This is a genomic window from Butyricimonas hominis (genome assembly GCF_014287455.1).
Classification (GTDB): domain Bacteria; phylum Bacteroidota; class Bacteroidia; order Bacteroidales; family Marinifilaceae; genus Butyricimonas; species Butyricimonas muris.
Genome location: NZ_JACOOH010000012.1, coordinates 57,672 through 104,852 on the forward strand (window position 1 = coordinate 57,672; position 47,181 = coordinate 104,852).

Annotated in this window: 35 protein-coding genes (1 of these 35 cut by a window edge); 18 read left to right on the forward strand and 17 right to left on the reverse strand. The window is 46.0% G+C overall.

Annotation, left to right across the window (positions count from 1 at the left end; translation table 11 throughout):
- Positions 1-1,103 carry the 5' portion of a bacteriophage abortive infection AbiH family protein gene (locus H8S64_RS21090; RefSeq protein ID WP_255469661.1) on the reverse strand. 49 nt of this gene lie to the left of the window's left edge, so 1,103 of the gene's 1,152 nt are visible here — the first part of the coding sequence; it begins with the start codon at positions 1,101-1,103; its stop codon lies beyond the left edge, outside the window.
- A 132-nt stretch (positions 1,104-1,235) separates the two neighbouring features.
- Here H8S64_RS21090 and H8S64_RS21095 point away from each other — a divergent pair, with 132 nt between their 5' ends.
- A complete protein-coding gene (locus H8S64_RS21095; RefSeq protein ID WP_186978620.1) occupies positions 1,236-2,003 on the forward strand; it encodes a LuxR C-terminal-related transcriptional regulator in 768 nt (255 codons plus the stop codon).
- A 101-nt stretch (positions 2,004-2,104) separates the two neighbouring features.
- Positions 2,105-4,204, forward strand: coding sequence for a HelD family protein (locus H8S64_RS21100; RefSeq protein ID WP_186978621.1), 2,100 nt, complete (start codon positions 2,105-2,107; stop codon positions 4,202-4,204).
- Here H8S64_RS21100 and H8S64_RS21105 read toward each other — a convergent pair.
- Complete coding sequence (locus tag H8S64_RS21105; RefSeq protein WP_099290462.1) at positions 4,155-4,631, reverse strand: YbaK/EbsC family protein; 477 nt, start codon at positions 4,629-4,631, stop codon at positions 4,155-4,157. The genes H8S64_RS21100 and H8S64_RS21105 overlap by 50 nt on opposite strands.
- Before the next feature lie 90 nt (positions 4,632-4,721).
- Here H8S64_RS21105 and H8S64_RS21110 point away from each other — a divergent pair, with 90 nt between their 5' ends.
- Positions 4,722-5,492, forward strand: a complete 771-nt coding sequence (locus H8S64_RS21110) for a GNAT family N-acetyltransferase (RefSeq protein WP_186978622.1) — start codon at positions 4,722-4,724, stop codon at positions 5,490-5,492.
- Between the two features lie 260 nt (positions 5,493-5,752).
- A complete protein-coding gene (locus tag H8S64_RS21115) occupies positions 5,753-7,048 on the forward strand; it encodes an MATE family efflux transporter (RefSeq protein WP_186978623.1) in 1,296 nt (431 codons plus the stop codon).
- 120 nt (positions 7,049-7,168) lie between these two features.
- Here the strand turns inward: H8S64_RS21115 and H8S64_RS21120 are convergent, their stop codons facing one another.
- The 3 genes from H8S64_RS21120 to H8S64_RS21130 all read right to left on the reverse strand — a co-directional run bounded on the left by H8S64_RS21120 (position 7,169) and on the right by H8S64_RS21130 (position 8,822).
- Positions 7,169-7,534 (reverse strand): VOC family protein, encoded by a 366-nt coding sequence (locus H8S64_RS21120; RefSeq protein ID WP_186978624.1) that lies wholly within the window; start codon positions 7,532-7,534, stop codon positions 7,169-7,171.
- A gap of 94 nt (positions 7,535-7,628) precedes the next feature.
- Positions 7,629-8,432, reverse strand: a complete 804-nt coding sequence (locus tag H8S64_RS21125) for an AraC family transcriptional regulator (RefSeq protein WP_186978625.1) — start codon at positions 8,430-8,432, stop codon at positions 7,629-7,631.
- Positions 8,433-8,510: 78 nt separating this feature from the next.
- Positions 8,511-8,822: a hypothetical protein gene (locus H8S64_RS21130; RefSeq protein ID WP_186978626.1), complete on the reverse strand. Its 312-nt coding sequence runs from the start codon at positions 8,820-8,822 to the stop codon at positions 8,511-8,513.
- Between the two features lie 63 nt (positions 8,823-8,885).
- On the opposite strand from H8S64_RS21130, the gene H8S64_RS21135 reads away from it, so the two are divergent.
- The 12 genes from H8S64_RS21135 to H8S64_RS21190 all read left to right on the forward strand — a co-directional run bounded on the left by H8S64_RS21135 (position 8,886) and on the right by H8S64_RS21190 (position 27,334).
- Positions 8,886-10,151 (forward strand): tyrosine-protein phosphatase, encoded by a 1,266-nt coding sequence (locus tag H8S64_RS21135; protein WP_186978627.1) that lies wholly within the window; start codon positions 8,886-8,888, stop codon positions 10,149-10,151.
- 45 nt (positions 10,152-10,196) lie between these two features.
- The gene (locus H8S64_RS21140) at positions 10,197-11,633 is read left to right on the forward strand and encodes a bifunctional metallophosphatase/5'-nucleotidase (protein WP_186978628.1); all 1,437 of its coding nucleotides are present in this window, start codon (positions 10,197-10,199) and stop codon (positions 11,631-11,633) included.
- A gap of 364 nt (positions 11,634-11,997) precedes the next feature.
- Positions 11,998-13,686, forward strand: coding sequence for a TldD/PmbA family protein (locus H8S64_RS21145; RefSeq protein ID WP_186978629.1), 1,689 nt, complete (start codon positions 11,998-12,000; stop codon positions 13,684-13,686).
- A 199-nt stretch (positions 13,687-13,885) separates the two neighbouring features.
- Positions 13,886-15,676: a metallopeptidase TldD-related protein gene (locus H8S64_RS21150; protein WP_255469662.1), complete on the forward strand. Its 1,791-nt coding sequence runs from the start codon at positions 13,886-13,888 to the stop codon at positions 15,674-15,676.
- 228 nt (positions 15,677-15,904) lie between these two features.
- Complete coding sequence (locus tag H8S64_RS21155; RefSeq protein ID WP_186978630.1) at positions 15,905-16,462, forward strand: RNA polymerase sigma factor; 558 nt, start codon at positions 15,905-15,907, stop codon at positions 16,460-16,462.
- On the forward strand, positions 16,459-17,049 hold the full coding sequence (locus tag H8S64_RS21160) for a Spy/CpxP family protein refolding chaperone (protein WP_186978631.1): 591 nt from the start codon (positions 16,459-16,461) through the stop codon (positions 17,047-17,049). The genes H8S64_RS21155 and H8S64_RS21160 overlap by 4 nt, the downstream gene beginning before the upstream one ends.
- A 71-nt stretch (positions 17,050-17,120) precedes the next feature.
- Positions 17,121-17,408, forward strand: coding sequence for a hypothetical protein (locus tag H8S64_RS21165; protein WP_099290472.1), 288 nt, complete (start codon positions 17,121-17,123; stop codon positions 17,406-17,408).
- A gap of 41 nt (positions 17,409-17,449) precedes the next feature.
- Positions 17,450-20,296, forward strand: coding sequence for a TonB-dependent receptor (locus H8S64_RS21170; RefSeq protein ID WP_186978632.1), 2,847 nt, complete (start codon positions 17,450-17,452; stop codon positions 20,294-20,296).
- 12 nt (positions 20,297-20,308) lie between these two features.
- On the forward strand, positions 20,309-21,514 hold the full coding sequence (locus H8S64_RS21175; RefSeq protein WP_099290474.1) for a DUF4876 domain-containing protein: 1,206 nt from the start codon (positions 20,309-20,311) through the stop codon (positions 21,512-21,514).
- A 26-nt stretch (positions 21,515-21,540) separates the two neighbouring features.
- Positions 21,541-23,118 carry a DUF6850 family outer membrane beta-barrel protein gene (locus H8S64_RS21180; RefSeq protein ID WP_186978633.1) on the forward strand — a complete coding sequence of 526 codons (1,578 nt, stop codon included), beginning with the start codon at positions 21,541-21,543 and terminating at the stop codon, positions 23,116-23,118.
- A gap of 23 nt (positions 23,119-23,141) precedes the next feature.
- On the forward strand, positions 23,142-25,082 hold the full coding sequence (locus H8S64_RS21185) for a 4Fe-4S binding protein (protein ID WP_186978634.1): 1,941 nt from the start codon (positions 23,142-23,144) through the stop codon (positions 25,080-25,082).
- Positions 25,083-25,162: 80 nt separating this feature from the next.
- Positions 25,163-27,334, forward strand: coding sequence for a S46 family peptidase (locus tag H8S64_RS21190; protein WP_186978635.1), 2,172 nt, complete (start codon positions 25,163-25,165; stop codon positions 27,332-27,334).
- A gap of 414 nt (positions 27,335-27,748) precedes the next feature.
- Here the strand turns inward: H8S64_RS21190 and H8S64_RS21195 are convergent, their stop codons facing one another.
- From H8S64_RS21195 to H8S64_RS21250, 12 genes are all read right to left on the reverse strand, one after another.
- Positions 27,749-30,403 carry a zinc-dependent metalloprotease gene (locus tag H8S64_RS21195; protein WP_186978636.1) on the reverse strand — a complete coding sequence of 885 codons (2,655 nt, stop codon included), beginning with the start codon at positions 30,401-30,403 and terminating at the stop codon, positions 27,749-27,751.
- Positions 30,404-30,470: 67 nt separating this feature from the next.
- The gene (locus tag H8S64_RS21200) at positions 30,471-31,556 is read right to left on the reverse strand and encodes a TlpA family protein disulfide reductase (protein ID WP_186978637.1); all 1,086 of its coding nucleotides are present in this window, start codon (positions 31,554-31,556) and stop codon (positions 30,471-30,473) included.
- A 5-nt stretch (positions 31,557-31,561) separates the two neighbouring features.
- On the reverse strand, positions 31,562-32,617 hold the full coding sequence (locus H8S64_RS21205) for a TlpA disulfide reductase family protein (RefSeq protein ID WP_186978638.1): 1,056 nt from the start codon (positions 32,615-32,617) through the stop codon (positions 31,562-31,564).
- 18 nt (positions 32,618-32,635) lie between these two features.
- Entirely contained in the window at positions 32,636-33,625 is a 990-nt protein-coding gene (locus H8S64_RS21210; RefSeq protein ID WP_186978639.1) for a thioredoxin domain-containing protein, read from the reverse strand.
- Between the two features lie 6 nt (positions 33,626-33,631).
- On the reverse strand, positions 33,632-34,720 hold the full coding sequence (locus H8S64_RS21215) for a TlpA disulfide reductase family protein (RefSeq protein WP_186978640.1): 1,089 nt from the start codon (positions 34,718-34,720) through the stop codon (positions 33,632-33,634).
- Between the two features lie 5 nt (positions 34,721-34,725).
- A complete protein-coding gene (locus tag H8S64_RS21220; RefSeq protein WP_186978641.1) occupies positions 34,726-35,655 on the reverse strand; it encodes a hypothetical protein in 930 nt (309 codons plus the stop codon).
- Positions 35,656-35,664: 9 nt separating this feature from the next.
- The gene (locus H8S64_RS21225) at positions 35,665-37,302 is read right to left on the reverse strand and encodes a RagB/SusD family nutrient uptake outer membrane protein (protein ID WP_186978642.1); all 1,638 of its coding nucleotides are present in this window, start codon (positions 37,300-37,302) and stop codon (positions 35,665-35,667) included.
- 9 nt (positions 37,303-37,311) lie between these two features.
- On the reverse strand, positions 37,312-40,983 hold the full coding sequence (locus H8S64_RS21230) for a SusC/RagA family TonB-linked outer membrane protein (protein WP_255469663.1): 3,672 nt from the start codon (positions 40,981-40,983) through the stop codon (positions 37,312-37,314).
- 147 nt (positions 40,984-41,130) lie between these two features.
- Positions 41,131-42,288, reverse strand: a complete 1,158-nt coding sequence (locus tag H8S64_RS21235; RefSeq protein ID WP_186978643.1) for a FecR family protein — start codon at positions 42,286-42,288, stop codon at positions 41,131-41,133.
- Between the two features lie 229 nt (positions 42,289-42,517).
- A complete protein-coding gene (locus H8S64_RS21240; RefSeq protein ID WP_186978644.1) occupies positions 42,518-42,826 on the reverse strand; it encodes a Fic family protein in 309 nt (102 codons plus the stop codon).
- Positions 42,827-42,971: 145 nt separating this feature from the next.
- Positions 42,972-44,408, reverse strand: coding sequence for a S8 family serine peptidase (locus H8S64_RS21245; RefSeq protein ID WP_186978645.1), 1,437 nt, complete (start codon positions 44,406-44,408; stop codon positions 42,972-42,974).
- Between the two features lie 106 nt (positions 44,409-44,514).
- Entirely contained in the window at positions 44,515-45,084 is a 570-nt protein-coding gene (locus H8S64_RS21250) for an RNA polymerase sigma-70 factor (protein WP_186978646.1), read from the reverse strand.
- A 735-nt stretch (positions 45,085-45,819) separates the two neighbouring features.
- Here H8S64_RS21250 and H8S64_RS21255 point away from each other — a divergent pair.
- On the forward strand, positions 45,820-46,434 hold the full coding sequence (locus H8S64_RS21255) for a TetR/AcrR family transcriptional regulator (RefSeq protein ID WP_065537820.1): 615 nt from the start codon (positions 45,820-45,822) through the stop codon (positions 46,432-46,434).
- A 97-nt stretch (positions 46,435-46,531) separates the two neighbouring features.
- Positions 46,532-47,181, forward strand: a 650-nt coding sequence (locus tag H8S64_RS21260; protein WP_186978647.1) for a phage integrase N-terminal SAM-like domain-containing protein, incomplete at its 3' end; no start/stop codon positions are given.

Consider the following 47,181-nt stretch of genomic DNA (forward strand, 5'->3'; position numbering starts at 1 on the left):
GGTATTTTCAGTTGTCGGCAAAATCTTTTAATTCTACATTTATCAGCATCAGTATGATAGCTAAATTTCCATTTCAAATCTTCCGGAGCAACCACATGGTCAAGAATAGCCCTAAAATAAGGTAAATCCACGTCGCCCAGAGAATGTCCAAGTACCGTTATCTCCTGCAATTCCCGCAATGACTTGAAAAATTCCAGATTCCGGTCTATAATCTCTCCGCATCGTTTCACGTTTTCTTTATAATAATCCTCCAAACGCTCTTCAATCAAATCCGCGGCATAATACCTGACAGGCAACCGCCATCTGCCTTTTGCTTCATCTTCCGCAAAGAATACCAAATACACCAACTTATCATTGGCGAAATACCTCCCGTTTTTCCCTTTCAAATTAGGACGGTACCTTCTTTTGTTTCTATTTTTATGAATCCACTCGTCAAAAGCCGCCTCAGCATTCTCCGCACGATGTCCTAGTACCAACTTACCAAACTTTTGTCTTCGCTCTCCATGTATATACACAATTTGCTCCCGAGGAATACCATATTCAGTTTCAAGAAAAAGTGTATAATTGAAGTTCAAAAAAGCCGCATTTCCATCAAGTAGTAGCATTTTCTTCCTAAACCCTTTCTCGTAATGCACGGTATTAATCCAGCGATGGAAATGATACTGCATCTCGACAGAACACTCCTTTACAATATCGCTTACCCGCCCTATTAGTGCATCGAAATTCGCGTAAAAGCCACCTTCTTCCTCGTCCAACTCAGATAAATCCTCATCCACGAAGTCAAATACCCGTTCTCGATTCAACTCGCCGAGGTATCTCTCGAAATCATTCCACAAACATTTACAAGCCCACGTATTCCTCGGCGCGGGCAAAGCACGCCCGTATTGCAGGCAAAGCAAGTAGTCTTTTATCGACTTAAAATTATTCATCATCGACCTTGGTCCGAAAAAGAGTTCAAACATCTTTAGCGCAAAGTCATCATGCCTGATTAAATACCCCCTGAAATCCCAATAAGTGGATTTCGCCCCGTGGTATCGATCAAATCCATTTCCTATCACGTAAAGATGTCTGACAGGTTCTCCGTTAATCAAGTTCTCAAGCATAAAGACAAATATAAACGATAAGGTAAAATTACACAAAGTGACTGATAAGACAAACACCATAAATGTTCATGTATCAAAAGATTTTTGCACAAGGTTTCCTCGTTGTCACAAATTTATAGTATTTTTGATAGCATGAAACCAACCAACATCACCCGGGAAGAAATGTGGGCAAGGCAATGTCTTGCGGCAGAAGATATTGATTATGCCGTGTGGGAGCGGGACAAGGCGATGTTACACCAAATGGAGAGAATCAGCCGGAGTTGTTCGTTCGTGGTGGATGTCTATAAAGGCAAATACGTATACGCTTCCTCGAATTTCACGGATTTATTAGGGTATGATAGTCGTAAAATCTGTACACTGGAAAGGCAGGGAGATTACTTGGAATCCCGGTTCCACCCGGATGATTTCCCTCAATTGGAAAAATTACAAATAAAATTAAGCCAATTTATTTATAGCTTACCTCCCGAACAGCGGAATGACTATTGCAATATTTACAGTTTCCGGGTACGCAATGCCAAAGGACAATATACACGGGTAATCAGCAGACAACAGGTACTGGAACGTGAACGCACGGGAAAAGCGTGGTTGATCGTGGGGAATATGGATATCGCCCCCAACCAGAAAGAGCATGAACAAGTGGACTGCACGGTGCTCAATCTTAAAAACGGGGAGATATTTTCTCCGACTCTATTATCCCTGCCGCGAATTGACTTGACCGAGCGGGAAATAGAAATATTACACTTGATACAGAGAGGATTTCTGAGCAAGGAGATCGCTTACCAACTCGGCATCAGCATCCACACGGTGAATATTCACCGCCAGAATCTGCTTCGCAAACTAGGCGTGCAAAATTCTATCGAGGCTATCAATAAAGGATTGGATTTAGGGCTTTTAAAATAATTGCTATAAAAGATAGCTATAAATAACTATTTACCGCCTCATCCTGTTGAATTAACTTTGTATCTCTTTTCGTGCATTTTTATTTAACTAAGGAGAGGTATATGGTTTTCAACAAAACAGAAGAACAGGAAAAAGAGTATTTACGCCAGCTCATCGGTATCATCAACGATACGATAAACAACACGGACAAGTCGGTAAAGGAACACGTGGACACGTTGCAGGAGTACAAGGATTACATCTGGTCGAATAAAGACATCGATCCTCACGAGATACGTTCCATGCGGGAGAGTATTCTGCGGCATTTCGCGTCGGGTGAAAGCGTGATTGACAAGCGTCGGCGGCTAGGGAAAATTCTGGAAATCCCCTATTTCGGGCGGATAGATTTCAAGGAGAAAAAAGAGGGAAGCGAAACCATGCCCCTCTACATCGGGATACACACGTTCTATGATCCCAATCAAAAGATAAACTTGATCTATGACTGGCGGGCGCCTGTTTCGAGTATGTTTTACGATCACGAATTGGGAGAAGCGGCTTATTCTTCCCCGACGGGAGAGGTTAACGGGGAGATTTCGCTCAAACGACAATACCGCATCCGGAACGGGAAGATGGAGTACATGCTCGAAAGTTCCCTGACCGTCCATGATGATATACTGCAAAAGGAGTTGAGCGCCAATGCCGACGACAAAATGAAAAACATCGTTACCACGATTCAGCGGGAACAGAACCGGATTATCCGGAACGAGGAAGCCCCGGTACTTATCATACAGGGAGTTGCGGGGTCAGGAAAAACGTCTATCGCACTACATCGCATCGCCTACCTGCTCTACGCCCAGAAAGGGGATATCTCTTCCAAGGACATATTAATCGTTTCGCCCAACAAGGTCTTTGCCGACTACATCTCCAACGTGCTTCCGGAACTCGGCGAAGAAACCGTACCCGAAACCAGCATGGAGCAAATTCTATCGGGGATTCTCGACAATAAATATAAATACCGGAATTTCTTTGAGCAGGTGACGGAATTGCTCGACAAACCCGCTCCGGACTTTATCGAGCGGATACGATACAAGGCTTCTTTCGAATTTATCTCGCGACTGGACAAGTTCATCCTGCACGTGGAGAATACCTATTTCAAAGCGACAGACGTGCAACTCACCCGACTCGTCACGATTCCGGCTGAATTTATAGAGGAGCAGTTCCGCCGCTTCAACCGGTACCCCATGCGCCAACGGTTCGAAACGATGACGGATTATATTCTGGACATGATGAAAGTCAAATACGGTTTCACGGTAACCACCGCAGAAAAGAACCTGCTGAAGAAGGAAATACAAAAGATGTTCACCGGGAATAACGACCTTCAAGTGTACAAGGATTTCTTCAAGTGGAGCGGGCAACCCAATATGTTCAAGACACGGAAAAATCACACGCTGGAATACGCCGATTTGGCACCCTTGGCATACCTGCACATGGCACTGGACGGGAATACCGCCCGACTCCGGGTGAAGCATCTCCTGATCGACGAGATGCAGGATTATTCACCCGTGCAGTACAAGGTACTCCAAAAACTATATCCCTGCCGGAAAACCGTTCTCGGCGACGCCTGCCAATCGGTAAACCCTTACGGTTCGTCCACAGCCGACATCATCCGGAAAGCGTTCGTCACGGGAGAAGTAATGAAATTATGCAAAAGTTACCGTTCGACTTTCGAGATTACCGATTTCGCTCAAAAGATTCTGACAAACGAGGAACTGGAACCCGTGATACGACATGGCGAACACCCCGCAATCCTCCGTTTCAAGAACATGGAAGAGGAAATATCCGGAATCGCAAACATCCTGTCAACCTTCAAGACATCAAACCACAAATCACTGGGAATCATCTGCAAGACCGAGGCACAAGCCATGGAAATGACGGAAAAACTTAAAGCGTACACCTCCAATATCTATTTCCTCTCCAACCGGAGTTCCGCTTTCGCGAAAGGCATCATCGTCACGTCAGCCCACATGGCAAAGGGGCTGGAATTTGACGAAGTCATCGTTCCGCGGGTAGACGATAAAAACTACTCCACCCCCATCGACAAGAGCATGCTTTACGTCGCTGTGACACGGGCGATGCACAAATTGACTCTCACGTATCACGGGAAGCCGAGCGGGTTTATTCCTCCCTCCACCCCTTGCACACGTCAATCCAAGCCGTGTAGTTAGAGCAATCTTCCAACTCCTTGATTGACAATTCGACGGCACTGTTACTTGTTCCCGCCGCAGGATAGACTATGTCAAAGCGCTTGAGGGATACATCCAGATAAACTTTCGTTCCCGGGGGAATGGCAAACGGGCATACTCCACCGGGGGCGTGCCCGATATACTGTTCCACGGACTCTCCCGGTATCATCTTTGCCTTGTGATGAAAATTCTCCTTGTATTTTTTATTATCCACCTTGGCGTCCCCGGCGGTGACGATTAAAATGGCTTCCTCCCCTGCCAGAAAAGACATGGTTTTAGCTATCCGTTCCGGCTCACACCCCACGGCAACAGCCGCTTCCTCGACGGTGGCACTCGATTGAGCCAATACCATTACCCGTTGTCCCAAACCGAGGGTATCGAAATATTGTTTTACTTTTTCTAGTGACATAAGCGAACCTCTTTATTTTGCACGACAAAGATAAAAAAGCCATTGCATTATAGTATCTTTGCCGATAACAAAATCACGAAATACAAACTTATGGAACCACGATTCATCACCCTAACCCAAGAGAACATTACCCAAGAACACATCTGTTGCGCCTTTTCCGACAAGAAATGCAAGGACAGCTACGAGCTGAAAAAAGAATGGCTGAAGAGAGAATTTGACAACGGGTACGTGTTCCGCCGACTCGATGAACGGGCGAAGGTTTTTATAGAATACTGCCCCGCGGAGAAAGCATGGCTCCCGGTAGATGCTCCCGGTTACCTGATGATCAACTGCCTTTGGGTTGCCGGACAATACAAGGGCAAAGGATATGCCAAAGCGTTGCTGCAATCCGCCATTGACGACGCCACGGCACAAGGTAAAACGGGATTGGTGACCGTGGTCGGGACAAAGAAATTTCATTTCATGAGTGACGCGAAGTGGTTTTTACTACAAGGGTTCGAAACGGTCGAGAAAACCCCTTCGGGCTTCAGCCTTCTGGTGAAAAGATTGAAACCGGATGCGGCATTACCTAAATTCCACGCGAACGCAATCAGTGGCGAATGTCCGGATAAAGAGGGACTGGTAGCCTATTACTCGAACCGTTGCCCGTTCACGGAATACCATATCCGAGAGTCTTTAACAGCAACAGCCCAAAGTAGAAACATTCCGTTGAAAATAATCAAACTGGAAACCATGGAGCAAGCCCAAGCCGCCCCGACTCCTGCCACGATTTTCAGTTTATTCTACAACGGCAAATTCGTCACGACGGATATCAGTGCCTGTATAGATAGCAGGTTTGATAAATTATCACTACATTTGTAACGTGTAACATTGACAAAAGAATATTCATCCATTTATGAAACTCTGCATATAGCTACGCCCCGGGAATAGCACTTACCTAAAAAAAGCTATTCAGCATAAACGAACCATACCGGTTCGGTAGAGAGTTTTATTTTCAATTATTTACGAATTTCGAAATAAGATTTCGAGTTTACAAAACACCCGCAAGGTTCATTACTTTATGAACTTTACGAACCTTATAAACTTTTGACTCTACATATTTCGAACCATCGAATGAAGAGATGAATTATACTTATAAACAAATCTGGCTCATCAACTACCCGGTGATGATGAGCATATTAATGGAGCAATTAATTAATATCACCGACGCCCTTTTCCTCGGGCACGTGGGAGAAGTTGAATTAGGGGCGTCCGCCTTGGCGTGTGTTTATTACATGGCAATCTATATTCTGGGTTTCGGGTTCAGCCTCGGGTTGCAAGTCATGATCGCACGCAAGAACGGGGAACGCCAATATGAAAAGACAGGCAGGACATTCTTTCAAGGACTGTTTTTCCTCTGTGGATTGGCGGTGGCGTTAATCCTCGTTTCGTATTGGATAACCCCGCCCGTCATGCAATATTTTATCAGTTCACACCAAATCTATCAAGCGGTCATAGATTACTTGAACTGGCGGTGCTTTGGGTTGCTTTTCTCCTTCCCGTTTTTGGCATTCCGTTCTTTTTATGTCGGGATTACCAAAACCAAGGTATTGACACTGGTAGCGCTCACGGCTGTCATTATCAACATTCCATGCAATTACCTGTTTATCTTCGGGCTTGATTTAGGCATATCGGGAGCGGCAATGGCATCCTCGTTCGCGGAAGCGGGCTCATTGCTTATCATTCTTATCTACACGCTACGCGTGACGGATAAAGTGAAATACGGATTACAAATGGTGTATGACGGCAAGCTATTAAAAGCGGTACTGCGATTGTCCGGATGGAGCATGATGCACTCGTTCGTCAGCACAGCCCCGTGGTTCCTGTTTTTTATCGCCATCGAGAGATTGGGTGAAGTGCAACTGGCGGTATCCAATATCACCAGAAGCGTTTCGACACTCTTTTTCGTGATTGTCAACTCGTTCGGCGCCACGACGGCTTCGCTCGTGAGTAACTTGCTCGGCGAAGGGAAAGGGAATCAACTTTTTCCGCTCTGCCGCAAGATACTGAAACTGGGGTACGCCATTGGGTTGCCCTTGATTGTACTTGCCCTGCTTTTCAGCGGGCAAATCATGGGATGCTACACCGACAACACGCGCTTGATTGAAATCGCGTCCACCCCGTTTATCGTCATGTTACTGAATTACCTGTTTGCCGTACCCGGGTTCGTCTACATCAGTGCCTTGACCGGCACGGGAGATACCCGGACTGCGTTCATCTTTCAAGTGACGACGATAATCGTTTACCTGATATACCTGTACGTGTTGAGCTATTGCTTCACGACACCGCTGGCGGTATACTTGACGGCTGAATACCTGTTTGTTGCCATGTTGGGAATACAATCCTACATCTACTTGAAAAGGAAACAAATATATTAGTCCATAAGGTTCATAAAGTCCGTAAGGTCTATAAAGTCCATTAAACTCTGCTCCAAGAACTCCCGTGACCTTATGGACTTTACTGACCTTATGGACCTTATAGACCTTACGGACTTTTAACTATTTCTCCTTGTACACCCCGAAGCGATTCCCCTCGCTATCCATGCACACGGCGAAATATCCCCCGCATTCCGCCTCGATTCTGGTCTTCGGGATGACGACATCGCCGCCTTTTTTCCGAACCCTCCGGATGGCTTCCTCTATATTGTTGCAACGGAAGTGTACAAGCACTCCTCCCGCCGACGGTTTAAATTCGGGAGCCCAAGCGACGGCGCCGACAGTTTGTCCGTCCTCGATAAAACACGCCATTTTCTCGTGCTCGCATTCAAAAACGGCGAGTTGCAGGTCAAGTACGGTTTCATAGAAATCAACAGCCCGTTTGAAGTCGATAGCCGGAATCTCGAAAAATGCAATTAAGTTTTTCATCTTGTTCTTTTTTATTGGTTACTACTATGCCTCTATAAAGACAAGGCAAAAATAAGAACACCGCCTCTCCCCGGATAGAAAAAAACGGACATCCTTATATATGGGAAAAATAATCGGAATAAGGTGCGCAAATAGTCAAATATTCCGCCGGGGTGTACCCGGAAAAGAGTTTAAACTCTTTGATCATGTGGGACTGATCCGAAAAACCGCAAGCGTACGCGACTTGAGCGAAGGGGGTAGCCCCGTCCTGTTGCAACATAAACAAAGCCCGCTGCATCCGCACGATACGTATAAACTCCTTGGGTGTCGTACCCATGTAATCCATAAACACCCGACGGAATTGTTTATCTCCCAGACAAGCGACATCCGCCAAGCGAGGGATATCGACACTCGGGCAAACATTTATCTCGTGCAAGGCGGCAACAACACGTTTCAAGTTATATTCCGGGAACGTATACAGGCGGCGAATCAAAAACCGCTCGATCAACCGGATACACTCGTCCTGATCGGTCGTGTCCGTTACTCGCGTTGTCAATAACTTGAAATCCTTATCCTCCACGTCCTCCATAGCCACGCTCTGCCCGTGAAACAAGCGTACCGGGATATGAAGAAAGACTTTGGCGGCATAAGGCTGGAATACAACCGTGAGCATCTCTATCCGCCCCGTCGAGAGGACATCCGAGAAGCCGAACGTGTGACCGCAAATCATCGCGCGAGGTTGTAATTTTCCTTCTTTCAATAAAAACAGGGATTCTCCTTTATGAAACACCAATTGCACGCAACCGACAGGCAACACCCGTTCGGAAACAGGCAGTACCGCGTCCTCTTCCAAAATCCAATAATGCCTCACGTATCGAGCCAACCCCGGGGCGGGCTTTATCATTCTGAATGACTGCATACTACCGGTATATTCTTTTAAACAACATAACAAAGATAATGTTTTACGCGTTTGCTATATTGTAAAAAAGGGACATTTTCAGTCCCTTGATGTAATTTCTGCCAATAAAAGCGTTCGATCCGATTTCTCCTTCACGTTCACGATAATCTTGACTTGTTCAAAAAAACGCATAATCTTCTCGTCAATACCGGAAACGTAAATCATTTTAATTCCGCGGTCAACTAACCAAGAAACAAAATTATTAAAGTTACGGATCTTCACCTCGCTGTTTTTGATAGAAACAACTTTATCTTCCTCCGTGGTAATAGTTGAAACTCTGATTTCCTTCCTGCGGGTATTCTCGTCAAGATGGCAAAGTTGATCGTTTTCAAAAAACAAAGCTGTCTTCATAACTTTATTTTTAAGGGGTTATACATAGGTTACTGACAAAAACCGCACCACGAAACCCGTGTTATGAAAACATTAAGAATTTATTGTAAACTTTTAAAGATACATGACAAGTCACGGGTATCCTTCGGATGTCGTTTATCGGCAGCCCAAGCTGCCGTGAGCAAAGCGTCCCCGCAGGGGGCCATTGACCTTATAAACTTTATAGACCTTACAGACTTGACAGACTTAATTATTTTTCGCATATTTGTAAACACCAACACGATTAAAGTACAAAACACTATGAGATTAGCCATGATTATTATTACCACTACCATCGTATGCCATTCATGTAAAGACAAGACACCTGGCAAAACGCTCGCGAACGGGTATGCCACGCCTGATATGGCAGAGATTACTGTCAACAAAAACACGAAAGAAACGACAATCACCTTACAAGTCGATGGAGATTGGGCACTATTCGAGGCTTCTTCCATCGATGCGCTCGACACGCTACAAACCCCGATTGGCAATGGTAATTCCAGTAGTACAACAACCAACAGCATAACCATCCCCTCCCCGGAGAAAAAATATTACCGGCTCGTCACCCCGCGAGAAACGTTCACCTTCTCCGAGAGGCAACTCCCTATGGCGGGCGGGTATAACTTTCGTGACTTGGGCGGATTCCCGACTCAAGACGGGCGGCACGTCAAATGGGGTAAACTGTTCCGTTCCGACGATTTGCACAAACTGACGGAAGCCGATTTACATTACCTGTCAAGCATTCCCGTCACCTCCGTCGTGGACTTCAGGGGACCGAAGGAAATCGCCAATGCCCCGGACAAATTACCCGGCTCAACCCGCCATGCCTACAAGCTATCCATTGAACCCGGCAACGTGCTCACCCTCGTGAATTTCTCCGATCTCGGTCCCGAACAACTCGACAGCCTCATGACTCAAATATACGTGCATCTGGTCACCGAGGAACCATTTATTGAACGGTACAGAACATTCTTCCAATTATTGCAAGACAGCACGCAAGTCCCCCTGCTCTTCCATTGTTCCGCCGGGAAAGACCGCACGGGTACGGCTGCCGCGCTCATCCTGTACGCCTTGGGGGTGGACGAGGCGATCATCATGGAAGATTATCTCGCCTCCAACCATTACCTCGGCGACAAATACGCCAAGGAACTGGAACAGAACCCCGGTCTTAAACCCGTGCTCACGGTGAAACGGGAATTCCTGCAAGCCGCGATCGACCGGATAAAACAAGATCACGGCAGCGTGGAGAACTTCCTCGTGAAGGTATTACATGTAGACATCCCCAAATTCAAAGCACGCTACCTGTATTAATATACGCTGATTTTGACTATATTTGCCGCCCGATAAAAAGATACGATGAAACACGAGTGGGCAAACAAATGGGTGAACTTCTATTCCGGTATTCGCTACCGGTACATACTCTTGTACATCCTTTTGCTGCTTGTCGGTTGCCGGACAAAAACGGCGGAAAAGGAAATCGTCATCATCTCCACCAACGACATTCACGGGTATATCGACCAATTCCCCAAGTTGGCGACATTCGTGGAACGCGTGAAAGCCGAACACCCGAACGTGATTCTCGTTGACGCGGGCGACCGTTTCACGGGCAATCCTTACGTGGACTACGCCGAGGAACGGGGCAAACCCATTATCACGCTCATGAACGCGTTGGGGTATGCGGTCGCCACACTGGGAAATCACGAGTGCGACTACGGGCAGGAAACTCTACGCCGAAGAATAAATGACGCCTCCTTCCCCATCATTTGCGCTAACATCAACTCCTCCCGTGCCGCATTGGACACGATAGCACCCTACCATTCCATGACGGTCAACGGGCTTGAACTATGCTTCATCGGGCTGACGCAAACCACGAACGGGCTTCCCGACGCCAATCCCGATCATTTCACCGGAATCACTTTCGACGACTACCGACAGACTGCTGCCCGGTACAAATACTTGAAACAAAACGGCGATGCCCTCATCGCCATCACCCACTTGGGGGTAGACGCCGATTCCGTGCTCGCGATGTCCATGCCCGAACTGGATGTCATCATCGGCGGTCACACGCACACCTTGCTGGACACAGCCAAGTTCATAAACGACGTCATGATAGGACAGTCTGGAATCGCGCTGAAATATGCCGGAGTCACGATACTGAAATTCTCCGGCAAGAAGCTAATTCACCGTTCATTCCGCTCCGTCAACATCGACACGATTACCCGTCCCGAGCCCCGAATCCTCGATCTGGTAAACCAATTTTACGACAGACCGGAATTTAAAAAGATAGTGGGGCATACATCCCGCCCGTTGTCCCAAGAGATGACAGGACACATCGTGACAACCGCCACGCGGGAAGCCACTCGCGGCGACTTCGCTTTCTACAATCTCGGGGGCATCCGCAAAACCCTTATCCCGCCGGGCGACATCACGCTGGAAACCTTACTCGAGATAGAACCTTTCGGCAACCATATCGTCATTCAGGAGATGACCGCCGAAGATATAAAACTCCTCCTGCTGAACCGCTTCAACGAACTTCGAAAATACCCGTTCACGGACTTGCTCATGGCGGGAGGCACCTTTTCCATCACCCGCGACAGCACGGGCAAAGGCATCGACGTCCTCTTGAAAGACCATTCCGGCACCCCGCTCGCGAACGGAAAGCGTTACCGTGTCGCCTTGAACAATTACATCAACGCCGAGTACACCTTCCCGGGCAAAGGCAAGGGGATACACTCGGGCATTTCCGTCATGGAAGCCCTGCTTGCCTACCTCAAGAAACACCCTTCTCTATAAACACCTCCCCGTTTCCCGGTGCAATACAACACTTATCCCCGCATCGAGCTACCCGCAAGCCTCCCGCTACCCCCTGTACAAGGCAGGAATTACCCGAAATAGCCAAGATATCACGTGTGTTAAATTTACTTATTTACCACTAAAACGTGGGTGATGAGTGGGCGAACATCAGGCGAACATCGGGCGAAGCCTTTAGACAACCACCCAAAAGCTGCCCACCCCCCACCCATCGAGCCAGCTTATCCCTTGTCCCGGGGTTATAAATGTATAGCTATAACTTTTTTTTACCCCATCCCGCGCAAGTTTTTCCAACCGAGGTTGTCCAAACCCGTGACGAACAAGAGAAAAACTAACAGCATAAACCATGAAAAGAACCCATATTATTATTTTAGGGATTATATCCATCCTCCTTATTCCCTTTATATCCGGCGCACAGGATCAGTTCACCGACTTTCTGAGAACAGAACTCCGCGCCCAAATGGACGAACTGAAGAAACAAGAGTTCCCCCCGTATTACATGAACTACCGGGTAGTGGACGAGCAATTTGCCCGCGTGATTACCTCCTTCGGGGTATTGACCGCGAAAGAGAGCAACCGGGAGCGTACGTTGGTGCCGCAAATCCGAATCGGGAATCCCGAATTTGATAATTTCAAGATCAAACAAATGGGTTCCCCCATCTCCCGTTTTCACGGACCGTCATACGCCGTACTCCCTATCGACGACACGAACGGGGACAACGCCATGCGGCAAGCCATCTGGAACGAGGTGAACAACCGTTACAAGTTTGCCATCGACGCCTACCAGACCGCGAGAGCCGAAACCACGATCAACGTGGCGGAAGAAGACAAGGCACCCTGTTTCTCGCAAGCACCCGCGGAAAAATACTACGAGGCACCGCTCCCCGCCAACCGGACAGCGGTAGACCTTGACGCGTGGGAAAAACGACTGAAGGAAATCTCTGCCGTGTTCAAGAAACATCCCAAAATACTACGGGGAGATGCCTCTTTCCGCTACACGGTGAAACGTATCTACGTGCTAGACTCGGAAGGAACGGAAGTCGTGCAGAACCTCACTTACGCCCGCATCATGGTACAAGGTGCCGCGAAAGCGGACGACGGCATGGAATTACCGCTCGTGCTTTCCTATTTTGCCCATTCGCCGGAATCTCTTCCCTCGAACGAACAAATCATGAAAGACGCCAACCTCATGGCGGACAAGCTGATCGCCTTACGGGACGCACCGATTGTCGACCCGTACACGGGTCCCGCCATCCTGTCGGGGAGTGCCAGCGGGGTATTCTTCCACGAGATATTCGGTCACCGCATCGAGGGACAACGCATGAAAAGCGATAAAGACGCCCAGACATTCAAGAAAATGATCGGGGAATACGTGTTGCCCCCTCACCTCCAAGTGTTTTCCGACCCGACACTCAAGAACTACGCCGACCAAGACATGAACGGCTACTACAAATATGACGACCAAGGCGTGAAAGCCGAGAGAGTGGATGTCGTGATCGACGGGAAACTAAACGATTTTCTGATGACAAGAACACCGCTCGACGCGCATCCCCGCAGCAACGGTCACGCCCGTGCCGACATCGGTTACGACCCCGTGTCCCGCCAGTCCAATCTCGTGGTGGAAAGTTCCGACCCGAAAACAGAAGAGGAATTGCGCCAACTATTAATCGCCGAGATCAAAAAACAAGGGAAAGACCGGGGATACTTCTTCAAAAGCGTGACGGGCGGCTTCACCATGACCAACCGTCGGGGAGCGAATGCCTTCAACGTGACGCCCCTCGAAGTGTACGAGGTGTATGCCGACGGTCGCCCCGACAAACTGGTGCGGGGAGTAGACCTCATCGGGACACCCCTCTCCATGTTCTCGAACATCATATACGCCGGTAAAGCACCCGAAATATTTACCGGGACGTGTGGCGCAGAATCGGGCGGCATACCGGTAACCGCCACCTCCCCGACCATTCTCGTACAGAAAGTAGAAATGCAGCGCAAAGCGAAAGCCTCCGACCTGCCCCCTATTCTGGAAAAACCATGAAAGTCCATAAGGTCTATAAGGTCCGTAAAGTCCGTAAAGTCCATAACACTGGAGTCCTTCGGACTATATTTATCAGCAGCAACGCTGCCGTAGGAGAAGCACCCCGCAAGGGTCAATGACCTTATGAACCTTACAGACCTTATAGACTTTATGAACTTTATAAACCTTATAAACTTTATGAACTTTAACCCTTGATGTCATGAAAAGATTTATCCTCTACATATTATTTCTCTTCCTCATCGGAAGCCTGTCACCCGTTTCCGCCCAGACGGCCAAAGACGACGTTATCATCCAAGCTATGCAGGACGAATTGCAGCGCAACATGGAGCAATTGAGCCTGCCCAAGGTGCAGAAGCCGTTCTTTATCTCGTACGCCACGGGAGTATCCCGCAACTTCGAGATCTCGGCTACCTTGGGTGCGGTTACACACTCGACGGAAAAACCGGAACACATGGTCGGCTCGGTCAAACTACTATTGGGCGATTACAGGGAAAACAGTGACAGCCGCTACCTCGGCAGGCACACGAGGGTAATCCTGTCCATGGAACCGGATTACGACCTGCTTCGCCAAGATTACTGGCTCGCGACGGATAACGCCTACAAGAACGCCTCCCGCGAGTGGATCACGAAACGAAGTATGCAGAAAAGAAACGTCCAGTCCGGAGAAGAAACACAACTCCCCGATTTACAACAAATACAACCGCAAGAAAAAATCATCACCCCCCAAATCCCGTTTGTATTCAACCGGGAGCAATGGGAAGAAAACCTTCGGGAATTATCGGCAATCTTTGCCGACTACCCCGAATTGTACAATTCTTCCGTTCAACTGTCGGGCATGGACATGGAAGTCTACCTGACTACCTCCGAGGGAACGGTGGTAAAACAACCCGTGCGGGTGGTTACCCTTCGGGCTGAAGCCACAACCCGCACGGACGACGGGATGCAAATCAAGGATGCTTTCGGGATAACGGCACGCGTACCGAACGAATTGCCCGCGTTGGCGGAATTAAAAACCCGAATCGGGAATTTCGCCGAACAACTCGCGGCACTGAAAAAGGCGGAAACTATCGACCCGTATTACTGCGGTCCCGTGTTATTCGAGGGAAGTGCCGCCGCATCCATTTTGAGAGAGAATCTATTGAGTCAGGAAGGACTGTTCGCCTACCGGATGCCCCAAGATCCCAGAACAGCGTCCCAGAACAAGGTCAATTCCATAGCCCCCCGCATGGGACTAAAAATCATAGACAACCGCCTGACCGTTAAAAATTACAGCACATTGAGCAAATACAACAACACCCCGTTACACGGAGCCTACGAGATAGATGCCGAAGGCGTGATACCCCCTCAGGAAGTCACACTGGTTGAAAACGGGATACTGAAAAACCTGTTGAACGGCAGAGTTCCCACGCTCAACTGCGAGAACACTACCGGAAATTCGCGTTACATCGCTTCCGACCGGGAAATCGCGTACAAAACGGCACCGGGAACCATACACGTGTCGGCAAAAAACGCCGTGAAACCGGAAACACTGAAAAAGAACCTGTTGAAAATAGCCAAATCGGAAGGTCTGTCCCACGCTTACATCGTGCGGAAAATAGCCGGAAACGCCACCCGTATCTACCGGGTGAATGTAAAAGACGGCAGCGAAACACTGGTACGCACGGGAGAAATCATGCCCATCACCTTGTCCCATTTAAGAAGATTAAACGCTATTTCCAACAAAGAAAATGTCAGCAACTATCTCTTGGACGGAGAAGTCATATCATCAATGATCTACCCGTCGGCACTGTTGCTGGAAGACATCGAGATCAAAAAAGCGGAAGTGAAGAAAGAAAGCGAGCCGGCACTCCGGTTCCCGTTGATATCGGGCGAAAGCGTAAAAACGCTTTGCCCTTGGAGGCAAAAGTCCATAAAGTCCGTAAGGTCCATAAAGTCCATAAGGTCACAGGCGTCCTTCGGACAAGGTTTACCGGCAGCTACGCTGCCGTAGAAAAAGCGCCCCGCAGGGGTCCATGGACCTTATAGACTTTACGGACTTTATGGACCTTCGACTAAAAAGATTATCCACTTCAAATAATTCAATTATATTTGTACCATATGCATACACCAATACCCTAATACACAAAACAATACGACAGACAGCTAAAAAGCCGCAAAGACAAAAAATATCGCATCCGGCGATATACCCAATTGACAGTTTTTGACCCAAAAGTTGTACATGTGTGAAAAATTGAGAATAAAAGCAATCCTTGAAGGAGATCAACGAGCCTTCAAGGATCTGGTTGACGATTATAAAGTGATAATCGTCAACACCTGCTACGCTTTCGTTCACGACAAAGACGATGCCGAGGATCTGGCGCAGGAAGTATTTATCCAAGCCTACGAATCCCTCGACAAATTCCGGGGAGAATGTAAACTCTCCACGTGGCTGTACCGCATTGCCGTGAATAAAGCGATCAATTACAAAAAATCCGTCCGGTACAGGATGAAAAGAATACGTCTTGAAGGGGACAACCCGATGTCCATTCCCTCGAAAGACGAATTGGCACAGGAAAAAATAGAAAAAGAAGAAATCATATCACATCTCCACCAAGCGATCAACAACCTGCCCGAAAGGCAACGCACCGCTCTGGTTTTAAATAAATATGAAGAACGCCCGTACAAAGAGGTTGCCGAAATCATGGGTATTTCCCTCGCTTCCGTCGAATCCCTCCTGTTCAGGGCAAAAAGCTATTTGGAAAAATATTTCAGTAATTATAAAAACGATTTGACATGACAACGGGTAACAAGAACAAGCTATTTTACTGGTTCAACATCATCTTCCTCATGATAAACACCTCCCTTGTGGTCTTCTTGTGGTCGAACACGAGCCAAGAGCAACCGACCGAGAACACGAGCCAAGAACTGAACATGGAGTTTTTAAGAGAGGAACTCGAACTGACCGACGAGCAATACAAGCAACTCATGGGAATGGATCGCCAAGTGCTCAAAAGACACGAAACCGTTCTGAAACTACTATGCCAGAACCGCTACCGTCTTCTGCACGAACTCGCGAAACCCGAGCCCTCCATGGAAGAACTGAACAACACGGCGAGGTCTGTCGGTTTCCTGCACCGGGCATTGAAGAAGCAAACCATCTATCATTTGCTGAACGTGAAGAAGATATGCACCCCGGAGCAATCCAAGAAACTGAACAAAATCTTTATCGACATTTTAGAGATCGACAAACACTGCCCGGAGTGTAAAACCAAATGCAGCAAAAGCGAGAAAAAAGAAAAATGCCGTCGTTGCACGAAAACTTATCCCTATGACAATCAAGCCGAAGACCGACTCCGACAGCAAGAAAAAGATTCTTTACTATAAAAAAACGGGCATCTAACGCAAGTTATCCCGTACCCCGTTGTCAAATACACAAATACCTAATCTGAAGCGTCATGAAGTGGGAAAATATAATTCAAGAAGATAGAATCAAATCCGTGTCACCCGATTTCACGGAACAAGTGATGAGCCGCCTTGCCGGGTTACGCAAGTACGAGTTCCGATTCAGAAAACGTTACCTCGGGATGAGCATAGCGGCAGGCATCATTATGGGGATGATCATGCTCGGGCTGCAACACCACTTGGGGGAATCACGAGATCGTGACACGATGCTCAAAGAATGGATCGGTCAATACCATCTCGACGACATGAACCTTGAAAAAATGGACATCAATCTGTTTTAACGGAAACCTAATACCAACTTAACCTACAAATACAATTAACTATGAGTCTTTATCGTTTCATTTTTCTATGCTTGTGTATCTTCTTCACAAGCCAACTTCCTGTAACAGCGCAGGAAGCGGAAAAAAAGGTAATATTCGAGGGAACTATCCTCGATTCTAAAACCGGAGAAACCCTTCCGGTCGTGGTTATCCATATCAAAGAACTGAACATGTGGACGACTTCAAACCTCGAAGGCGCCTTCAGTTTCAAGAATATCAAACCGGGAACCTACACGGTTACCGCCTCGTGCCTCGGGTACAAGGATTACGAGATGAAAATGGTGCTCACGAAAGACGTGACCAATTACAAGCTCCGGCTGGAAGAAGTATCCCTCGCCATCTCGGAAGTGACGGTAACCGCCAAATCCGGCGGTAAACTGAACAGTTCCTACTCGATCAACAAAACGGCAATCGAGCACTTGCAAGCCACCAGTTTGACGGACATCATGCAATTGCTGCCGGGAGTATTGACCTTCAATCCCTCGCTGACAAAGATCAACCAGATCACCATCCGCGACTTGCCCCCTATCACCAACGGAACGGCTGTCCCGAACACGACCAACGCGCTGGGTACTGCCATTATCATCGACGGGGCGCAACTGACCAACGACGTAAATATGCAAACCCGATCGTCGGACAACAACGCGTTCTCCACGAGCAGCGAAGGGGGTATCGATACCCGCCAGATCCCGATCAACAATGTCGAATCGATAGAAGTCATCAGCGGTGTAGCCTCCGCCGAATACGGCGATTTGACTTCCGGAGCCGTTATCGTGAGGACGAAAGCGGGACGGGCACCCCTTGAAGTCGGTTTCAAAACCGACCCGAACATCAAGCAGGTGAGCGCCACGAAAGGATTCGCCCTCGGCGGCAACAAAGGATTTTTCAACGCTAACATGGACTATTCCTACTCCAACAAAGACAACCGCTCCCCCGCCACCACGTTCAACCGGATCACGCTGGGGTTAGGCTATTCCAACACGTTCAACAAAGAACGGACACCCCTCAGCTTCAACGCCAAATTCAACGGTCACATGACTCTCGACAAGCAAAAAGAAGATCCCGACATGAAACAGGAAAGACTGTACAAGGCGGAAGACAAACAAGCGAGCCTCAACCTGTACGGGAACTGGATGTTGAACAAATCATGGATCACGAACTTGAAATACACGGTAGCCGGATCATACGGGAAACAATACAACTACGAGAAAAAATGGAATTCAGGAAGCATGCAACCCACGACATCCGCCACCGAATCGGGACCCAACGTGGGGACATTCCTGCCTGCACAATACTTCAGCACCTTCTGGGTGGAAGGAAAACCCTACACGGCACAGGCGAAATTGGTTGCCAACCTGTCCGGTAAATACGGTGCCGTCTACAACAGTGCCCTCGTCGGAGCCGAATGGAGAGTAAAGGGAAACAACGGTGACGGCAAACAATACGGGCAATATCAACCCGCGTCCGGACTGCGCCCCCGTTCATTTAAAGACATTCCCGCCATCCACGAGTATTCGTTCTTTGCGGAGAACAAGCTGACCATTCCCTTGAGCAAACAACAATCTTTCGAACTCTCCACCGGGGTCCGCCTGTCGAACATCAGCACGGACGCCGCGGATTACGACGTGATGGTCGATCCCCGTTTCAACGGACGACTGGTACTCTACGACCAGAAATGGAAAAAGAGCGGTTTGCAGCACCTCAGCATCCGAGGCGGCTGGGGTATCCAACACAAGATGCCGACCATGTACTACCTCTACCCCGACCCGAGATACACCGACAGAATCGCGTTCCAATACATAAACGGCGATACGACACTGGCAGTGTATCACACGCAGGTCACCCCGACCGATAACCCCGATCTGAAAACCCCGATCAGCCGGAACACGGAATTTGGCGTGGATGTCAACCTTTTCGGCATCAGGGCAAGCATGGTATACTACCGCGAGAACTTGAAAGACGCTTTCAGCACCAGCAAACAAGTGATCCCGTTCCACTGGACACGCTTCAAGAATCTCGACATCGTAACCAAACCGGAATACATCAACGGTGAAATCGTCTATGACGGCGGAAAAACCGTCGAGTCCTATCAAGACTCTATATTCATTTCCTACGACAGTCCCAGCAACGGGAACCGCATCAAGAAATGGGGACTCGAGTACACGCTCGACTTCGGTATGATTCCCGCCATCCGTACCTCGCTGATTGCCAACGGAGCCTACCGCTACGAAAAAAGAACAGACCAGAGTCCGCTAATGCGCGATAAATCCACCACCTACTACGACTACGCCGGAATCTACGCGGGCACGGACAACGGGGTGGATAACGGAAGGATAGCACAACGCTTCAATACCAATTTACAGATTATCACGCACATACCCAAGTTACGTTTCATCGTGAGCCTCACCATGCAATGCGTGTGGGTAGACAACAGTAAACGTACCTTCAGTTACAACGGGAAAAACATGATTTACATGAAAGACGAAGCCGGCAACATCGTCCCCGGTAACCCGAACAAGGATTCGCAACATTACAAGTACATCAACCCGACCCATTACATGGATTTGGCGGGTAATATCCGCGAGTTCACGGACGAACACGCCAAGATGCCCGAATTTCAGAACCTAATCCTCAGCTCCAAGCCGAAATACTTGTTGCAGGATAACTTAGACCCCTATTTCATGATGAATTTGCACTTGACGAAAGAAATCGGGAAACACACCACGTTCTCGTTCTACGTGAACAACTTGACGAACTCATCCCCGAAACGTTATTACCGTTCCACGGGACAATACCAGAGAATGAACTCCGACATCAGCTTCGGCGCAGAACTCAAGTTAAAATTCTAAACTCCGAATACCATGAAAAAATACATATACTCCCTTCTGGCACTGTTCTTCATGACAGGCTGCCTTAAAGACGAAAAGATACACACGAGTCTACAACTTAGTCTGGACTTCCCGGAAGAATTTGCCGACATGGACAGGACTCCTATCGTGGTGACTTTACGAAACACGTCGAACGGCGTGCAATACAAGAGCAATTGCGACGCGAACGGTATCGCCTCGTTTAGCGCGGAATACGGTTTCTACGAAGCGAGTTTCCAACACAAACACATTGATAATGAAAGTGGAGTCATCCACATTTTCAACGGGCGTTTCGAGAATATCGTTCTTTCACAAGAAATGGAATCCAAAAACGCCACTCCTTACCCGATGGAGATCATCGCGGCAACTTCTGCCCAATTGATTATCAAAGAATTTTATCACTACGGATGCATCGGCAACGACGGGAAGAATTACACGTATGACACGTACCTGTGCATCTACAACAATTCGAACCAAGTGGCTTACCTCGACAGCATCTGTATCGGAATGGTTACCCCGATGGTAAGCAACTCCCCGAGCAGATTCATGGTAAACGGCAGCCTGCCCGATTTCTTACCCTTAGACCAAATGGCTTGGCAATTCCCCGGAACCGGCAAGGATTATCCCCTGCAACCCGGCGAAGAATGTGTCGTCGCTTACTCGGCAATCAATCATAAAGCCCTTCATCCCAATTCCATCGACCTGTCGAAAGCAGACTACGCCTTCTGGACAGAAGAATTTGACATGAGTTCCAGCCAAGTACAAAAACCCGCCATCGGGGTAAAACACATGGAGTGCATTTGGAGAACAAAGAATACGACTAAAGCATTCCCAATCGCCAATACCGCCAAAGCCATGATATTGTTCCGCATAGAAGGACAAAGTGCCGCGGCATACGTGGCAAATCCTGATAATATCACGAAAGCCCCGGATCAACCGACCGGATTGGACTATCTGAAAGTGCCGCAAGAATGGGTACTTGACGGCATCGAATGCGTTACCAGCGCGGAAAGAAACAACAAACGCATACCGACCAGCGTGGACGCCGGCTTCTTCTTTATCGACGGCGGGGCTGCCGGATGCGGATTGGCTGCCATCCGGAAAGTGGAAGAAATCGCGGACGGAAGAATAGTCTATCAAGACACCAATAATTCTTCCTTGGATTTGGAATCCGGAACACCGACATGGAAAAACAGATAAGGTCATAACCCTAAAACGCAAGCATTATGAAATTCAATAAAATATATACCTTAGGTTTAAGCCTTCTCTTAGGCAGCACACTATCGCTCTCTGCCCAGAAAGAGGATAAAAACATCTACAACATGGAGCGTTTGAAAGCTGACAATCCATGGATTAGCTCGTACAATGCCGCCGGATTGACATTCAACCGATTCTCAGACTTCTCGTTAGCCGAAATCGGTTTCCAATACGACAAAGGGGATTTCAGAAACGTGATAGACCCGACGTCAGCCTTCGGCACGAAAATATTGGCAGAATCTTACCGGAAAATCGACAAAGTCTACTTTTACGGGAAATTCGCTTTCGATTATATTCATCGGCAAAACAAATCGTGGTCGAGCGTACTCGATCCCTACGCGACCCCGTTCTTTCTTGCCGACTCCGTACCGGGACGCCAGACTCTCGAATCTTATATTCTGGACGCGGGAGTGGGAACCACGTTTGGCGAACATTGGGCTGTAGGCGGATACGTTCATTATCAAGTAGCTTCCAACTCCAAGAAAAAAGACGTGCGCAACACCAACACGTACATGGAATTTGAAATCTATCCCGGTGTCATGTATAAATCGAAATATTTCAACTTGGGAGCCAACTTCCTCTACCAACGCTCGACAGAGAAAGTGACTAACAAACTTTTCGGGGAAGGAATCAATCACGAAGTATTCTACTTCGAAGGCATGTGGTTCTACACCTCTGTCACCACGACAAACAACTACTCGGAAGACCGTAACTACACGACCAACATTTACGGGGGCGCAGCCCAAGTCGAACTGGCAACCGGGAAAGTGAGATTCTTGAACCAGTTCACGGGGAAGAAAGCCGACCAAACCATCTGGATCAATCATGTACAGGGACAAAGAGGCGGACAAATGGAAAGAACCACTTACTCGTACAACGGACACCTCGATATTGACGGGGATAAATTCCACCACGTGATCAAAGGAGAAGCCCATTTCAACGAAACGCAAGGCTTTGAAAATATGCAGAAATCCGAAATCGTGGACGGGTACACCACTTGGACTCAATACGGGAAGAAAAACAAAAACACGCAAGACGCCACCACTTACGACGTGAGCTACACGCTCTACCGGGATCGGGCGATGCTCGATAACTCGTGGAATGCCAGCGCGGGAGTAAAAGGTTTCAACGTGAAAAACACATACCGCCTCTACCCCGTGGAATATTCCCAGAAATGGGAAAACACGGAAGTGTACGCCGCCTTCAACAAGAACTTCCAATTCAAGAAAGGGATGTTCGACTGCGGTATCGGACTTGCCTACACGGCGGGCGACGGCACGATGCTGAAAGTAAAGAGCGTGTCGGACGAAATCACGGGAGAAGACCTTTACAAACAGCGCACCGACCTGCTGCAACGTGAATTTGATTACATCACGGCAGACAAATTCACGGGACAACTGAAAGCCCGCTATACCTACTTCCTGAACAAAGAAAAAGGCATGAACCTCTACGCGGACGCCCATGCCACGTGGAAGAGGGCATTAAGCGGCAGTTTCAAGGACGACGACCGGACAGCGGTCAAAATAATGTTGGGATTTTCATTCTAATAATATAAAACTAAAGAAAAGTCATGAGCAAAATTAAAAAGAATTTATGGAGGCATGTATTACAAATAGGTGTGATTGCCCTCATTGTCGGATTTATCGTGAAAGTATTTTTCGGGGGGAAGCCGGCGGATGTTGAAGCTTACTGCCCGCTAGGCGGACTGGAATCTCTCGCCACCTTCCTGAATTCAAGCACTCTCGCCTGTAGTATGTCTATCGTGCAAATCATGATAGGTATCGTATTGGCTGTCGGAGTCATTCTATTCAGCAAACTGTTTTGCGGGTACGTGTGTCCCCTCGGCACCATCACGGAATGGCTGGGCGTACTGCGCAAGAAAATGAAGATTAAATACGAGATACCCATGGGTTCGGTAGCGGACAAAGTACTGCGGGTATTCAAGTATATCATCCTCTTCTGGATATTCTACATGACTATCACCACAAGCGAACTCTTCTGCAAGAACTTCGACCCCTACTATGCCATGGCAACCGGATTCAGGGGAGAAATCACGGCTTGGATGACCGTTATCTCCATGCTCCTGCTCTTCCTCGGCAGCTTGTTTATCAATATGTTCTGGTGTAAATACATTTGCCCGCTGGGAGCATTGAGCAATATTTTCAAATTTACCCTCACCTTCGCCGTGTTGGTCGTACTTTCCCTTATCGTCGGGGCTATCGGGTTATCCATGCCGTGGGTATGGTTGCTGGGAGTTGCCTGCGTGATATGCTACATCTACGAGATCGTGTACTACGAGAGCAAGGTATTCCCCTTGTTGCGCATCACGAAAGACGAAACGACGTGTACCAATTGCGGCGCTTGCAGCCGGAAATGCCCGCAACAAATTGACGTGAAGAACATGAAAGTGGTCAAACACGTGGATTGCACCCTGTGCGGGGAATGTATCGCTTCCTGCCCGGAGAAATCACTGAATATCAATCGCCGTTCCGGCTTACGCTGGGTTCCGGCAATTCTGGTTGTCGTCTTGTTCTTCCTCGCCTTGTGGATGTCCCAACATTGGGAATTACCGACCATCGACGAGCGTTGGGGAGATGAAGCAAAAATCGAACGCCTCGAATCCTTCGAACGGGACGGAATGCGCACGGTGAAATGTTTCGGAAGTTCGAAAGCATTCGCGAACAAGATGCGCACCGTGCCGGGAGTTTACGGGGTAACCACATACGTGAACCGCTTCGCCGTCGTGATTCATTACGACCCGACCGAAACCACGAAAGAGAAAGTCGAGGAAAGCATGTTCACCCCGACAAAACGCAAACTGAACACGCCCCCGGCAAACGTGCAGCAATTGAAAGTTGTCACCATGGAAGTGGATAAACTTTTCGACCGGATGGATATAACTTTCTTAGGCAACATCATCAAAGAAAAAGAAGGATTCTACGGTATCGTATCCGAATACGGCTGTCCGGTGAAAGTGATATTGTACATGGACGTGAACAAACCCGTTGATAAAAAAGAACTGCAAGGAATCGTGGAAACCCGCAAATTCGAAATGCCGGTTCACGGGGGCGGGGTCAAAGAAATCACTTGTAACTACGAGTTGACTAGCGTATCCGAGCAAGTAGACACGATAGGACGCCAAGAATTTTTGGATTACATGTTCCCAAAAACATCTTCCGCGTTCAAAGGCAACAAGGATAAATATGACGCGAACGTCGCCACCGCCGTTTACGAAATGGACTACCCCGGCATCGACAAACCGTTGATTCAACGGCAACTTCCTTACTTGGGCAGCTTCCTTTCCAACAACCCCGGTATCCTTGCTTACGAAACAGCACTCCGCAGCGATATGTCCGTCATCCGGATTACCTACGTGAAAGATGTCCTTGACGACGAAAAGATATGGGAATATCTCCAATCTCCCCAATGGACAATTCACTTTAAAGACGGCACCGTGAAAGATATGGATCCTACCCTCAGTTTCAAACAACAGGGAAAGACCGTAGAATGATTCTGTGATTGTCGATTAAATAGAGGTGTGTCAAAACACACCTCCTATTACATTTTTCTCAAACCATTAAAATTATCACCATGTCACCAATACGTCAGATTAAAAGTCTGTTACTCGTCTTATGCCTTGCCTTCCCCACTCTTTCGTTCGCGGACGAGGGGATGTGGCTCGTGCAACTCATGGCACAGACCAACTACAAGGCAATGAAATCCCACGGGCTGAAACTGAAAGCCTCGCAGATATACAACGAGGAACAACCCTCGATAAAAGACGCCATCGTCGCCATCGACTACGGCACCTGCACGGGAAGCATGATCTCCCGACAGGGACTGATGATTACCAACCATCATTGCGCCTACAACGATATTCAAAAACTAAGTTCCCTCGAACACGATTACCTGCGGAACGGTTTTTGGGCAAAGAGCCAATCGGAAGAAATCCCCCTGCCCGGCAAAGTGGTTTTATTCCTCGACCGGGTGATTGACGTCACTGACGAGTACCGGGAAGAACTGAAAAAACACGCGCCGGAAAGAGAATACCCCATCTATTCCATGCGAAAAGTAAACTTCATGCTCGAAAAACGCTATGCCAAAGAAGGCTACGAGGTATCCTGCAACGCGATCATGAAAGGCGATAAATATTACCTCTACTTCTACCGCATATTCAAAGATGTACGTCTGGTATTCGCTCCCCCCACGTGCTTCGGGGCTTTCGGGAAAGACACGGACAACTGGACATGGCCCCAGCACAAGGGTGATTTCACCATGTACCGCGTGTACGGGGACAAAGACGGCAACCCGGCAGAGTACTCCCCGGCAAACACCCCCATCACCCCCCGTTATGTACTGCCCGTATCCATGAAAGGAGTGAAAGAAGGGGATTACGCCATGATCATGGGATACCCGTACACCACCTCCCGCTACACGCCCTCGTGGGGAGTTAGCGAAAAAATCGGACGTTCCAATCCCGCCATGATTAAGGTAAGAACCAAAAAACTCGACATCCTTAACGAGGCGATGAACGCCGATCCGGAAGTCAATATCAAGTACGCCTACAAAGCATTCTCCATCAGCAACCCGTGGAAATTCACCATCGGGGAAAGCGAATACGTGAAACGCTACCAAGTGGCAGCCTTGAAAGCGGAAGAGGAACAACGCCTTGACCGCTGGATAAAAGCCGATCCCGACCGTCTGGCACGCTACGGCAACCTGCTGGAAGAACTGAAAAACACGTACGACATCACCGCCCCCTACATCTCGTCGGACGTCTACTACAAGGAAGCCATTGTCAACGGTGCCGACATCATGCGTCTTGCTATGCGGGTACGGGGGTTGGAGTCTTCCATGCTCCGGGAGAAGGTCACCACACTCGACCCGAAAAGCACACAATGCGACGGTTTCCGGGATTACTGCGAGAAATACTTCAAAGACTACGACGAGGCGACGGACAAAAAAGTATTTGCCGCCCTCTTCCCGCTCTACGTGAAGAACGTGAACCCGGAACATTTACCCGCGGAAGTCACGAACCTCGTGCGGGAATACAACGGCGACTACACCCGGCTGACGGATTCACTTTACGCCCGCTCTTTCTTGGCAAACCAAGAGCGCCTGTACACGGCATTGGAGAACTTCAATCTCGAACTGCTGGCAAACGATCCGGTGTACTCGCTCTCCCGAATCACGCGGGAAACGAATCAAAATCTACGGGACGGCATCCGGGACAACGAGAAAAAAAATGCTTACTTACGCACACTCTACACGAGAGCCCTGCTCGAAATGAACCGGGATAAAACTCTTCCCCCGGATGCCAACTCGACCATGCGCATCACGTACGGCAACATCGGCGGCTATTCGCCCAAAGACGGAGTCACCTATTCTTACCGTGCCTCTATCGACGGCTACAATGAAAAATACGTGAAAGACGATCCGGAATTTGACCTGACACCCGAAGCCTTGGCAGCCATCCGCACGGGGAATTGGGGACGTTACGCCGATAAAGACGGCAAACTATACACGAGTTTCGCCTGCAACTTGGACATCACGGGAGGCAACTCCGGCAGCCCCGTCCTGAACGCGAAAGGCGAAATCATCGGTCTTGCCTACGACGGCAATTGGGAATCCATGGCAGGCGACCTGTATTTTCATCCCGACTACAATAAAAGTATCTGCGTGGATATCCGCTTCGTTCTCTGGATTTTAGACAATTATGCCGGGGCAACAAATATACTGAAAGAAATTTCCATTGTTGAATAATAAAAAATTACTATATTTGTATTTGTCAAGGAGTGAGTAATCTTGATACGAAAAGCACACTACGATTATTTAATGTTTTTAATCAATCGGTCACTGAAGCACGCACCAAAAAAAGTGATCTTAGTTTGATTCCTTGACATAGCGACCTCGCAACGAGGTCGCTTTCTTTTTACTAACAAAACAATATCAATCATCAAAAAAGGAGGGTGTGTAAAAAACACACCCTCTCGTCCATAATGTCGTAAGGTCAAATGCACAGGCGATTAGATGTTATCATACTTAATATCAAAACATTATCTAATCAATGACTTTATAGACTTTAGGAGCAGAAGGCTCGACTTTATGGACTTTATAGACTAGAGGTGTGTTTTGACACACCTCCCTCATCTTATAAAATAAACGAGAAATTATCAATTACTTTTTCTTCATTTCTTCCAACACGAATATCAAACCTTCGTAATGCACTCTATCATCACGGTTCGCTGATGCTAACTTACCCTTCAACAAAGTAACAACCCGTTTCAACATGGCCTGATTATACCCGAAGCTATTGTTAATAGCATCGATTTTCACCTCATCTTGGAAAGGCGAAGCACTTTGTCCGAACTCCACGGACAACCCTTCACGTGCCAAAACGTTCATTCCGAGTTCTTCCTCAATATTTTGGACATGACTATGTAGCACCTCCATCAATCCTTTAGGACACAACTCGTAAGCCTCAATTTCTGCCAAAGAAGGATTCAAACTTTGAATTGCGTCCCCCTTCATATGCTTACTAGAAACGGAAATCATATTATTGAAAATATTTTCCTGCATGATTCTATCTGCCGCGGTTAATTTTCTTCCCTGAATCGTGGGAGCAAATACACCGGCATACAAATCATCGTAGAATTCACCAATTGTATAAGGATTTTTCTCTTTTGAAACATGAGAAGACAAAATTACATGTCCTCCTTTAGCAACGATAGCCTTACTGATTCCGGCAACAATCTTTGCAGACGGATATACAGCCAATCCCGTTTGATTGATCAATTCGGGAAGATTAATCCAGTCGCTATTTCTCAATTCCTTAATCACCCATGCCAACGCTTCCTTTTGTTTTGCACGCGGCACAGATACTACAGCCTCACCAGCCGTACCATCTTTCACTTGAGTCAAATGCACACCACCAACCTGATACAACACATTCAACAAATAACGCATATACTGCGACTGAATAGCACTGTAAAGTTGCATTCTATGAGTGTAATCCACATCATCTTCAATCCACTCGTTCAAATGGCTCAAGATATATTTCAAATTCTTGATCCCGTAGGTACTTGCTTTCAACGGATCATCACCCAAATCTTCTTCCAATGCACTCGGGTCGATACGAAGCATTAATTGCTGACGACCGTAACGATAAAGAGGATCTCCTGCCTTCTCGTCAATCCATTTTTGTGCAATCTCGGCTTCCTCCCACATATCCTTAGCTTCCGGAATAGGAGAATACAACCACTTAATCACGTAATAATCATACACACCAAGTTCGGGAGGAGTCAATTTCACCCCTTTATCTCCCGGTTGCGCTACATAATTGAAACGAGCGTAATCCATGATAGAAGGAGTTGTCCCGTATTTTTGAGTGAAAGAAGCGGAACGCAACGAATCCACCGGAATAGAAGCTGAAGCAGACATATTGTGCAGCAAACCCAAGGTATGTCCGATCTCGTGAGAAATGACATAAACGATAGACTCATCAAGAACATCTTTCGGCATCTTAGATGCACGAACACGAGGATCAAGTTGTGCGGTTTGAACAAAACGCCAATTATTAATCAACTCTACAATATTGTTATATACAATCACAGAAGCATTGATAATCTCTCCGGTTGTCGGGTCTACCCACGACGGTCCCATGGCATTTGCCTCTGCATTCGGGCTGTAACGGACACATGTGTATTTCAAGTTATCCGGATCGAAATTAGGATCATCTTTCGGGAAATCTTTTGCAACCATCACGTTTTTGAAACCAATCTTCTCGAAAGCCTTATTCCAAATCAAAATTCCCTCTTTGATAGGACCTCTCCACTCGTCAGGGAAAGCATCATCCACGTACCACACGATCGGCTTCACGGGTTCAACAAGTTCTCCGCGCTTCCAAGCCTCCATATCTTTGGGTTCCAAACGCCAACGGTTCGACAAAATATAAGAATCAAATCCGTCTTTCTCTTGAGATATTTTCCGAATAGGCAACTGCATCCTATCGCTTGCCGAATTCACCGTGAAAAAAATTCCGACACGGGAATCCTGTACGCGAGGACGCATTTTAGCTTCCGGCAACAAAAGAAAAGTTATCACGGAACGCGTTGCCACTTGTCCCAAATTTATTTTGGAGAACAACATCGAGACACTAGCCTCCACAGGTTGAGAAACTTCCACCGATGCATTATCTTCAAACGCTTTTACCCCTTCAAAAGAAAATTTACCTGAAACCGGAGAAGAAGAAATACTACCGGCACTAATTTTCGGGGCCAAGCTCTTATTATCCTTTATAAAGGAAGTCACGTCAATTACCACGGCAGAACTATCCGCGTTATACGAATGAATCGAGAACGAGTTTGCCTGCATATCCATGTAATTCTTTTCCATGGCTCTCTTCACCCAAGGTTTATCTTCTCCCGCGGTAGCCGCCAGATTGGGTTTATTGAAAACAATAGCAGAATCTTTCTTAACCACGCGATAAAGAATAGGATCATTGTATTTATACCCCACCCTAAGCAGCATAGGCTCCGAAGTGGCGGACACAGTTCCTCCCACCAATATTTCACGATCCATGTATTTCAAAGGATACTCCAGATAAATCTTCTGTCCCACTTTGTGAATCGTCAAAAAATCACCTTTTGCAGTAACGATTCCCGGGCTTTTCATCAAAGTTTCGTATTTATTTTTCTTCTTGACAACAGGTCGTTTCACCTCCTCAATTGTTTCTTTTTTCTTCTTTTTTTTGAACAACTCCCCTGCATAACTCTCTCCCGCGGAAGGAATAAGCAAGGATAGTAACATTACTAATACAAAACAATTTTTCATTTTTTAGAATTTAAAATTAAACATTGTGATAACATAAAAAACAAACATTTATCATTAAAATAACATCCTATATTCCAACTCGTTTGTAGAACCATACATTTTTCGTGAACATTTGTTTGAACAACGACTGATTAGCAGGAGAAATAAACCACCCGGAGCGCAATACACCATCTATTTCCACGAAAATATAACGCGGAAGAGCCTCTATCAGGTAATCTTTCACGAAAGCACTTTTCGTCTTGTCGCAAAACAAGTTTATCATCCATTCCGTTTGCTTTTTCTCCGTCAATATTTTTCTCCATTTGTCCATATCTTCACTTGCACCCACGGCAATATTCACGAACTCGATACCGCCCTCTCCCCATTTTTCATTCACTTTTTTTGCTTCAGCAAAGGTATCCAACTCATCAGCACCATTCACGCTATCCAACGCCCACACGCAAATAAACACACATTTTTCCTGAAAATCGGTCAATCGAAACGTATTTCCCTTATCATCCGGCAACACGATTTCGGGCGCAATCGCATTTTCCCGAACAGGAGTGTACATCTTCTCCAATTCATTCACCCGCTCCACAATTTCCCGATTTTTCATACAACACCTGAAAACTTCAAATACAGGCTCCAGATCTTTGCTCATCCCATTCACTTGCAACTCCCGCTCCAACAATCCGAACGCGTAAGCCTGACGCACTTTTTCACTCTTGATACCATACAAACACTCCTTCATACGCGCATAACTTGTAGCACTCTTATTCACCCGGAAATACCAATCCAGCACGTTTTTCAAATCCTCCGGCGACAACAACTCCAATTCGGGAACATCCGGATCCGTACTCAATTGACAAGGACGCAATTTTTGCAAATCTGCAGGTCGCCCACCTATCGCCTTCCAATATCGAAAAATATTTTCCCGCTGATACGTATGCCACAACAACGTGGCTCGCCCTCTCTCTTGGGTATCATCAATCCCACGCACAAGTTCGTTAGCCCGGGCATCCATCCCTTTCAACGCCTGCATATAACTGTCTATTGAAAGCGTCCCGTCCACATTCTCGTAAATCTTCTTTATTTCCGGGTAAGACGTTTGGGCATGCAACTCCCCTTGTAGTAGCACAAACCACGCTACTATACAACATACAACACTTCTCATACTCATTATTTTAACATCTCCAACAATTTATTCCGCAAAACTTCCTGCCGTAAAGATTTCCCCGCGACAGTTCCATCTTTATCCAATACCACGATAAAAGGAATACTTCTAATATCCAAAGCTTTGCATATTCCTTGTTCCAAATCAAACCCGTACCGGTTACGAACACTTAACCACTCCAACTTCTCTTCCGCATTGGCACGAGCCCAAGCCTTCGGCGAATTATCCAACGACACACTCACGAACTTCACGCCTTTCCCCTCCAATTCTTTATACAATTTCTTCAAATATTGAAGCTCCGCCCGACAAGGACCGCACCAAGATGCCCAAAAATCAATCACATACACGCTTCCGCTCCAATCCTTCAATGTCAACGAATCTCCCGCTATCGAACACACTTCTATTTCGGGAAATTTCTTCCCGTTAGCCACACTTTCCACTTGCTCCAATTTCCGTTTCAACGCCTTGCCTATCTCCAACCGCTTCACCCTCTCCGACAACAATTCATACATTTTTATACCCTTATCGTAATCGTTCTTCATCTCCGTTAGGGCAATATGGGCAGAAGCTATATTATCCGGATTCTTCTCTATAAAAATACAAGTTTCCTTAAACCTCAACTGTTGAAGTTCATCTTCAGCTGCAAACGAAAATATATTTTCCACATCAACATTCTTTCCCGACATCTCGCTTACTTTTTTTCCCATCTCCATTTCATATTTCTTGAAACAGTCTTGGGCGGGCGAACCCTTCAAATTCTTCAAATGAGCTCCTTCAAGAAATTCTGCAACCAACTCTTGTCCGTCCAATAGAACCGTCATTTTCTTATCATTCACCTGCAAAACATAACATCCCGGCTCCTCCAACTCCCCCTTCAAAATGAACTCATAATTATCCAAATCCGCGGAAGCCAAAACACGCGATTCGGAATCATTCGTGCGAATAAACACCGTCCCATACTTCATGCCCGGTACACGCCCTTTCATGGTAAAACAATATCCCCCGGCTTCAGAGCATCCCCACGCGCAACACAACAATATAGCTATTATCACCAATCTCATAACCAAACAATTTCTATTTTACTTCAACATATCGAACAGATTCATAGGAACTTTATCTCCAAATTGATAAGAAAACTCAGGCATCCCCGGAGCTATATACCAAGCATCTCTCAAAGAACCATCCTTATTGACAAATATGTAACGAGGCAACCGGGATATACAATAATCCCGCACGAAAGAGCACTTTTCCACATCACAGAAAAGGAAGTCTACTTTACCCGCCTTATCACCCACCTGTTTTCTCCACACCTCCCGTACATCCGCTTTCCCCAAACAAACACAGAGATACACGAACCGATCGGTATTATTATATTCATCGGGTAAATCCACGAACCGACTTATTGCCTCGTTCTCATCCATTTCTGCCGAAAAGACTCCCATAAATACATGTTTACCCTTGAAATCAGAGAGTTTCACGCTCTCCCCCTTTCGGTTTTCCAACACGAATTCTGGAGCTACAGCCCCCGCCTGAAGCGGACGGTATTGCTCCACCAATGCTTCCACCTCTTTCACGGTTTCCGGAGTCTTGGAACACCAGCGCACATTCTCGCAAACCTCAGCCAATTCCTTCCCGTATCCCCTTTGCTCGAATGCACTCCTCACGTAAGGTAACACGTAAGCATTACGCACGTTCTCGCTTTTCACGTTAAACAACACGTACGAATACTTGCTCACGTTCATTCGCACCACATCATACACCTTGAAATAATCCTCAATCAACTCCACCATCATCTCTTGCGGCAACAACTCCATATCCGGGCAATCCAAATCAAATCCCGGGTACAAACGCTCCAACACCCCCTGCAAACTATCCCGTTTCGCGTTTCTCTCTTTTTCCATTAAATGACCGACATTCGCGAAAACCTCCTTTATCTCTCTAATCCGCACGCTCCGGGCAGAATCTTTGGGAAAAGCATCCAGTGACCGCCCCTCTTCTTGAGCGAAAAGGGCGAGTGGCATCAACCAACAAGAAACCAATAATATACAACCAATAAAATATACTCTCATCTCGTACTATTCTTGTAACAACTCCATGATTTTCTTTTTCAAATGCCCCCTTCTCAAATTACGGGCAACAATACGACCGTCTTTTACCAAAACAATGTAAGGTATACTATTAAATTTTAACTGCCCACAAATACCCGCATCACTCTTAAAGCCGTATTTATTCCGCACGCTTTTCCAAGGAATCTGTTCCTCCGCGTTTCCTTTCTTCCAAGCCGCCACCTTATCATCCATGGAAATACTAATCATATTCACACCGAATTTATGCACCTCCGGGTACATCTCTTTCAAGTAAACCATTTCCTGACGACAAGGTCCGCACCAAGATGCCCAAAAATCGAGCACCCATATCCCCGGGAAATGCTCTATCACCTCTGCCTTTCCCTCTTCCGTTTCCACCTCAATCGGGGGAACTTCACGTCCCAAGGCTGAAGCTACAAACACTTGAGTTTCTGCATACAATCGTTTCCCCAAGGCAGACTGCTGCATTTTCGGCGAAAGCAACGCGTACATTTCCATTCCTCGCTCGTAATCCCTATCCAGTATTTCCAATGCCTGATACACCGAGAATACACCATCGGGATACGCCTGTATAAAATCACGAACAACACCGTATTTCAATTTTTTCAAACCAAAATACTCGAATGTCTTTTTATCCAAATCAGCTTTATCTTCCGGCTGTTGCTGCGCCTTCCAATACTCCCGTCCGATTCGTTCCTGTAACGGTTTATACTTCTCCTCCATCCATTTCTCGAACAACTGTTCCATCTCCATCACCTTCCCCTCGGTCAACTTCACCCTATCACTCGTGATGTCAAGAGCGACCTTCGTCCTCCCCTCTTCCAAGAGTAAAGGATATTCCAAGTGATTTATTTTCAATATATACTCTCCCGGTTCCGGCAAATCTCCTTTCAACGAGATTATTCCGCCATCTATCTCGGAAGAAAAAAGAATATTCCGGGCGGAATCGGCACTCACAAGAAGTGCCGTTCCGTATTTACAACCTTCAATCTCACCTGTTAATTCCACCCGACAAGTATCCGGTGCAGTACATCCCGCCCAAAATATAATCCAAAAGATTATTCCCAATCTCATCATTGATTCTACCGTTTTCCAAGTGTTTCCTGCAATTCCGCTACAATCGATTTCATCACTTTGTATTTCTCCATACACCGTTTAAATTCCCCATTCTCCTCTTCAAAAGCCTTATCACCCAACAACACAGCTTTCACGTAATCGGTAATATCCTGAATTTGTGTAGGACAATAATATCTATAATCCTTTGTATATGTTCTGTCAATGTTATACGACAAAAAACCGAATGTCCGCCAATCCGGGTCCCACTCCGATTTACTATCCAATCTACTCAGCTGCTGATTATACAACGGCATATCCATTTTATTATTTACTTTTCCCACGGAAAAAGAATAAAAAACAGCTAGTTTATCGGGAGTCGTCCTAAATATATAAGCCGCATACTCCCCCGCCAATACAGCCACGCTCAAACTCTTTTCATCTATTGTCTCCTCCTCCTCGTACAAAGCGACACAAGTTGTTCTTCTCGCTTTAAATACATCCCTCAAACGAGTGTTCTTGGGAACTTGAGAATTTGTATTTATCAACGAATCAACCAACAAGAAACTGCAAGGAGAAACTCCATTCAGCAACCCCGGTATCACTTCATCACGTAAAAATTCCATTCCTTTCTTTATTCTATCCCGATCTGTTAGTAACGGGTACAAGTATTCATAGTGAGTGGTCACATCATAATTAACCCCCAAAACCTCGTAGCGATACATCGGTTCCCCCGCTGGATTCACCCCACGCTGAACTTTGGCTATTGTATCGTTATAAAAAATAGTAACACCTGTTTCCTTATAAATTTCATAAGCCAAATGCCCCAATTCGTCATCCGAATCTTCCAAGGCAAACCAATTCGTTTCTCCCGTGGGAGATAAATTCTTATCATCATCACCATTGCATGCCACAAAACACAACGCAACACCTAATAATAAATAATGTAATATCTTCATAACTTAATATTAATTCAATTTTACCGCTTTTCTTTCTTCACGTTCTTCATTAAGTTCCAGTCGACTATTCAAACGATGCTCTTCAGCCGGAATAGGAAACACCCAAGCCGGATCTTCTCCATAGGGAGCTAAAACATAAGTTTCCTCTCCCGCAGGAGTTCCTAAGTCCGCATTTCCTCCCCAAAGCCAAATATGAGTTATTTCCTTCTTTTGCGGATACTTGCTATTCACGGCATATCGACGTAAATCCAACCACCGGAATCCTTCAAAATTAAATTCCAACCTACGCTCCGCACGAATAGCCGTCATCAGACTTTCCCCATACAGCGCAACAGCTTCCGGTTCCGCTATTCTATACCGACGTAATTCCTGCCACAATTGGTTCGCCTCATCCTCGCGTCCCACGGCTGCCAACGCCTCCGCTTTATTCAGATAAGCTTCTGCCAAACGTAATGTAAAAACATCGGATACCCCACCATCATTCCATGTTTTTAGCTTGGCAGGTAACAAATGTGGTACTTCTACAGGAAACCAGCCACCACCAGCCGCATAATCGTATAGAATCACCGCAGCTATCCCCACGTTATAACGAGAATCATTTTCCTGTGACTGATCCGGTACTAAACTATTGTCATTAAAAGCATCCATCAAATCATCGGAAACACCATAAAATGGAACCATTAAATTATTATTATCATCATCACTCCAGTTGATTTCTCCTCCTCTAAACATACCACCGGAACCAAAAAAATACCGTAACCGATAACCTCCTTGGGAAAATATTACTTCCGGCGAATGACTCGTTATCAGACTTTGTGAAGTATTCTCGATTAAAGTATAATCATCCAACCGATAAATATTATTTTGCAATAACGTATCACACTCATTAATCACACCCTCGTAATTCTCCATGTGCAAATAAACTCGGCTTAAAAACAAGCGGGCTGCCTCCATTGACGCACGATAAACAGACTTTCTCCCGTATCCGGAAAGCAATTGAACAGCATTTTCCAAATCGGCAACAATCTGCCCATACACCTTTGCCACGCTAGCTCTGGAAAATCCGCCCTCCTCCTCGTAATCCTCCACATAGGGAGTCAACTTTAAAGGCACTCCCGGGTCTTTATCTGCTGTTTTCACGTCATAAGCCTTCGAATAGATATTGAGCAACCACCAGTAATACGTGGCACGCAAAAACATTGCCTCTCCTTTAATTCGATTATAATCAGGCTCATTCTTGAACTCTTCCGCCTCATACAGTATAATATTCAACGCGTTGATATACCGATACAATTCACTCCATGCATCATTCGCCGTGGAACTAGGACTATCATCTGTCAAACCACCTTTCCAAGGGTCCCTTTGCCAACCGTAAATTGCAGAACATGAGCGACAATCACCTTCTCCTACCGCTCCCGCTCCACGATATTGCAGATCATCATCCAAAAGATGCATCCAAGCAGGTACCGAACCATTCCAATTGCTGCACTCATCAAAAGATGCTATCACATACCCTTCTCCAATCAATAACTGATCCAAATCATTGATCGAATTCACATAAGTCAAATTTTGTGCATCCTCCTCCAGAAAGTCACTACAAGACCATCCGAATGTCAGAAATACAATTAAATATAAAATCTTCTTCATAATCATCAACTAAAATGAAACATTCAAATTAAACGAGAACGTCGGACGCAATGATATATTCAACTCAGGAGCATTTCCCGACTGAGTGGCAGGATCCTGTCCTTTCAGCTTCTTATCACAAATCATAAACAGATTCGTACAAGCAAAACCGATATAAGCCGATTTCATAAAGAATTTCCGACAAAAATCATCCGTAAACTGGTAACGTAAAGAAAGCGATTGCATCTTCAAGAAATTTCCACTTGCAACCCGAATATTCGAATTGTCATACATTTCCCAGATATTATTGGCAAACTTGTAATCATTATTGTTACACCAAGGCTCTAACAACGATTTAGTAAACTGAGTCCCAGATAATACCCCGGGAATATTCGTGTATCTCTCGTCACCGGGCTGCCGCCAACGATTCGCGAATTCTTTGCGTACATTCTCGGTTGGAAGCGGGGCTATCGACCCATTGATACCGTTCACATTAGGATACATTTGCAACAAGCGAACCTTCGAGCCCAAGCTATACGCCAAGTTAAATGATAACGTGACCCCTTTATAAGAAAAAGTATTACTGATTCCACCTTGAATTGTCGGTACGCGAGTTCCTGAATGTTCCATCACTTCCATAAACACTTCTTCCCGATCCATATCACGATACTTTTCCCTTAAATCCACCGCGTTCTTTTTCGTTTCATCGTTAATATCAAACAAGGGCAGACCATTAGCATCTACATAAAAACCTTCTGCCGAATCCACCATCGAACCGGTATTATAGAACATCGGTCGACCATCCCGTTCACTCAAACCGGCAAAACGATAAGAATAAAACGTATTCACCGGACGCCCCACGATAAGCACACTTCCTTTCAAATATTTATCGTAAGTCGGCGTATCCTGCAAGGGATTATCTTTCACTTTCCTTTTGTTAAGCAATTGATTCAACACCGAACCGAGTTGAGGATCAATCGACCAGTGAAATCCCCGAACGTTTCCGGCAGAACGGAAATCAAGCGGCACAATTTTCAAGGAAATTTCCGTCCCCTTGTTCTCCACGGTTCCTTTGTTCATCGTGTATGACGACCGCCCGTTCACAGTTGAAATAGTCTTCGATAGGAAAGCATCTCTGGTCTTTTTATAGAAATAAGACACCGTACCGTTCAATTTCTTTTTAAAGAACGAAAATGTCAATGACACGTTGGTAGAAGAAGTTTTTTCCCATTTCAAATCGGGATTCGGATAAGTCACAATTTTGGCATAAAGTTCCCCCCCGGCATTAACCGAGCCCTCTTTCGAAACAACTAGCCTTGAACTCTCCGAATCCAACATATTCCCTTGATAACCATAAGAAGCCAAGAGAGAAAGTTCATTGATCCAATCCGCTCCTTCCAAAATATTTTCCTTAACATTCCACCGACCGGAGAACGACCAGATCGGGGCAAGTTTTTCGTTAGCCCTACTACCGAATTGATTGGATTGATCAAAACGAATATTGGCATTCAACACATACCACATTTTATACGCGTAAGACACGCTCCCGTATCCGGACAATAAATTCGATTTCGACAACTTGCGAGTGGAAGGATTACTATTCATCCATCTTACAAAGGCGGAATATTTTGTTATATCATCAAGTTTGGCAACAACCCCTCCCCGATCACGCATATACCCTCGCTGGATATGCTTGAATTGGTCCGATTCCGACGAAGAAACTTCAAACCCCGCCATAGCACTTAAATTGTGGTTCTCTTGAAAAGTTTGAGCATAACTCAACTGCAAACGCAACATATAGTTGTGTTTCTGATCGCTCTGCTTCTCAATTTCACCACCCATTGGGCAAAGACTATTCATGCTAACATCCCCTGTAGCCCCCTCTGTTTCTTGACGCAAATTCCCTATATAAAAAGATTTTTCACCATACCACGTTTCTTGATTGGAATTCGAAAAACCATAAGCCAGCGTTGCGCTCAACTTCAAAGGATCAATAATCTGGTAACCCACTGTCGTGTTAAAATTAAACGAATACTGATCAATATCGTACGAGCTATTCTCCACCTCGTTCAAGATATTAAAATAAGAACCGGCATAGTCACCTCTTTTATAAAACCAATAAGAACCATCCGGGTTCGTGGCAGGTACTGCACGGCTAGTATGATAAGCATAATTCATCACGTTCACATTTTGAGGCGTGTATTCCCTTTCCAGCGCGCTAGCGTCCATGCCTGCCTGAACCGAGAATCGATTAAAATGAGCCGACAAATTCATATTAGCCGTATAGCTTTTATTCGCCTCCCGCTTCGTGGTCCCTCTGGAATCATTGTAACCGATAGAAGCATAATAGGTTACGTTTTCACCACCACCGGATATGCCGATCGTGTGCTTGTGAGAGAAAGAATTCTGTCCCAATAAACCGAACCAATCCGTGTTCAATTGTTCCAAATAACCAATCTGTCGGTTCATTTCATTGAAATCGATACGATTCTGGTAATAATCCCGCATAACACCTTCATAACCTACCCAACTCTTGAAAGAAGGGAACTCCAACAAAGCCGCATCCATCTCCCGGCTATAAGCAATTCGCTCCTTGGAATTCATCATATACACGTTTCGGTCGCCATAGTGCGGACGTCTTGTAAAAGTTCCCGACAAAGCATAAGATACCGACGGGGGACCTTGCCGACCTTTTTTCGTCGTGATCACAATAACTCCATTCGCGGCACGAGCCCCGTAAATAGCAGTAGCCGAAGCATCCTTCAACACGTCAATCTGTTCGATACTCTCCGGGTCCAACCCTGAAATCGCGTTACCTAACAAGTTCACGAAGTCCAAATCGTTCAACTTTGCCGGATCCACGTTCACCGGATCGGTACGGACTATTCCGTCAACCACCCACAACGGTTCCTGATTTCCCAACAGCGTGGAAGTTCCCCGGATTCTCAACCGCGGCGCAGCTCCCAACTGTCCGGAATTCTGCATAAACATCATACCCGGCACGTGTCCTTCCAACATCATATCAATCGTGTTCAACCCGGGAACCCGAATATCATCTGCTTTAATAGAGGTAATAGCACTCGTCAATTTACGCTTGTCCACCTGCTCGTACCCCGTGTTCACCACGACAACTTCATCCAATTGATTCAACGACTCTTTCATTACCACATTGATCGTATCCTTCCCGGTGTACGCCACAGTCTGCGTTTCCATTCCTAAAAAAGAAAACATCAATTCGACAACATCCGCTTTCGGCACGGGTAGAGTATATCTTCCCTCCATGTCCGTTGCCGTTCCCCGGCTTGTTCCCTTCAACACGACCGTCACCCCGGGAAGCGGAGCTTTTTTCTCGTCCGTGACCTTTCCCCTGATGATGAGCATCTTCTTCTCGTCCTTGGGCTCCTCTTTAACCTTAATAACAACAATATTGTTGTCATAAGAATACATCAGACCGTAACGAGGTAACAGATCATTCAGAAAAACCAAAAACTCCTTGTCCTTCACGTCCAAATTCTTCACAACCTTCCCTTCCATTAAATTCAAGTCATAAAGAAAATCGCAAGCAACTTGTTTACTCACTTCTTGTAACACATCGTTCAAAGAGGCTTCTTCCACATGTAAAGAGATCTTTGCCTCCTGTGACAAGGTTGTTGCATGAACCGTCATACAAAAACCTAACATCAATACACTCAATAATTTCATGTTAATTAACATCTTACGATACAAAATCAATCGCCTAAGATTGACACACATTCGTTTTTTCTCCATATTTTTGCTTGTTAGTAAATAAAAATATACTTTTTAACCGTTTCAAAATCAAAAAAGTATATGGTTATCAGGTTGGGACCCTTATTTCCAACCTGTTTTTCTTTTTACCGTGATTACTTTATCCTTTATTATAAATTCAACATTTCCAGTTTCTTCAAACTTATCCAATAAATAAAGAAAATCATCATACCGCTTCAATCGTCCCGAAAACTTATTGTTCTTCAGTGCTTCATCCATATAAAACACCTCCAAACCATACCACTTCGCCAACACTTCCATGATATTTTCCAAAACCTCCCCGTTAAAGCAATAGAATCCATCTTTCCACGAGGTGTAATACATCGTCGTCACACTCTTTTTCTCCGCATTCCCAGTCACCTTGCTAAACACTACCTGATGCCCCGCCTGCAACTCAAAACGTTGATCATGGTCACAATCCACTTGCAAACGCCCTTCCTCCAACGTAGCGATAATCTCATCCTGCTCCGGGTAAGCCTTAATATTAAAAGAAGTCCCCAACACCGTCGCATCCATGTTCAACGCGTGCACGATAAACCGCTTTGCCGAATCTTTAGCTACCTCGAAATAACCTTCCCCCTTCAAATACACTTCCCGATTTTTCCCTGAAAACGCCTCCGGGAAGCGAAACTCCGAATCCGCATTCAAATGAACCGTTGTCCCATCCGCCAAAAGCACCCGGTACTCCGCTCCCGCGGGAACCGTGATCGTGTGGTACGCCACCTCCTCATTCTCCTCCTTGCCACCATCATTCGTGCATATCAACGTGCTATTATCATTCTCTATACGCGAGAAACTATCCTTCACGATCACCTCATTTATTTGCCCCGCACGCAACGGAAGGACCTTCCCGTTATCCAGTTTCAACGTCACCAAAGTACAATCATCGGCAAAGATATTGACCTTCTTCTCCTTCACGGGACTTTTAAACAAGAACGTCAAACCGATCAGGAGCAACGCCACGGCAGCCACAGCCCCGCCATACCACAAATTACGCCGCCGATTCCTCCTTCTCCACCTACGTCGGATAACCTCCATTCCCGCCTCGGCATCCCGCTCCAACTCTTCCTGCAACGTTTTTCCTACACGCATTCCGTCCAATACTTGAACAATCCTCGCATCATCCCCTTCCTGAAGCCACTTCTCAAGCTTCACCGAATCACTCGCGGACAATTCCTCATCCCCGAAATAATCAACCAATATATCTTCAATTTCTCTCATTCACGTTCGCTTTTTATATATAATCTACAAAAAAAGACAAAAGGGTGACAGCAGAACAAATATTTTTTCAAAAAAAACAGGAATCAAGTTATATCATCGAAAAAATGTATCTTTGATGGAGGAATAACACAATTACGAACACGAGGGAATAGAAATAGAACGAAAAATCATAGCCAAACTCAAAGCATGAAACTCAATCTAAAATCGTAAATCATAAATCTAAAATCTATCAAGAATCACTTGGCAAAGAATTATAAACCGCCAATCCTTTTACCGTTAACAGATATCTTTGCCTTGGATGTTTAGGATTGTTAGGGTAGAGCATCACAACAAAACCCTCTTTCATGGCAGGATTCAGATAATTTGCTATAAAGTTCTCCCGGTCTTTCAAATTCATGGCCGCAAGCATTTCTTTAATTGATAGTTGCCGCTCAGCCAATACATGAATCAGGGTTTGTATTGTAGCAGAACTTGTCGGGTGCTTGTCGGGTACTTGTCGGGTGTTGTTGCTCAATCCAGCTTGATGGAGGCTCCACAACCATATACAGCTTGAAGCCCAATAAAGGTCTTCTAGCTGATATTCAACAAAGAAGTTTTATTATTTTGTATATAGACAAGAAAGAAAAAACGAGATCCATTTTATTGAATCTCGTTTTTGTATTCAGAATTATTCCATGAAAAAATTATTCCCCAGCCATACGTTCGGCAATCTTCACTGCCTGCAAAGCATTCAAAACACCTCCCGTAACACACAATTCTTCAAAATCTACCACCTTTGCCTCTTCCTTCTTTACCCCAAAAGCACGAGGCGACTCAACACGACGCCCTTTCCACGACTCCACACCCTCCAAAATCGCCTGTTTAACTTGGTCAGCCGTCAATTCCGGAAAATAATTCCATATCAAAGCCGCCACCCCGGTAACCACGGGAGCCGCCATACTGGTTCCGGACATTTTTTTATACCGATCATTCAATACCGTAGAATATATATGTTCACCGGGTGCGAAAAGATCGACACTGATTTTCCCGTAATTACTGAAACGGGAAGCCTCCCCGTATGGTCCTATCGAACCGACACAAATAAAATTCCGTAACGTTTTCTTCCGGCTTAAAAATTTATTCGGGTACCCAGGGTATTTATCTAGTAAAAAACCATCATTCCCGGCAGCTTTCACGATCAACACCCCTTTACTCTCGGCATAACGCATAGCCTTATACACCAACTTCTTATTCGGGGAAAAGAATTTATTAATACTCATATTAATCACCCGAGCTCCATTATCCACGGCATAATAAATAGCCGATGCCACATCCTTGTCCTGCTCATCACCATTCCCGAGCATTCGCACGAACATCAGTTCTACATCCGCAATCCCGTTCGCACCTGACTCACCGGTCGGTTTCGCTCCCACGATTCCACCTACATGCGTTCCATGTACCGCGTTTGCCCCAAGCAAATTATTATTCCCGTAGCAACGTATCTTCAAACTATTCAAATCATCACCCACGGATTCGCGCATTTTCTGCCTCTCGTGCATAACCTCAACCTTCTTTCGATAAATTTTCAACGAATCCGGCAACGAACGCAAAGTAGAAAAATGCCGAACCACATCGACAAAATAACGATACTCCGCCTTTTCCTTCCTCGAAAGCTTCATTGTATCAACATTCGTAAACTTATCGCGTAAACGCAAAAATTCCCAATCCGCCGCCACGGTTCCGGGTATATCTCTTCCATCGGGTAAACCCAAAAAATTCCAACCATGAACGTCATCCGCGAACCCGTTATTATCATCATCAATACCGTTCCCGGGTATTTCTTTCCGATTCACCCAAAGCCGATCTTTCAAATCCCGATGCGTCACATCTCCCCCGGCATCGATAATGGCCACAACAGTTTTCGCCTTGGGTTCCCGTCCTTTCAGGTAATCGTAAGCCCTATATATATCCGCCCCGGAAACCGTATCGACCTCCATACATCCCCAATGCCAATCACGGGGCAACTCTTGAGGTCTTAATATCGCGACTTCGCTAGATTGCCCTTTCTTCATCTCCTCTTGGGCTATAAGCCCTAAAGGCAATAAAAATATCAATAACTCCAAAAAAACTATTGCTTTCATTTCTCTCATTTTACTATTATACACTTACATACGTGGAAATGCCATCACGCATTCCCTATCCATATTAAAATCTATAAAAAGTACCTAAAGGGTGACAAGCAACAAATTATTTTTTTACCAGAAAAATAAAAAGGAAAGGTATATCATTATCTTTCATCTCCTTACGAAGGAATTTCAATGCCCTTGACAACTGGGTTTTCACGGTATTCTTAGAGATTTCCAACCGCTCCGCCACTTCTTGGTAAGACATACCATCAACAAAAACCATCATAAACACTTGACGCCGCTCCGCGGGTAACAAATCAATCATTTGATAAACGACCTTGATAATATCTACCTGCTCCTCCAGTTGTATCGTGTCTTCTTCAGACATCACTTCCCGAGAAAAAGATTGGTAAGAATCCTCTTTTCGCCGTGCTTCTTTCAAATAAGTTATAGCTGAAAATTTAACCGCTTGAAAAATATACTTATCCAAACCGGATTTCAATGTCTTGTAAGGCTTCGTGACCCAGAATTTAGCCAAATAATCCTGCACGATATCTTTCGCCACCTCCTTATCATTCACCACTTGATTCGCGAAAAGCACCAACGTTTTATAATACGTATCGTATAGCAACCGAAAAGCTTTCTCTTCTGTTTCACCAAACATACGAAGTATTTTCTCTGCTATCATCATTTTCGCATAACGTTTAAATACGCCAAAAAAGTTGCACAAACCAGCAACATTGACGGCTTCAAAAATATAAAAAATATACAAAACACCAAAATCAACGAATCATTCTAAAATAAAACCTCTCCCCACGCCCCTTGTACTCCCCTTACCCTACCCCTTCGCAACCTCATGAACGTATCATGAACGTACCATGAACGTATCATAGACGTAAATCTGCGTTCATGATAGGTTTATGCCTCGAAAGAGCAACACTTGTAAGGTTGGGGAAGGGGATGTCAAAGAGGGGGATGACCCGGAACAATATTCCTCGAGAACGCGTTACTACCCCCGCCGTCCCTTCGTTCGAATCCCTCGAAAAAAAAAGAGAGTCAGACACTTGTTCCAACTCTCATTCATCTCAATTTCAGCGGAAAGAGGGGGTTTTGAACCTATGACTCTAACCGCTTATATTTCAGCTACTTTGCTTTCAAAATTTCAAATAGGTAACGAAACAGTAACGATTTTCAACCGTTAAGCCTGTCCAACTTTGACCGCTGTTTGTCTGCCTAACTTTCGGGTTCAAAGATACGGCATTCTTTTGAAACTCGCAAATATCTGATAATAAATATTTTTGGGTTAGTGCAAGGTGCAAGCTATATATATAAATATATACTTGCACCTTGCACTAAAAAAAAGCACTGGGGTACAAATGGTTAAAACAAAATCCGTATCTTCGTAACCGATTAAAAACAAACGTGTATGATAATAACTAACCGTGAAGAAGTAATAGATAAAGCGTTCGGAGTATTTGTCAGGATGAACTACGAGAAAGCAAGCATCATCACGCTTGCCAAAGCCTGCGGAGTGACAAAAACGGGCATCGTTTATTATTTTCCGCACAAGCTGGATTTATTCATGGCTGTGGCAGACAAATACGTGCTAAAAATGCACGAACCGGGAAACAAGTTTGCCGCTCCTGCCGATACGTTGGAGAAGTTCATCGGGCAATACGTGGCGGGGGTAGCCGCTTCCATGAAAAGGATTGTTGAACTGATTGACGATAATAGCAGCCCGCATGATTGTAGCCCTAACTTCTACTACTTTCATTTCCTGTCACAAGTGCGTATGTACTATCCGGGCATCAGGCAGAAAATTGAGAAAATCTACCGACAAGACTATGACCTATGGGAGAAAGTCATACAAAAAGCAAAAAACAGCGGGGAAATCAGAAACGACACGGACGTGAAGAAAACGGCTACCATGTTCCGGCAAATGTTTTTAGGACTGTCATACGAACAAGCATTTCTGAACGGTCTAAACGTGGACGAACTGGCAGAAAACTTTCGCTATATCTATTCGCTGCTTAAAGCCTGATACAGTTTTGTTTTTTTAACTTCTATTATTTTTGAACGTATGTTCAAAATGTGGCGTTTTTGTTTTATCTTTGGAGCATGAAGCAAAATTCAGCGACATGGATAAGGTTCAGAAACAAAGAGGAAGCATCGTGCTACACAAAGAAACAAGGGACGGTGCAGACTACATACGGATAGAATATGCGAACAGTCAGGCTGTAACCCAACTGCTCGCCCAAGACACGGGTATGGAAATGGCTGGCAACGGCTCTGCATACATGGCATCAGCCGCTTTCAGCCTGCCGGATTTCTACGACCGCTATTCGCCCCACGCCTATATTGATTACAGCCGGGTTTACGTGCGGCATCCCAAACCTAAAAGGGAATACACACTGCCGAAAGGCTACCTCGAACTGCTGGAACAGAAGCGTTACAGCCCCTCGACCGTCAAAACATACCGTGCCTATTTCAGCGACTTCATGGAATATCACAAGGGACGGAACATCGACCGCCTGAAAGTGCCGGACATCAACAAGTACATACTCTATCTTGTGAACGAGAAGAAAATCTCGGTGTCGCAACAGAATATGCGCATCAATGCTATCAAGTTCTATTACGAACAGGTGAAAGGCGGCAAACGGCAATACTACGGCGGTATCACCCGTGCCAAAGAGTACAAGAGCCTGCCCGAAGTGTTGAGCAAGAATGAAATTAAGCGCATCCTTGCACAAATTTCCAACATCAAGCATCACTGCATGATTTCGTTGGT

Excerpts from the sequence above, each read along its gene's own strand:
- H8S64_RS21095 (WP_186978620.1), top strand. The coding sequence starts at position 1,236 with ATGAAACCAACCAACATCACCCGGGAAGAAATGTGGGCAAGGCAATGT.
- H8S64_RS21100 (WP_186978621.1), top strand. The coding sequence starts at position 2,105 with ATGGTTTTCAACAAAACAGAAGAACAGGAAAAAGAGTATTTACGCCAG.
- H8S64_RS21105 (WP_099290462.1), bottom strand. The coding sequence starts at position 4,631 with ATGTCACTAGAAAAAGTAAAACAATATTTCGATACCCTCGGTTTGGGA.
- H8S64_RS21110 (WP_186978622.1), top strand. The coding sequence starts at position 4,722 with ATGGAACCACGATTCATCACCCTAACCCAAGAGAACATTACCCAAGAA.
- H8S64_RS21115 (WP_186978623.1), top strand. The coding sequence starts at position 5,753 with ATGAATTATACTTATAAACAAATCTGGCTCATCAACTACCCGGTGATG.
- H8S64_RS21120 (WP_186978624.1), bottom strand. The coding sequence starts at position 7,534 with ATGAAAAACTTAATTGCATTTTTCGAGATTCCGGCTATCGACTTCAAA.
- H8S64_RS21125 (WP_186978625.1), bottom strand. The coding sequence starts at position 8,432 with ATGCAGTCATTCAGAATGATAAAGCCCGCCCCGGGGTTGGCTCGATAC.
- H8S64_RS21130 (WP_186978626.1), bottom strand. The coding sequence starts at position 8,822 with ATGAAGACAGCTTTGTTTTTTGAAAACGATCAACTTTGCCATCTTGAC.
- H8S64_RS21135 (WP_186978627.1), top strand. The coding sequence starts at position 8,886 with ATGAAAACATTAAGAATTTATTGTAAACTTTTAAAGATACATGACAAG.
- H8S64_RS21140 (WP_186978628.1), top strand. The coding sequence starts at position 10,197 with ATGAAACACGAGTGGGCAAACAAATGGGTGAACTTCTATTCCGGTATT.
- H8S64_RS21145 (WP_186978629.1), top strand. The coding sequence starts at position 11,998 with ATGAAAAGAACCCATATTATTATTTTAGGGATTATATCCATCCTCCTT.
- H8S64_RS21150 (WP_255469662.1), top strand. The coding sequence starts at position 13,886 with ATGAAAAGATTTATCCTCTACATATTATTTCTCTTCCTCATCGGAAGC.
- H8S64_RS21155 (WP_186978630.1), top strand. The coding sequence starts at position 15,905 with ATGTGTGAAAAATTGAGAATAAAAGCAATCCTTGAAGGAGATCAACGA.
- H8S64_RS21160 (WP_186978631.1), top strand. The coding sequence starts at position 16,459 with ATGACAACGGGTAACAAGAACAAGCTATTTTACTGGTTCAACATCATC.
- H8S64_RS21165 (WP_099290472.1), top strand. The coding sequence starts at position 17,121 with ATGAAGTGGGAAAATATAATTCAAGAAGATAGAATCAAATCCGTGTCA.
- H8S64_RS21170 (WP_186978632.1), top strand. The coding sequence starts at position 17,450 with ATGAGTCTTTATCGTTTCATTTTTCTATGCTTGTGTATCTTCTTCACA.
- H8S64_RS21175 (WP_099290474.1), top strand. The coding sequence starts at position 20,309 with ATGAAAAAATACATATACTCCCTTCTGGCACTGTTCTTCATGACAGGC.
- H8S64_RS21180 (WP_186978633.1), top strand. The coding sequence starts at position 21,541 with ATGAAATTCAATAAAATATATACCTTAGGTTTAAGCCTTCTCTTAGGC.
- H8S64_RS21185 (WP_186978634.1), top strand. The coding sequence starts at position 23,142 with ATGAGCAAAATTAAAAAGAATTTATGGAGGCATGTATTACAAATAGGT.
- H8S64_RS21190 (WP_186978635.1), top strand. The coding sequence starts at position 25,163 with ATGTCACCAATACGTCAGATTAAAAGTCTGTTACTCGTCTTATGCCTT.
- H8S64_RS21195 (WP_186978636.1), bottom strand. The coding sequence starts at position 30,403 with ATGAAAAATTGTTTTGTATTAGTAATGTTACTATCCTTGCTTATTCCT.
- H8S64_RS21200 (WP_186978637.1), bottom strand. The coding sequence starts at position 31,556 with ATGAGAAGTGTTGTATGTTGTATAGTAGCGTGGTTTGTGCTACTACAA.
- H8S64_RS21205 (WP_186978638.1), bottom strand. The coding sequence starts at position 32,617 with ATGAGATTGGTGATAATAGCTATATTGTTGTGTTGCGCGTGGGGATGC.
- H8S64_RS21210 (WP_186978639.1), bottom strand. The coding sequence starts at position 33,625 with ATGAGAGTATATTTTATTGGTTGTATATTATTGGTTTCTTGTTGGTTG.
- H8S64_RS21215 (WP_186978640.1), bottom strand. The coding sequence starts at position 34,720 with ATGATGAGATTGGGAATAATCTTTTGGATTATATTTTGGGCGGGATGT.
- H8S64_RS21220 (WP_186978641.1), bottom strand. The coding sequence starts at position 35,655 with ATGAAGATATTACATTATTTATTATTAGGTGTTGCGTTGTGTTTTGTG.
- H8S64_RS21225 (WP_186978642.1), bottom strand. The coding sequence starts at position 37,302 with ATGAAGAAGATTTTATATTTAATTGTATTTCTGACATTCGGATGGTCT.
- H8S64_RS21230 (WP_255469663.1), bottom strand. The coding sequence starts at position 40,983 with ATGAAATTATTGAGTGTATTGATGTTAGGTTTTTGTATGACGGTTCAT.
- H8S64_RS21235 (WP_186978643.1), bottom strand. The coding sequence starts at position 42,288 with ATGAGAGAAATTGAAGATATATTGGTTGATTATTTCGGGGATGAGGAA.
- H8S64_RS21245 (WP_186978645.1), bottom strand. The coding sequence starts at position 44,408 with ATGAAAGCAATAGTTTTTTTGGAGTTATTGATATTTTTATTGCCTTTA.
- H8S64_RS21250 (WP_186978646.1), bottom strand. The coding sequence starts at position 45,084 with ATGATGATAGCAGAGAAAATACTTCGTATGTTTGGTGAAACAGAAGAG.
- H8S64_RS21255 (WP_065537820.1), top strand. The coding sequence starts at position 45,820 with ATGATAATAACTAACCGTGAAGAAGTAATAGATAAAGCGTTCGGAGTA.